Origin of the sequence: Micromonospora globispora (genome assembly GCF_003857015.1) — a bacterium.
GTDB classification, from domain to species: Bacteria; Actinomycetota; Actinomycetes; order Mycobacteriales; family Micromonosporaceae; genus Micromonospora; species Micromonospora globispora.
In genome coordinates this window covers 57,554-111,409 of record NZ_QGGF01000387.1, presented here as the reverse complement: position 1 = coordinate 111,409, position 53,856 = coordinate 57,554, and the positions used below count along the sequence as shown (strand labels likewise).

Sequence of the window (53,856 nt, the reverse complement as noted above, 5' to 3'; positions counted from 1 at the left end):
ACACCGCGACTGATCGCAGCCCAGAACTTGACCCGGTCCTCACGCCACGCCACCGTCGGTCGACCCGGCGAAGGAATCTGACCCCGATACTCCCGAACCCGCTTCTGCCCCGGCCCACTGCCCATCGCTTCACCCTTCCGACAAGGTGTTGCGACGACCGGTTGAATCCGCCCAAGGCGGATCGCAATACACATCGAGGGCCTTCGCCGCAGCCTGCCGGGCCGCCGGCATTCGGCAGTCGATGAGCGCGGTCGGTAGCTCCGCCGACAACGCGGCCGCGGAGTCGTTCAACGCCACCTTCAAACGCGAAACCCTGCAAGGCCGCCGCGCCTTCACCGACGAACGCGAAGCGCGGCTGACCGCGTTCCGCTGGCTGCACCGCTACAACACCGTCCGGCGCCACTCCCGGCTCCGACAGCAATCCCCGATCACCTACGAGAAGAACACCCGGCCGGCACCGGCTACGCTGGGCCCCGCCGCAGAAACCCCGTGTCCAGGATCAGGGGTCAAGCCCCCTGGGGCTACCGCAGAATTCATGGCGAGCTGCGCCGGCTTGGCTACCGGGTCGGTGCCAGCACCGTCTGGGTCATCCTCAACCGGGCCGGGATCGATCCCGCTCCGAAGCGGTCGGAGGTGACCTGGCGGCAGTTCCTACGGGCCCAGGCGCAGGGCGTCCTGGCGGTGGACTTCTTCACCGTCGACACGGTGTTGCTGCGGCGGCTGTACGTGCTGTTCGCGGTCGAGGTGGGCAGCCGGCGGGTCCATGTGCTCGGCGTCACCGCACATCCCGGGGAGGAGTGGGTGGTCCAGCAGGCCTCGAACCTGCTGATGGACCCTGGCGAGCGAGCCGACCGGTTCCGGTTCCTGGTCCGGGATCGCGACACGAAGTTCACCGCCGTGTTCGACGCGGTCTTCGCCGCCGCAGGCATCAACGTCCTCAAGACTCGTGTGCCGCGAGTACGGCCTGCCCGCCGTCACCGGCACCGGCAGCGGCTCGACGACCATCCAGACCGGGCAGCGGATCCGCGTCGACGGCAACACCGGCCGGGTCGAGATCCTCGAGGGCTGATGGCCGTGACCTCCACGAGCGACGCCAACCGCACGTGCTCATCACCGGTGCGACCGGCGGTCTCGGCCGCAGCTTCGCCCTGGGCTTAGTCGCCGACTTGTCGCGGGCGTTTTCCGTCCACATACGACTGCTTTCGGAGGCGGTGGCGCCGCGCAACAGGGCAGAATCCGAATCACTCCTAGGAGGTGCGGTGACCTCAGCGACCACGTATCTGTTGCCGCCGCTGGCCGAACTTGGCGACCGGCAGGCCGTAAGGTTCGGCGAGCATGAACTGACCTACCGCGAGCTGGCCCGTGCCGCAGCAGCCGTCTCGGCCTCGCTGTCGTCACCACGCGGGCCGCGGTCTGGGCCACGCCGACGGTGGAGACGGTGGTGGCGGTCGTGGGCGCGCTCCTTGCTGGCGTACCGGTGGTGCCGCTCAATCCGCGAGCGGGGGAGCGGGAGCTGAATCGCATCCTGGACGATGCCGATCCCGAACTCGTCCCGATCTCTCCCAGGGTCGAAGCGCCGGCGGCGGTACGAGGCCGGCGCCGGCTTGAGGTCGACAACTCGGCCTCCGTATCCACTAATGCGCCCACCCCGATCCCCGAGCCGTCCGCGGAATCCCAGGCGGTCATCGTCTACACGTCAGGCACAACCGGCGCACCCAAAGGCATGGTGCTGCCCCACCGGGCCATCGCCAGTAACCTCGACGCGCTGGCGGCGGCGTGGCAGTGGACCGCAAAGGACGTCGTCGCCCACGGGCGTCAGCCCGACCTTGTGCCCCCGACCCGCTGCGGTCCACCGGGCCACGAACACCTCCTGGACCGGCGTACGCCACGTTCAGGTTGAGGTCCGTGGCCCGGCCGCTCAGCGGCGGCGCCGGTCGGGTTTGCTCTGCGCCATGCGTCAGCTCGTCGGCGAGCTCCTCGACCAACGCCGGAGCGGCGCTGCCGTTACGTCGTTTGCCCAGAGGCGCAAGCGTGGCTGGTGGCGACGATGCCGGCGATGATGTCGAGCTCCCCGGCGTCGCGCGGACCGAACAGCATGACCAGATGGTCGTGTGCCAGGGCTGCCCTTGCCGAAAACGGCATCCGCCCTGGTGGGAGCCTGTGGGGTTCCAAAATTCCCTCACCGATCTTGGTTCTTTGCCACGAGAACGCGCTGCTGCGCCGGCAGAACCACCGGCCGCGCGGCCCGCCCGGCCCTGCCCGGTGTGCGGCAGCGGCGCGGTGAGTGGCCGCGCCGCCGCCGCATACCTCGGGCCGGTTCAGTCCCAGGTGGCGTCGTCCCTGGCCGGGATCTGGTACTGCGTGCTGACCCGCGCCTTCGGGCCGAGCCACATGTCGATGGCCCCCGGCCCCTCCGGGTCGAACCAGCGGGGTGTCCAGGCCGCGTCGTCCTCGATCCGCCGTACGCCGTACGAGTATTCGTAGGTCAGTCCCTCGGGTCCCTTGAAGTACAGGAAGATCGCGGTCGACTGCGGGTGGCGTCCCGGCCCCTGCTCGATCTCGACGCCCTTCTCCTCCAGGAAGTGCCAGCTGCGCATCACGTCGTCGATGCTCTCGACCTGGAAGTTGATGTGGCACAGACCGGGCCGGTCCCCACGGAACACGGCCAGCTTGTGGTGGACTGGGTCGATGCGCATCAGGCACGCCGCGCCGGTGACCCAGTCGGAGACCTTGGCGTTGAAGTGGGTCGTCCAGAACCGGCCGGCCTCGTCGACGTCCGGTGCGTCCAGGCACATGTGGCCGAACTCGGTGATGCCGGCAGTGCGGTTGAACTTGACCGGCGTCGGCGTGGTGGTCTGGCCCACCACCAGGTCGACGCGGTTGCCGAACGGGTCCTCGAAGGCGAGGTACTCGTGGACGTGGCGCGACTTCGCTCCCTCCTTGGAGCCGCGCTTGACCGTCAGCCCGGCCCGCTCCAGTTCGGTCTCCGCGTCGCTCAACGCGTCCAGGTCACGCAGCGTGAAACCCGAGCTGATCACGCCGGACTCTCCCGCCACGAAGGCCAGGCAGTGATGCCGCTGGTCCGCGCGCAGGTACGCGATCCCGTCCGACTCCTCGACCAGTTCCAGGCCGACGATGTCGGTGGCGAAGTCGACCGCCGTGCGAAGGTCGGCCGCACCTGACCGCACGTAGGCGATGTCCTTGAGTTCGATCACGATTCCTCCTCGCGGCTGAGATGCAGCCAGATCCGGTGGAGAAGCTCGGGCGCGACGTCGCGCCACGACTGTTGTTCGTCCTCGCTCAGCGGAACCGGTGTCCCGCAGCCCGACGCGGTGGCGTTCATGACGGCGGAAGCCTCCAGCACCCACATGCGCGCAACCGCCTCGCCGATCGTGGCGCCGGTGGTCACCGCGCCGTTACCTCGCATGATCACCGCGGAAGCGGTGCCGAGGGTGCCGGCCAGGGCCTTGGCGCTGTCTTCGTCGCGCACCAGGCGGGGATTGGGGTGTACGGGGACCTCCGGCCCGAGGAACGAGCCCTGTCCGTGCAGCGGTCGGATCGGTACTCCGGCGCTCGCCAGGGCCGTCGCCGTGGGGGGCTGTGCGCGGCAGATCGCGCCGACGTTCGGGCGGGCGACTGCGACCGCGCGGTGGATCCATGCTTCCCGAGGTATGCCGGGGGCGAGGTCGGCGGCGTCGAGGTCGAGGGGCTGGACGGCGTGCGGGCGCATGGTGGCGAGCGGGACCGGTGCCGTGATCAGCAGGGTGTGCCCCGACGCGCGCGCCGACACGTGGCCGAAGGCGCTGACCAGCCCGTGCCGGGCGAGCGCGCGGCCGGCCGCGGCGAGTTGTTCGGCGAGGTCGTCGTCGGGCTTGGTCACCATTCCTCCGTCTCGCAGCACGGCCAAGGCGGCCGGGTCCCCCTAATCATGAGTATTCCTGTGTAGGAGGGTCAAGAGGTTGGCGGTCTCTCCGTCCTCGCTATGCTGTCCCGCATGTCCCTGCCGCACGCGCTGCTCGGGGTTCTGGACGCGAGGCCGATGAACGGGTACGCGCTGGCGCAGTTCTTCGCCGGGGCGCAGAACTGGATCTGGGCGGCGCCACAGAGCCAGGTTTACGGCGCCCTGAAGAAGCTCGAATCCGACGGGTTGATCGTCGGCACCGAGGCGGAGGGGCAGAACGGCCTCACCACCACCGTCTACTCCCTCACCCCCGAGGGTCGGACTGCGCTCGTCGAGTGGATCTCCACGCCGCACCCGCCGGCGCCTACCCGGGACGCCTTCGGGCTGCAGGCGCTGCACTTCGACTCGATCGACCCGCAGGCCGCGATCGCCGTGGTCGACGCGTACGTCGCGCACCAGCGCAAGCTCGTCGAGGAGTGGTCGCAGCACCGCGACGCCCTGGCCGCGATGGACACGCCGCTGTTACGCGAGCGGCTGAAGGATCGGGACCCGGCCGAACACGAACGGATCGCGCGCCTCAAGACGCACGTCTTCGACGGCCAGATCGCCCAGGCTCAGGCCCGCCTCGACTGGGCGCTGCGGGCCGTCGAACTGCTCGGCGACGACCCGCACGCCAACCGGGCCGGCCGGGCCGAAGCGGCCGACGGGCCGACGCCGGGCGGTGCCGCGACAGGCCATCGCCGCACCGAACTGCCGAACGAGCGGATGTCGCGGGCGCAGGCGGTGGCCCACCTGCTGAGCGACCTGATCGTCAGCAAGCAGGTCAGCCCGGGTGAGCGCCTGGGCACCAAGGAGGAGCTGCGCCAAAGGTACGGGGTGGCGGTCGGGACGCTGAACGAGACGATCCGGCTGCTGGAAACCCGCGGCCTGATCGAGACCCGGCCCGGACCGGGCGGCGGCATCTTCGTAGCGGCCCAGCCCGCCCACATCCGGCTCAGTCACCTCATCCTCGGTCTCGGGGCCGACGCGCTGTCGGTCGTGGACACCCTCGAGATCCGCAACGCACTCGAGACACCGATCGCGCTCAGCGCCATGCGCAACGCCCGAAGCCGCAACATCGCCCGCCTGGAGAAGTTGGTCGCGGCGATGGGCGAGTGCGCGGACAATCCGGCCGAATACCTGCGACGGAACTGGGATCTGCACCAGGCCATCGCCGAGTTGTCGACGAACCGGCTGCTGCGGACCATCTACATCTCCCTGCTGGGTGCCGCGCGGGAGGCGGTTCGCGAGGTCGTGCCGGATGACGAGTTCCGCGAATCCTGGCAGCGCAACCTGCAATCGCACATCGATCTGGTCGCGGCTATCGCCTCCGGCGACCCGCACCGGGTGGTGCAGGCTGTCGAGGCGCATACTCCCGTGTCGATGTCGCTGTCCGAGCCCGCCCTCGCCTGGTAGCGGCCCGGTCACGGCTGCGGGTACGAGGACGACCGCGGACCCAAAACACCCTCGGGCTATTGCTTGTAAACCACCTAATGAATATGGTGATTTCCTCGACGTTGCGAGGAGGTTACGTGTCCGCAACACCCCCTACGCGGCACGGCGGGGCCGGGAGCCCGGCTCGTGCGGCGATCCCGGGTGGCCGGCGAGACGAACCCACCGCCTGGGCCGGACCCGCGACGCTCCCGGTTCCGCCGGGCCCTGCCGCGGCCCCCGCGGCTGTCCGATCCTCTGTCCGGCAGGACCGTTCGCGGAGGTGGATCAGCCGCGGTCACATCCGGGGCGCCCTCGGGGTGCTCGTCACGCTGTGCCTGCTCCAGGTGCTCTCGTGGTCCGGTCTGATACCCACGACGATGCTCCCGTCGGCCGCGCAGGTGCTGGCGGACACGGTGGGTCTCTTCGGCAACACCGAGTTCCTCCTCGACGTGGTCGCCACGATGGAGGCCTGGGCCATCGGGCTGGCCATTGCCACGGCGATCGGTGTGCCGCTCGGCCTCGTGCTGGGGTCCCTCCGGGTGGCCTACGAGGTGTCGAGCGTCGTGGTCGAGTTCCTGCGCCCGATTCCCTCCGTGGCACTGATCCCGCTGGCCATCCTCCTGTTCGGGCAGGGCACCGAAATGAAGGCGTCCCTGGCGATCTACGCGTCCGTCTGGCCGATCTTCTTCAACACCCTCTACGGGGTCCGGGACGTCAACCCCATCTCGAAGGAGACCGCCCGGACCTTCCGGCTCACGCCCTTCGCCATCCTGCGCCGGGTGGCCTTGCCGCACGCGGCGCCCTTCATCCTCACCGGCGTCCGGATCTCGGCCGCCATCGCCCTGATCGTGACCATCAGCGCGGAGCTGCTTGCCGGGTCCAGCGCGGGGATCGGGGCCTACGTGCTGCGGATCAGCTCCGGTGGTGGCAGCACCTCGATGGTGTTCGCGGGCACCGTCGTCGCCGGGGTTCTCGGCGTGCTCGTGAACTCCGTCCTGCAGGCGGCCGAGCGCCGCCTGTTCCCTTGGAAGCACGTGGAGAAGGCGGCATGAGCGAGCGCAGCGAGCGAATCGTCGGGTTCAGTGCGGTGGAGTCTCATGGCGCTGCGGAGCGAAGCGGAGCGGCGGCATGAGCGCTGGGACGCGGGCCGACACCTCCGGGACATCGATCGCCGTACGGTCGACGAAGTACCTGTCCCGTATCGCCCTCCGGTGGGTCGTGCTGGTCGCGCTCATCGGGAGTTGGCAGTTGGCGACCGTCAACCTCAGTTCGCCGTACTGGGTCCCGCCCTTCACCATTATCCGGCGGGTGGCGGAGCTGTGGCTGACGAGCGGGGAGGGGATCCTCAGCACGAGCATGGCGCAGGACGTGCTTCCCAGCCTCGCCCGGATGCTCGGCGGATTCCTGCTCGCGATGGTCCTCGCGATCGTCGTCGGTGTCGCGATCGGGCTCAGTGACGCCTTCGGCGACTACGTCGACCCGATCCTGCAGTTCCTGCGGGCGGCCCCGCCACCGGCGCTGATCCCGGTGTTCCTGGTGGTCTTCGGCACCGGCGACCAGACGCGCGTCTCTCTGATCGCCTTCGGCGCCGCGTGGCCCATCCTGTTGAACACGATCGAAGGGGTCCGCTCGATCGAGTCGATCAAGTACGAGACGAGCGCCGTCTTCCGCATACCGCTGCGGCTGCGGCTGACGCACATCGTCCTCCCGGGCGCGGCCTCGAAGATCCTCGCGGGAATTCGGACCAGCCTTTCAATCGGTCTGATCCTCATGGTGATCTCCGAGATGGTCGCCAGCTCCAGCGGAATCGGGTTCCGGATCGTGCAGGCCCAGCGGTCCTTCGCCCTGGTCGACATGTGGGCGGGCATCCTGCTGCTGGCGATCCTCGGCTATCTGCTCAACCAGGTTCTCACCGTCGTCGAACGGCGCATCTTGCGCTGGCACCGGCTCGCCGGACACGAGACCTCCTGACCCGGAAGGCACCGCCATGCTCGTCGTCGAAAACCTCTCGCACGCCTACGGGACGGGGACGCACCGCCACCTGGCGTTGAAGGACATCAGCTTCAGCGTCAACGAAGGTGAACTCGTCTCCATCGTCGGACCATCCGGCTGCGGTAAGACCACCCTGCTGCGCGCGATGGCGGGTCTGATGCCCCCCACCGGTGGGCAGATTCGGTTCCTCGGTGAACCGATCACCGGCGTCCCGGGCGGCCTGGCGATGGTGTTCCAGGACTACCGCGGTTCGCTTTTCCCCTGGCTGACCGTCGGGGACAACGTGCGCTTCCCCCTACACACCGCCAAACTCGGCAAGGCCGAGGTCGCCGAGCGGGTCGGTGAGTCGTTGGCCGCCGTCGGCCTGACCAACTTCGAGGGAAGGTATCCGACCCAGTTGTCTGGCGGCATGCAGCAACGCGCGGCGATCGCGCGGGCGCTCGCGTACCGTCCGAAGATCCTCCTGATGGACGAGCCGTTCGCCTCGGTGGACGCACAGACCCGCGAGGACCTCGAGGACCTGGTGCTGCAGGTGCGCGACCGGTTCAACATGACCATCCTGTTCGTCACCCACGACATCGATGAGAGCGTCTACCTGGCCGACCGGGTGGTCGTCCTCTCCAAGCCACCGACGTACGTGCTGACCACCCTGGACATCGACCTGCCGCGGCCCCGCGACCAGATCATGACCAAGGAACTGCCCGAATTCATCCACCTGCGCAGCGATGTCGCCCGTCTGATCCGCCGGCCGGACACCAGCGAACTCGCGGTCACGTCCTAGGAAGCGTCGCCGCCCGGCCGAGTGCTGCCGCAGGCCGGCGACTAACCAAAACGGCTATATCCAATATCTTCATTGCCCCTCGTGAGGAGAGAGACGTGCGTAATCAAGCTCTGCAACGCCCCCTGCTGGGCGCCCTGGCCTCCGTCGCCTTGCTGACCACGGTCGCCGCCTGCGGCGGTGCCGACGCCGGCACCGCCGCCAAGGCCGACGGCAAGCTCGAGACGACAAACCTGAAGGTCGGGATCGTCCCCGTCATCGACCACGCCGCCGTGTTCATCGCGAACCAACAGGGCTTCTTCAAGGAGGAGGGGCTCACGGTGGAGACCCAGGCGGTGCAGGGCGGCGCCGCTGCCGTGCCGGCCCTGATGTCCGGAGACCTGCAGGCCGCCTTCGCGACGTACCCCTCGTTCCTGTTGGCCGAGAGTCAGAACCTCGGGGTGACCATCGTGGCCGAGGGGGTCCGGGCCACCGAGACCACCGGCGGTGTGTACGTGGCGGCCACCTCATCCATCAAGGACGCCGCCGGCCTCGCGGGCAAGACCATCGCTGTCAACACCCTGAACAACACCGGCGACATCACCATCAAGGCCGTCCTTAAGGAGCAGGGGGTCGACCCGGGCACGGTGAAGTTCATCGAGCTGCCCTTTCCCGACATGAAGCCCGCGCTGGACAAGGGCAGCGTCGACGCGGCCTGGCTGGTCGAGCCCTTCCGCACCGCCGTCGCGGGCGCCGGCGGCCGCATGGTGCTCAAGTCGTACTCGGGCGTGGCCGAGGGAATCCCGGTTTCCGGACTCGGCATGTCCGATGCGTTCGTCGCCAAGAACCCGGACACCGCGGCGGCGTTCGGGCGCGCGGTCGAAAAGGCCAACGCCTACATCGCGGCCGACCCCGAACGTGCCCGGCAGATCGTCACCACCTACTCCCAGACCAAGCCGGAGCAGGCCGCCGCGATGGAGTTGCCGAAGTGGACCGCGGGCAAGCCCGACGTCGACCAACTCACGCGGTGGAACGACCTGATGGTCCAGACCGGTGCCCTCACGAAGCCGGTGGACGTCGCCGCCATGGTGCTGGGCAAGTAGGGAAGAGCATGGATGCTGCTGAGCGCCGCGCCGCGGCCGAATCGCTGCTGGGCGCCTACCGCGGCCAGCCCATCGGCCCACTGACCCAGACGTACCGTGGCATCACGCCGGAGGACGCCTACGTCATCCAGCAACTGCAGGTCGAGCGGTGGAAGGCGGACGGACGTGTCATCAAGGGGCACAAGGTGGGTCTCACCGCCCGGGTGATGCAACGCCAACTCGGCGTCGACCAGCCGGACTACGGCCATCTGATGGACAACATGATCGTGCTGGAGGGTCAGCCCCTGCGGATGTCCGACTTCGTCTCGCCGAAGGTGGAGCCGGAGATCGCCTTCGTACTGGGGTCGAGCGTGGTCGGGCCGGGCGTCACCGTCCCCGACGCGATCAGCGCGGTCGACTATGTCCTACCCGCTCTGGAGATCATCGACTCCAGGATCGCGGACTGGCGCATCACACTGGCCGACACTATCGCGGACAACGCCTCCTCGGGGGCGGTGGTCCTCGGCAGCCGTCCGGTTCGGCTCGGTGACCTCGACCTGCGGCTCACCGGATGCGTGCTGTCGGTGGACGGTCAGGTGGTGGGCACCGGTGCCGGCGGCGCCGTGCTCGGTTCTCCGATCCACGCCCTGGCCTGGCTGGCCAACACCCTCGGCCGGCTCGGCGTCGGGCTGGAGGCCGGGCAGGTCGTCATACCCGGTTCCCTGACCGCGGCGCACCCGTTGGCGCCCGGCTCGGTCGTCACGGCCACCTTCGCCCACCTCGGCACCCTCACCACCCGGATGGAGCGTGTGGCCCAGTGACCAGAACCGTCCCCGCAACCACCGGCGGTCCCGGCAACATGAGGCAGTGGACGGTCGACCGAGTGGTCGATGAGCTGTCTGCCGCGGAGGCGGAGCGCCGCGACCGCGGGCCGATCACCGACGAGTATCCCGACTTCGACCTCGCCACGGCCTACCTCGCCCAGGACAGGCTGATCGAGCGGAAGGTGGCGTCGGGCGAGACGATCATCGGCGTCAAGCTCGGCCTGACCTCGCGGGCCAAGCAGACGCGGATGGGCATCGACGCGCCGCTGACGGCCTGGCTCACCGACGCGATGGTGCTGCCGGCGGGTGAGCCGGCACCGATGGCGCGCCTCATCCACCCCCGCGTCGAACCGGAGATCGTGTTCGTGCTCGGCGAAGATCTCGCCGGGCCGGGGGTCACGGCCGCGCGGGCGATGCAGGCCGTCGAGTACGTGTACGGCGGCTACGAGGTCATCGACTCGCGCTACCAGGACTTCAAGTTCAAGCTGCCGGACGTGGTCGCCGACAACGCCTCCGCCGGCCGCTTCGGGATCGGCCCGGTCGCGCGGTCCCCGCACGACATCGACCTCGCTGTCGAGGCATGTCTGCTCGACGTCGACGGCGAGATCGTGGACACCGCCACCGGCGCGGCCGTCCAGGGCCATCCGGCCGAAGCCCTCGCCCTCGCCGCGAACGGCCTCGGCCGCCGCGGGCACCGCCTCAAGGCCGGCTGGATCGTGCTCACCGGGGGCATGACCGACGCCGTTTTCCTGAATCCCGGGAGCACCGTCTCGGTGCACTTCACCAACCTCGGCAGCACCAGCGTCTCAGGAGGATGAGCCGTGCCTCTCGTCGAAGTCACCCTCACCGCAGGGCGTGACCCCGCGCGTCTGCGTGAACTCATCCACCGGGTACACGAGGCGGTCGAAACCTCGCTCGGCGCCAATTCGCAGCAGATCCGGGTGATCGTGCGCGAGGTGCCCCGAAGCCTGTGGGCCGCCGGCGACCAGACCCTCGCCGAGCGCGACGCCGCCCAGGCGGACCTCAACAACCGGGCCGACGCATCGCCGCAGTCGGCCGAACAGGGACCAGAGCAGGAAGGACGCTGACGTGGAGACGTTCGGCCACATCATCGACGGCGAGGAGGTCCTGTCCCGATCCGGGGAGACCTTCGACAGCGTCGACCCCTACACAGGGCAGGCGTGGGCACGGTTTCCGCTCGGTGGGGCGGCAGAGGCCGCTCTCGCCGTTGCCGCCGCCCGTCGCGCGTTCAACGACGGACGTTGGTCAGGACTCGGCCGCGGACGGCGACGGTCGATCCTGCACCGCTTCGCGGACCTGATCCTCGAACACGCCGACGAACTCGCGCTGGCCGACACCCGCGACATGGGTAAGCCGATCACGCAGAGCCGGGGCAACGACGTCCCCCGCACCGCCGACAACATCCGGTTCTTCGCGGACCACGCCCTGATCGCGGCGGCCGAGACACTACCGATGGACTCCGGGCACCACGCCTACACCCGGTACGAGCCGGCCGGTGTGGTCGCGGCCATCGCGCCGTGGAACTTCCCGATGATGCTGGAGAGCTGGAAGGTCGCGCCGGCGTTGGCCTGGGGCAACACCGTCGTGCTCAAGCCGGCCGAGGACACCCCGGCGTCCGCCACGATCCTGGCGCGGCTCGCGCTTGAGGCGGGGATTCCGCCGGGCGTCTTCAACGTCGTACACGGATTCGGCCCGGACTCCGCCGGCGCGGCCCTCACCGCGCACCCGGACGTCGACCGCATCACGTTCACGGGCGAGTCCGCCACCGGCCGCATCATCAGTGCCGCCGCGGCGAAGAACCTGACCCCGGTAAGCCTCGAACTCGGCGGCAAGGGCGCCAACGTCGTCTTCGCCGACGCCGACATCGACAACGCGGTGAGCTGGTCGATCAGGGCGATATTCACCAACGCCGGGCAGGTCTGCCTCGCCGGCTCACGGCTGTACGTCCACCGCTCCATCCAGGACGAGTTCGTGGCACGCTTCGTGAAGGCGGCCCAGGCAATGGTCGTGGGTGACCCCCAGGACGAGCGGACCCAGGTGGGGCCGCTGTCCTCGAAAACCCACTACGACAAGGTCCGCACGTACTTCGACTCGATCGAGTCGGTGGGCGGCACTCTCCTCACCGGCGCGGTCGGGGACGGCCTGTTCATCCATCCGACGGTGGTCACGGACATTCCGGCGGACGCCCCGCACCAGTGCGAGGAGATCTTCGGGCCGATCGTGACGGTCACGCCGTTCGACACCGAGGACGAGGTCGTCGGCCTGGTCAACGACTCGCCGTTCGGGCTCAACGCCATGCTGTTCAGCGAGAACCTCTCGCGCGCCCACCGCGTGGCGGCCAGACTGAACGTGGGGACCGTCTGGGTGAACTGTTTCTTCATCCGCGACCTGAGGGCGCCGTTCGGCGGCGTCGGCGCCTCCGGGGTCGGCCGTGAAGGCGGGTCCTTCAGCCGGGAGTTCTTCACCGAGCCCAAGGCCGTCGTGATGCAGATCGACCAGACGGCGGACTAGCCGGAGTACGCGAGCGGCCATGCTGCTCCGGCGTCGCCGTCCCGTCGGCGGCTGGCGCCGGAGCAGCATGGCCGCCCCAACCGGGGCGCGGCGGTGCGATCGCCCGGGCCGTCCGGCTGGAGAGATGGAAAGGAAGCCCTGTGGAATTGCGGATGGCAGGTCGTCGCGCCGTCGTCACGGGATCGGGCGCCGGCATCGGGCGGGCTGTCGTCGAGGCTCTCGCCTCGGAAGGGGTGCAGGTCCTCGCCGCCGAACTCGACGTGGCAGCCTGCGCGGAACTGGACGAGTTGCCCGGAGTTCACGCCACACAGGTCGACCTCGGCCAACCGGGCTGCGGCGACCTCATCGCCGAACGCGCCGCTGCGTTGCTCGGCGGGATCGACATCCTCGTCAACAACGTCGGCATCGCCCCGGCCAGAAGGAGCTTTCTCGATGTCGACGACGACTCCTGGCGCCGTACCTTCGACATCAACCTGATGAGCGTCGTGCGGACCGTCCGGGCGGCCGTCCCGTTGCTGCGCGCCTCCGCCCGGGCGTCGATCGTCAACGTGGCATCCACCTCCGGGCGCTACCCGGAGCCGATGCTGGTGGACTATGCGGCGAGCAAGGCCGCCGTGCTCTCGCTGACAGGGGCACTGGCCACCGAGTACGGGCCGGAGGGGATCCGGGTGAACGCGGTGGCGCCCGGCCCCACCCGAACCCCCCTGTGGGACAAGCCGGGGGGCTTCGTCGACGCCTTGGCCGAGCGCCACCGCCTCCCGCGCGAGGATGCGGTAACGCACCACGTGCGCGACGTACGGCAGATGGCCCTGGGCAAGCCGGGCACGGCGCACGACGTGGCGGACGCGATCGTCTTCCTCGCCTCCGACCGGACCAGCCACATCACGGGTACGGTCCTGGCCGTACACGGTGGCATGGCTACCCATCTGATGTGATGGCTTCGCCCCTGTACAGTGCCAGAAATCGGCGCACGCGCAGCCGACCGCGGCTGGACCTACAGCAGGCCCGCAATCTGGTGATGGACCTCGGCGACCAGATCATGGTGTTCCGACTGGCAACGCCCACATCAGAGTCTTGCCCAGCATCCACCGAACCATGATCCGAGCGTCGTCATCGCGATCGACACCCGAATACGGCGACGACGGATTCTTGGCGGCGGGCACTGAGCCGGTACCCCAACCGGCACCCCCATCACCGCCGGCGAGCTGCTGGCCAGCTACGTCGAGCTGTCGATGCCCGCCACCCGAGACAGATCAGCCAGCTCGCCGATGCCAACCCCTGCCCCCTGGAGCGCGACGTCCTGCGTTCCCTGGCCGACGACTCACCTTCGTCCAGGACCGGCTCTGGGCCGACCGGGCTGACGTCATCGACCTCGTGCAGCGCGTTGCCTTCTTCTACGTCGGTGGAGATGGACGGCGCATGCCCACGGCCGTACATGACAACTGCGTGCGGATCTATGCCGACGCCCGGGGTGTCAGCAGTGACGAGGCCAAGTCCTGGATGAGCGACATCGAGCGGCAGCACGGACCCTACGTCGCCGACGTGCTCGCCTGACGTGGCGGGCACCTGCGTCGCCCCGTGCAGCGGCCGCCCGCGTACCCGCGGGACGCGGAGCGTCGCTGCGGCGGATCAGCGGGGGGAACAGGGCGCTCCCCGTGCCCGCCGGTGCGTGACCTCCTCGGCCGCGACGACGACAGCGCCGCCTACGGGATCCAGCGCGTACTCGCCGACGCGTGGCTCCGACGGCGGCCTTGTCGTCGGGCGCAAGTTCGGACTCACCTCCGCCACCTTGCAGCGAACCTCGGGACAGGTATCGCCAGGAATCCCCCGGGCAGCTGCTTCACCTAGCTGACGTTCTCCTGCAAGCCCTCGTCGTTGCGATCGACGGGCGTTGCGCCGAGGTCGAGCGCGATGTCGACGATCATGTCTTCCTGTCCGCCGACAAGTGCGCGGCGCCCGACTTCGACGAGCAGGGTGCGGACGTCGATGCCGTAGGCCATGGAGGCGGCTTCCGCGTGCCGGAGGAAGCTCGAGTAGACCCCTGCGTATCCGAGCGTGAGGGTCTCGCGGTCGACCCGGACCGGCCGGTCCTGCATGGGACGCACGAGGTCCTCGGCTGCGTCCTGCAGCGCGAAGAGGTCGCACTGGTGTTTCCACCCGTGGATGTTGGCGACGGCGATGAAGGGCTCGATGGGGCAGTTTCCGGCGCCGGCGCCCTGACCGGCGAGCGACGCGTCGACACGGGTGACGCCCTCTTCCACGGCGACGACGGAGTTCGCCACCGACAGGGAGAGGTTCTCGTGCGCGTGGATCCCGACCTGTGTAGCGGGGTCGAGGACGTCGCGGTAGGCGCGCACGCGCTCACGGACGCCGTCCATGGTGAGCCGGCCACCGGAGTCGGTGACGTAGACACAGTGGGCGCCGTAGGACTCCATCAACGAGGCCTGGCGGGCGAGCTCCGCCGCGGGAGCCATGTGGCTCATCATCAGAAAGCCAGAGACGTCCATGCCCAGCTCGCGGGCGGTGGCGATGTGCTGGGCCGAGACGTCGGCCTCGGTGCAGTGGGTGGCCACGCGAACCGAGCGGACTCCCAGGTCGTAGGCCTGCTTGAGCTCCTTGATGGTGCCGATCCCGGGCAGGAGGAGAGTGGTGAGACGGGCTCGCGAGAGGTTCGCCGCAGCGGCCTCGATCCACTCCCAGTCGCTGTTGCTGCCGGGCCCGTAGTTGAGCGAGCTCCCGGCGAGTCCGTCGCCGTGGGCGACCTCGATGCCGTCGACGCCGGCGGCGTCGAGGGCGGCCACGATCTGGCCGACCCGCTCGGGGGTGATGCGGTGCCGGACGGCATGCATGCCGTCCCGCAGAGTGACGTCCTGGATGAACAGCTCGCTCATGCCACGGTCTCGCGTTCTGCCGTACGGGCGGCGATCTTCTCGGCGACACGGAGCGCGGCCGAGGTCATGATGTCGAGGTTGCCGGCGTACGCCGGGAGGTAGTGCGCGGCGCCCTCGACCTCGAGGAACACCGACACCTGATGGGTCACCGGGGTGCCGCCGGCCAGGGTGTGGACGGGCTGGTCCGCGGGCACCGGGTTGATCTGCACGGCCTGCTTGAGTCGGTAGCCCGGGACATAGCTGGAGACATCGGCCACCATCTGCTCGATCGAGGTGCGGATGGCGTCGTGGGTGGCCGGCTCCGGGTCGCCGATGAGGGCGAGCACGGTGTCGCGCATGATCAACGGTGGCTCGGCGGGGTTGAGGATGATGATCGCCTTACCCCTCGCCGCGCCCCCGACGGCCTCGATGGCGTGCGAGGTGGTCTCGGTGAATTCGTCGATGTTGGCGCGAGTGCCCGGACCGGCCGACCTGGAGGCGATCGAGGCGACGATCTCGGCGTACGACACCGAGGTGACCCTCGAGATCGCGGCGACGATCGGGATGGTGGCCTGGCCGCCGCACGTCACCATGTTCACGTTGTCGGCGCCGACGTGCTCGCCGAGGTTGACCGCTGGCACGACGTACGGACCGATCGCGGCGGGCGTGAGGTCGATCAGTTGCTTGCCGTACGGCGCCAGTCTGCGCGCGTTCGCCTGGTGTGCCTTGGCCGAGGTGGCGTCGAAGATGATCTCGATGTCATCGAACCCGTCCATCGCGATCAGTCCGTCCACACCCTCGTGGGTGGTCGCGACCTTGAGTCGAGCCGCGCGCGCCAAGCCGTCGGAGGCGGGATCGATGCCCACCATCGCGCCCATCGTCAGGGTCGTGGAGAGGCGCAGTATCTTGATCATCAGGTCCGTGCCGATGTTGCCCGAGCCGATGATGGCTACCTTGGTCTTCGTCATCACTGGTCCTTGTCGGAGAAGCTCGCCTGCACCGAGCCGAGGGCGGAGATCTCGGCGCGTACGGTGACTCCCGGGCGGACCGGCACCATGGGGCCGAGGGCGCCGGAGAGCACGACCTGCCCAGCCGTCAGCGGCTGGCCGAAGTCACGGGCTGTCTCCGCCAGCCAGAGCAGGGCGTTCAGGGGGTCACCCAGGCAGGCCCTGCCGGCGCCTTCCGAGGCGAGATCGCCGTCGACGTACATCCGCATGGTCACGTCCCTGGACTCGAAGTCGTCCAAGGGCACATGCTGCGTCCCGAGGACGAACAGACCGCTCGAGGCGTTGTCGGCCACGGTGTCGGTGATGGTGATGTCCCAGTCGGTGATCCTGCTGTCCACGATCTCCAGCGCGGCGACGGCGTACTTGATCGCGGCGCGCACCTGCGCGATGGCAAGGTTCGGCGCGTCCAGGTCGGCGCCGAGCACGAACGCGATCTCCGCCTCCACCTTGGGTTGTAGGAGCCGCCGGGTGGGGACGGCACCGAGGCTGGAGACGTCCATGTCATCGAAGAGCACACCGAAGTCAGGCTGGTCGACGCCGAGCTGTTCCTGCACGGCCGGCGAGGTGAGCCCGATCTTGCGGCCGATGATCCGGGCGCCGCCCGCCAGCCGATCCTCGGTCAGCCACTGCTGAACGGCGTAGGCGAGCGCGAGGTCGCTGGTGCCGATCTGGTCGCGTACCGGCGGACACGCCGCCCGATCGCGGCTCGCGGCGGCGAGGCGGGCGGCGGCCGCTGCGGCGATCGCGGTCCGGTCGCCGCTGGGGTGAGCTGGAGCGTTCATCGGGGCCTTCCATCGGTGGCTGCGGCAGGACAACCCTCGCGCAGCTCCCTAGTCCGCTCCTACTCGCGCGTTCCACTGACCGGAACGCGTTCGCTCAGCCTTCTCGCCTGGCCAGGGCGTCGCGGCGGGCGAGGGTGGCCGCCATGCCGGCGGCCGCGGCCTTGACGGACACCCCGTGCGAGTCGGGTCGGAACCGGGTCACCGGGCCGGTGACGCTGAGCGCCGCGACGGGCCGGTCGGCGGCGTCGAGGACGGGGGCCGCGACGCAGACGATGCCGACTGTGGACTCCTCGTACTCGAACGCGACGCCGGTCTCGACGACCCGTTGGAGTTGGCGTCGGAGGATGCCCGGGGCGGTGATGGTCCGTGGCGTCCTTCGCTCCAGGCCGGTCTCGGCAACCCGCATCAGCAGTGCTGGCTCGGAGTGGGCGAGGAGGGCCTTGCCGATGGCCGTGCAGTGCACCGGCATCCGGCCGCCGATGCGCGACGGGGACGGGACCTGCCGGTGTCCGCCGATCTTGGACACGTAGACCACCTCGGTGCCCTCGAGGACGCCGAGGTGCACGGTCTCGTGGGTGCGTTCGTAGAGGTCTTCCATGAAGGGCGTCGCCACCTCGAGCAGGCCCCGTTCGACCGAGGCACGCATGCCCAGCTGGAACACCTGACTGCTCAGGCGGTAGCCCCGGTCGGTCCGGTCCAGCAGGCGCGCGTCGACGAGGTCACCGATGACGCGGTGCAGGGTGCCCTTGGCGAGGCCGGTGCGGCGCGCCAGCTCGGCGAGGCTGACGCCGTGGTCGTCGGCGGTGAACGCGAACAGCACCGAGACCACCTTGCTCAGGACGGACGAGGTGTCGACGGGGGGATGGCGATCGCTCACGACGGACAAATCTAACGCTGACGGGCCGTGGTCGGTAGACCACGGCCCGTCGCGAGGGCGACGTTCAGACGTTCGCCAGCGGCTCGCCCGAGCGCGACTCGGGCGACGCGTCGGTGAGGGCCTGGTCGCGGGTCTCCTTGGTCAGGAGCACCGCGAGCGCGCTGAGCACCGCAGCGCCCATCACCAGGACGGTGACGTAGCGGAGGCTGCCGCCTGCGGCGGCGACCAGTGAGGCGGCGACCAGCGGGCCGAAACCGGCGCCGAGGGTGGTGGAGAGCTGGTAGCCGAGGGAGGCGCCGGTGTAGCGGGCGCGGGTGCCGAACATCTCCGCGATGTAGGCGGCCAGTGGGCCGTACATCGACGCCTGCAGGATCGGGTTACCCAGGATGTACCCGGCCAGGAGCAGCCACCAGTTGTCGCTGCCGAGCAGTCCGAACAGCGGCCAGGCCAGGACGAACGTGGCGCAGGCGCCGACGATGATCACGGGGCGACGCCCGATCCGGTCCGACAGCGCGGCGAAGGCCGGGATGGTGAAGATGTGCAGGAAGCCGGCGATGGCGGTGATCCACAGGACGGACGCGCGCTCATGGCCGTTTCCGATGGCGTAGCCGATGATGAAGGCCGCGAGCAGGCCCTGCACGAGGAACGCCGTGCAGCCGGCGAGCATCGCCAGGAGCACGTTGCGCGGGTGCCGGGTGAGGACCTCGGCGAGCGGGGGACGCTGGGGTGCCAGGGCTTCCTCGGCGTCAGCCTTGGCCTTGGCCTCCTTGAAGATCTCTGACTCGGTGATCGAGAGGCGGATCCACAGACCCACTCCGACGAGGACGGCGCTGAGCAGGAACGGCAGCCGCCAGGACAGGTCGCTGTCCCCGAACGCCATCGAGGAGAGGGCGAGCACCGTGGCGGCGAGCACCGCCCCGGAGGGGCCGCCCATGTTGGCGAAGGAGGCCGCGAAGCCTCGGTGCCTGCCGTCGGCGTGCTCGAGCGACATCAGGGCCGCGCCACCCCATTCGCCGCCCACCGCGAGGCCCTGGACCACGCGGAGAAGGGTCAGGATGATCGGTGCGGCGATCCCGAGGGTCGCGTACGTGGGCAGGACTCCGATGAGGAAGGAGGCCGCGCCCATGAGGGTCATCGTGACGACGAGGGTCGACTTGCGGCCGAACCTGTCGCCGAAGTGGCCGAAGACCGCGCCGCCGACCGGACGTGCGGCATATCCCACGGCCAGGGTCGCGAACGACAGGACCGAGGCGAGCGGGCCGTCGACGTTGGTGAAGAACAGCTTGTCGAAGACAGTTGCCGCGACGAGCGCGTAGAGCAGGAAGTCGTAGAACTCGATGGTGCTACCCAGGTAGCTCGAGATCAGGACGCGGCGGGTCTGCCTACGGTCAGAGTGAACCGGGGTGGTGGTGGTACTCAAGATAACTCCCGGGGGTGTGTGTAAATACCGCACAACGGCGTGTAAACTTCGGATAGGGTGACCGGCATCACGAGGTGGTGTCAAGGGGGGTGACGTGGGAATTTGCAGCCATCGGTCGCACGTCAGCGACCGGTGCCGCCGTTAAGGTGCGGGGCATGACTAGTCAGACCCAACCGCCGGAGCCGAAGATCATCGGTTCGCAGACGCTGGCGCGTGGCCTCCGCGCGCTGGAGTACGTCGCGACGAGCACCCACGGCGTGACCGTGCAGGATGTCTCCGCCGAACTGGGTGTGCACCGAACGATCGCCTACCGGCTCCTGGCGACTCTGGCCGAGTTCCGGCTCATCGCCCGGTCGGCCGACGGACGGTTTCGTGCCGGTAGCGGGCTCACCGCCCTCGCTCAGGGAGTACAGCGGGGTCTCCGTGACCTTGCCGAGCCGCTTCTGCGGCGACTTTCCCGCGAGGCCGAGGCCACGGTCGCGCTGTTAGTCGAGGAGGGCGACGAGGCGGTGGCGGTCCTCGTCGTCGAGCCGCCCACCACGTCGTACCACCTGACGTTCCGGACCGGGAGTCGCCATCCCATCGAACGTGGAGCCGCAGGAGTCGCTCTCCTTGCCGGGCGTCCGGCGACCCTCGGGGAGCCGGAGTCAGTCAGCCTGGCCCGCGGTCGCGGCTATGCGATGACCCATGGCGAGGTGGAGCCGGGGGCCTACGGAGTCGCGGCCCCGCTGAGGCGCGTCGAGGGGACCCCCGGTTCGTGCGTCAACATCATCACCAATCGCCGGGATGTCGCCGAGCGTGCGATTCCCGTCCTGCTTGAGGTCGTCCGCAGCCTCGACGCGGCGCTCGTCTGAACGCTGAGCCGCGCACCCGGCGAGAAAGGCGCGGCCTTCCCTTGACAAGACCGGCGTGTCCAGGGCCACAATGGTTGTGTAAATAACGCATTGACTAGAGCGATAGATGAGACAGGGGGCTGGGATGGCCGAGTTCACCAGCGTGTGGTCCGACCTCAACCAGGTGAAGTTCAGCCAGGGATTCCTCCAGGCCGGTCCCTATCGCACCCGTTACCTGCACACCGGAGACGACTCAAAGCCGCTGCTGCTCCTGCTGCACGGCATCACCGGCCACGCCGAGGCCTACGTCCGCAACCTCCAGGCCCACGGCCAGCACTTCAACACCTACGCCATCGACTTCATCGGCCACGGCTACTCCGCCAAGCCGGAACACCCGCTCGAGATCGAGCACTACATCGATCAGATCCGCCAGGTGATGGAAACCCTGGGTGCGCCGACGGCCTACATCTCCGGAGAGTCGCTGGGTGGTTGGGTCACCGCCAGGTTCGCCCAGCTGTACCCCGAGAAGGTGGAGCGGATCGCGCTCAACACGATGGGCGGCACCATGGCCAACCCGAAGGTGATGGAGCGTCTTCTCACCCTGTCCACCGAGGCCGCGAACGACCCGAGCTGGGAGCGGGTAAAGGCCCGACTCGAATGGCTGATGGCCGATCCGGCGATGGTGACCGACGACCTGATCAAGACGCGGCAGCAGATCTTCCAGCAGCCCGACTGGAAGATGGCCTGCCAGATGAACATGGCGCTGCAAGACCTCGAGACCCGCAAGCGCAACATGCTCAGCGACGACGACCTGCGGGCGATCAAGGCAGAGGCGCTGGTCATCTGGACGACCAAGGACCCCTCCGGCCCGGTCGACGAGGGCCGCCGCATCGCCGACCTGATCCCCAACGGGCGCCTCGCGGTCATCGAGAACGCCGGTCACTGGCCTCAGTACGAGCAGACAGCGGAGTTCAACCGCATCCACCTGGACTTCCTGCTCGGCCGCTGAGCGGTCTCTGCGAAGGAGCACGATCATGACCACCGCGGTAGACACTGACGTCCTCGTCGTCGGAGCCGGACCGGTCGGCCTCACCCTGGCGAACCTGCTAGGTGTGTACGGCCAGCGGGCAACGCTCATCGAGGCGCGCACGGAGCTCATCGACTACCCCCGAGGCGTGGGTCTCGACGACGAGTCGTATCGCACGATCCAGGTCATGGGCCTCGTCGACCAGGTTGCCCAACACACCGTGCCGCAGCACATCGCCCGCCTGGTCAACGGCAAGGGACAGGTGCTCGTCGAGAACAATCCGCGCACCGACGAGTTCGGTTGGCCGCGCAAGCACGGCTTCGTGCAACCACTTGTCGACCGGGAGCTGCACGCGGGCCTCGACCGGTTCGAGCACGTGGACATGCACTTTGGGCACGAGCTGGTCGGCATCACCGACCTCGGCGACCACGTGCTCGTCGAGGTGAAGGTGCAGGGCGAGGAGCGCGTGCGACAGATCCGCGCCAGGTATCTCGTCGGCGCCGAGGGCGGCCGTTCCTTCACCCGCGAGTGGATGGGCATGGAGTTCGAGGGCCTGTCGCCCTCCACCCGCTGGCTGGTGATCGACGTCAACAACGACCCGCTCGGCACCCCGAACGTCTACCTCGGAGCGGATCCGCGCCGACCCTACGTCTCGATCGGGCTACCGCACGCGATCCGCCGCTGGGAGTTCATGCTGTTCGACCACGAGTCGGCCGAGCTCGTCGAAGACCGAGCCTTCCTGTACCGGATTCTCGCCGACCACGTGCCCGACCCGCGCGCGCTCGACGTCATCGGCCAGCGGGTGTACACCCACCACGGCCGCATCGCGAGCAGCTTCCGCAACGGCCGTGTGATGATCGCCGGCGATGCCGCGCACCTGATGCCGGTCTGGCTCGGCCAGGGCTGGAACTCCGGCATCCGTGACGCTACGAACCTCGCCTGGAAGCTCACATCGGTGCTGGCCGGACTGTGCAGCGACGCGCTTCTCGACACGTACGACGTGGAGCGTCGCGAGCACGCCAAGGCGATGATCGACATCAACATGACGGCCGGCACCATCATGAAGTGCGGCCCGGTGCAAGGCCGGATCCGCGACCTCGTCGCGAACGCCCTCAACCTGGTTCCCTCGATCAAGAGCTGGTTCACCGAGCTTCGGTTCAAGCCGATGCCCCGCTACGCCCGGGGCGTCGTCGTCGACCACAGCCTCCGCACCCCCGGCTCCGCGGCACTCGAGATCGCCCAGCGGTACCTGCCGATGGTCGACGCCCCGGCTAAGAAATCACCGGTGGGGGTGCAGTTCATTCAGCCTCGCGTCAACATCGCCGGAGAACGCGACGTCCTCCTCGACGACGTGATCGGCAACTGGTGGACGCTGGCCGCCTACGGCAACAGCCCCGCCCGGCATCTCTCGCAGGCCGACCTTGAGCAGGTGCAGAGGCACCGCATCCACCTGGTGGCGTTCGTCCCGGAGACCCAGCGGGAGTGGGCGGAAAAGGAGTATGCCGCCTCGCCGGTGCCGGTGACCGTCGTGGGTGACGCCCACGGGCGGTTGAAGCAGTGGTTCGACAACCGCCCGATCGGTGCCGTCTTCCTCCGCCCCGACCGGTTCGTCGCGGCAGCATGCCTCGGCCAGGAGATCCCGGCCACCCTCCGGGCCGTCCTGATCGCGATGTCCGCCAAAGAGAAGGGAGCAGAGAATGTCAGTGGCACTGGTCTGCATGTCGCATAGCCCGCTGCTGGAGTTCAGCGACCCGCCAGCCGACGTCCGAGCCGCCGTCGACGACGCCTTCAATAGCGCGCGCGGCTTCGTGAAGGATTACGACCCGACCCTCATCGTCTCCTTCGCGCCGGACCACTACAACGGCTTCTTCTACGAGCTGATGCCGCCGTTCTGCCTGGGCTACGAGGCAGTGGCGGTTGGTGACTACGGCACGCAGTCCGGCCCGCTGGACGTCCCGATCCCGGTTGCGGAAGCTCTGTCCCAGGCAGTACTCGACCGCGACATAGACATGGCGATCTCACGCCGGATGGAGATCGACCACGGTGCCGTGCAACCCCTGGAGATCCTGTTCGGCCACATCGCCGCGAAACCGGTGGTTCCGATCTTCGTCAACGGCGTCGCGAAGCCCTTCACCTCGATGCGCAGAATCCGGCAGATGGGCACAGCGGTCGGCGAGTACCTCGCCACGCTCGACGAGCGTGTCCTGGTGATCGGCTCCGGTGGTCTCTCGCACGACCCGCCCGTCCCGCAGTGGGCAACCGCCACCGACCAGCAGAAGGCGATGTTGCTGAACGGCAGGCACCCCACCGCCGCCGCCCGGGACGCGCGCCAGCAGCGGGTCATCGAAACAGCCAGGCAGTTCGCCACCGGCGAGGCCGACATCCGAGACCTCAATCCTGCATGGGACCGGTCGTTCATGACGAACTGCGCCACCGCGGACCTCGAGCAGATCGACGCCTTCACCCCGGACCAGATGGCGGCAGACGCCGGCAACAGTGCGCATGAGGTACGCACGTGGCTGGCCGCATTCAGCGCCCTGCGTGCCGCCGGTCCGTACCGGGTCGAGACGAGCTTCTACCGTCCAATCCCCGAGTTCATTGCCGGGTTCGGCCTCATGACTGCCCGGTGAGCTCCTGCAGCATCGCCGTCGTAGCTGCGCCACCTCCACTTGCAGAACGTCGTTTCCTCCGTGCCTTGCCGCCCTCATCGAGGCGACCCTATTCGTCACCGGCGCCGTCATTAGCCCCCGACCGGCGGATGGCTCACCCTCGGCGCATACCGGGGGCAGGCTTGACTTGGCGCCGAGCGGGGGGAGCGACGCTGGCGACGGACATGGCCGAACACTGGTAGTACTCCGGGAAGCAGGCTCTCAACGCCCTGGAAACCTTCTTCCCCGGCGGTATCCCGTCGAACATCGGGGCGACCAGCTCAGTCTGGCCGGAAGCCGAGCGCTGATCGCCACGCCCGTCTCGCCGAAAAGACGCCCGATGACGATCGGCCCGCGCTGCGGCCCTCTCATGTCCTGTCGCCCTCGCCGGTAGCCGACCGACACTACACGGGCAGCTGAGAGGGCAACGGTGTGCGTGCGCGGCCGGGGTGGGCGGGGGTCCAGCCGAGTAGTTCGCGGGTGATCGCCGACGACGCCGGATTGTCCATCTGCGCGAATGACCCGAGGAAGCCGAAGCAGTCGCCCGCCTCGTCGGGGCTGATGCTTCGGACCGGGATGCCGAGGTTGCGGCCGACGGCAGTGGCGATTTGCTTGAAGGGGACTCCTTCGTCGTCGACTGCGTGCAGGCGCGAACCGGCCGGTGCTTTCTCGAGGGCGAGCCGGTAGAGGCGGGCCGCGTCGAGCGTGTGCACGGCCACCGGTTGGCACCCTCGCCGACGTATGCGGCGTACCCGTTCTGCCGGGCGGTGGCAACCTGACTGCCGCGCTTCCATCAGGGGCCCGGTTTCGATTAGGGGTAGCCCTATCGCGCCGCCGATCGCCGGATCAGCTCGTCGGCGTCCTCGTCAGCTGCTGCCTCCCACTTCTCGCCGTCACCGAAGGGCTGGTAGGCCGGCCTCGCCGGCCGGCCCCGGTGCCCCAGGGTGACACCGTCGACGACGGAGATCTGCCACTCGCCCCCGAAGCTGCGTTACCGCTGCTCCACGTACCAGTCCGGATCACACGCTCCGCCCGCCGTACCCACCTACGCATCGTCGAACACTGGGCCTGGGCCGCCGTTCTCGCCGCCGCGTCCGGCCGCCTGACCGCGTTACCCCGACCCACCACCTGAACCCACATCCCGCCACCACGAGCACCCGGAGGAACCCGGCCACCGCGCCAGGCCACCGGCATACCCACGACCCGGAACAACCAGCCAAAGGAACAACCAGCCATCTCAACGGCCTTGATCAACAGTTAGCGAAAGACCGAGGTTAGCTGAGGGCGGCCGAGGACCTGGCGGCCCGGGGGTCACGCGCGGCGTCCGGGAGGTGTCAGGAACAGCTCCCGATCGCGCCAGACCACGACGACGGACAGCACCAGCAGCAGGACGGTCTGGATCACCTTGGTGTCCGGGTGCGTGAGGAAGAGTTCGTTGCCGAAGTTGGCGGCGAGGTGGAAGACGATCGCGACGAGGACGCTGCGGCCGGAGCGGTAGTAGAGCCAGTTCATCAGGATGACGAACGGAATCAGCGAGGCTGCGAGGTTGAGGGTGTGGATCAGGCCCTCCTCGACGACCTCCGCCTGGTAGTAGCCCTTGATGAAACCGAGCGGCACATGCCACAGCACCCAGACGACACCGAACACCAGCGACGCCCACAGGACTTTCATCCGGGACACGAGCGCATCCGTCCCGTAGGTGTGCCAGGCAACCTCCTCCAGGACGGGGGCCAGGGTGAGCGTGATCCACGCCGGAATCAGGCCCGACGCGAACGAGAATCCGTTGCGGAGCTCGAACTGCGAGGCGTCGTAGCCGAATGGGATGGAGAGCGCGGTGGCGACGAGCAGGGAAGCGGGGAGCAGGGCGACGGCCGCCAACCAGACCCAGGCGCGGGTGCCGCGCGGCGCGACCAGGCGAGTGAGGACGTCGCGGGTGAGCCCGTCCTTGCGGATGAACCAGATCGCCACGACGACCGGGGCGGCGAGACCGGCCAGGCTGAGGCCGGCCATGACGGCGAGGGTGACCTGGCTGGGATCGGGCTGGTGCGACAGCCAGGCGGCGGTGAACCACAGCGCCCACGGGATGGCGGTGGCGAGGACGTAGAAGGCGAGGGGGTGGCGGTAGCGGCTGACGTTCTTTAGCTCCGGCGCGCGACGCGTCTTATCAGGCCGGGTGGGTTGTGCCGTGTAGGTCATGACCCGCATCCTTTCTCTACTGCGTAGAAATCGTCATGGCTTGCAGGGTTAGCTCCGGGAAACCTCAGGGTCGCCTCCGGGTTGGGGGCCACTCCAACCGAGAACGAGAAGCCATCCGCGAACTTCAGCCGGTCAATCGATTGTTCGAACGGCAGGGAAAGCAGCGTTGCGACCACTACGACGACAGGCATGATGACCACGATGGGGATCAGCGAGGACGGCCGGATCAGGCGAAAATTGAACAGGCGTTTACGGAAGGTCTTCTTGAGGTCCGGTGAGTTGGAGACAGTATCATTCACGTCGCGGTTGCGAATGGCGCGACCAGGCCGGGAAGCAGCAGTGCGAAATACCCGCTCCCTGCTCCCGGTTGATAGCTGAGATGCGCAGCGGCGAATCAGGATCCCCAGGTCACGAGATATATCGCAAGGAACAAGCGGAACGGCTGGTACTTGTGTCCGGTAAGCATTGACGAACTTGCACCTCACATTCGGGGGAAGAGGAAATCGAAGGATCCGGGCCTGGCACCCAGCTGCTTCTCGACGAGGGAAGGGAATGCCTGGGCCCTTCTGAGCAGGGTCTCACCAGTCCAGGGAAATATGCCCTCGTCGGTCAGGAACTGAATCGAGGTAAGAATGAACTCCGCCGTTTCCAGCGGCGGTGCCGCCAACTGGAACAGCCCTTCGTCGTGGCCCTGCTGAAACAGCTTGGCGTACAGCGCCGCCTGCTGCTGTAGGACGACGGCCAGCAGCCGAGCATGCATCCCAGCGTTCGTGGAACGGTGAAGCTGCTGCATCAGGTCCTGGTTGTTATCGGCGACGCGCCCCGCCGAAACCAGTGCACGGATCTTGGTGAGCGCGTCACCGGTGGTCTCATCGACGATGAACTCCATGCGCTTGATCGACTCATCGGCGATGTTGTTGATGACGGCTTCGAGCAACTCTTCTTTGGACTTGAAATAGTGGTAGATGGTGCCCTTGGCGACATTTAGCTCCCGCATAAGGTCGTGCATCGTGGTGCCTTCAAAGCCATTGGCCCCGAACAGGTCGCGGGCGGCTTCGACGATGTCAGCCCTACGTACCTCAGGCTTCTTGACGACTCTCGTCATGCGTCCCCTACCTCCAAGTCGTCCGGTACGGGCGATCGACCGACCGTCGGTCACTTGCAACCATACCTCTCGACCGACCGTCGGTCAATCATTGAGGTTGCCCCGCCAGAGCTGGGTCGATGATCATCTCTGAGCCCTCGCCGGCCCGTCGTGCGGTGGCCGCCAGGCTCGGATTCACCCATGTGGTCGAGCCCGCCGAGCTCCGGAGCGTGCTGGACGAGCTCACGCGAGGGCTGGGTGCCGACGTGGTCTACGAGTGCATCGGGTTCCATCGCTGTTCCAGCCGTCGGCGGAGCTGGTGCGCCGGGGCGCGACGCTCGCGTTGCTCGGCTATCCGCTGGAGAACTCGAGCGTCAGCTACGGCGATTGGCAGAGCCGCGAACTGACGGTGATCGGGTCACTGGCCTACAACCACGAGGACTTCGTCGGCGCCATGCAGGCGATTGCCGCGGGTCGAATCGACGTGGCGTCACTGCACAGCGGCACCTTCGGCCTGTCATCGCTGAAGGACATTCTCGAGGAACTCGATTCGGGCCGGAGCGAGCACGTCAAGGTGTTGATCGACCCGAAGCGGGAGGACCGGACCTGACCCGGTTAGCAGGCTACGCCACGGGTCTGCGGCCGTTATCGTCTCAGAGAGAACCCGGGGCCCGGGTGGTCGTCCGGGGCGCTCGCTGGAGGAGCGGAGTGGATGTCCCTGCACGTGATTGTCGGTGCCGGTCCGGTGGGAACGGCTACCGCGCGGCTGCTTGCCGAGCGGGGTGAGGCGGTGCGCATCGTGAGCCGCCGGGGGAGGGGCCCCGAGCACCCGGCTATTGAGCGGGTCGCCATGGACGCAACCGACGTGGAGCGCCTCAGCGCGTTGGCCGACACCGCTGCCGCCGTGTACAACTGCGCCAACCCGCCGTACCACCGCTGGTTGACCGATTGGCCCCCACTGGTGTCCGCGCTGCTGGCCGCCGCCGAACGCAGCGGCGCTGTGCTCGCCACAGCGAACAACCTCTACGGGTACGGCCCGGTTACCGGACCAATGGATGAGTCGACGCCGTTGTCGCCGACCCATCCGAAGCTGCGGCTGCGGGCGGACATGTGGCGGGACGCGCTGGGGCGGCACGAGGCCGGCCGGATCCGTGCCACCGAGGTGCGGGCCAGTGACTACATCGAGGCGAATTCCCTATTCAGCATTGCGGTGGCCAAGCCGCTGCTGGCTGGCAGGCGAGCGTACGTGCCGGCACCGCTGGACGTGCCGCACAGCTGGACGTCGGTTGCCGACGTGGCGAAGACGCTGGTCGCCGTGGCGAGTGACGAGCGGGCCTGGGGCCGGGCCTGGGCTGTTCCGACGAACCCGCCGGTGACCATCCGTGAGCTGGCTGGGCGGTTCACCCAGGTCGCGGGTGCGCCTGCGCCGGAGCTGACCTCCATTCCGTACCCAGTCATCTGGACGGTCGGGCTGTTCTCCCCGCTGGTCCGGGAGCTGCGAACAACGCGTTACCAGTTCTACAGACCATTCATCCTCGACTCAACACTCACCACCCGGACGTTCGGCATCCAACCGACCCCGCTCGATGAGGTGCTGCGCGCCACCGCCGCATCGCTGCGCAGGTGACGGCCGCCGAGGTGGTTCCCGCCGGGACGGCCGCACAACCCACGGCGCCGCCACCGCACCGCATGCCTGTCGGTGGCAAGTCCGGCCCACGACCTCGGCCGCCAAATGCCGATCAAGATGACCAACGACGCCCAGCAGTACCCAAGAAGCACCAGTTCAGCTGTGATGTGACGGCGGCAAGGCCGTCCCGGTCTCGGGGTCCTCTAGCCTATAGCCGGACGACCCTTCCCGGCGAGGCGCTCTGGTCCGAGCCGTCGGAGCCCCGGCCGACGCCAAAGCTGGCAAACCCGTCGGCGGGCGCGCGAAACGGCCTAGCATCCCCTGTGTAGCGCCTGGTAACTGACAGTAGTTGGCGACTGATGCAGGCCGGAGGTCGGACACGATGGGCGTCAAGCAGGCGGTAACCACCGAGCAGCGAAACATGGAACTTATGCAGACCCTCGACGACTCCTGGAACGCCCAGGACCTCGCGACGTTCAACAGCCGCCACCACGAGAACGTGGTGGTGCGGTGGCCGGGCAAGCCGGAGACGCACGGCCAGCACAACCACGAGACCGAGTCGATCCAGGTCTTCCGGGCGTTCCCCGATCAGCACCTGGACAACCGGCCGTACAAGGTGCTCTTCGCCTCGGGCGAGTGGACCTGCTCGATCGCGCGCTGGACCGGCACTATGACCGGGCCGATGGTGGGCCCGGACGGCAAGGAGATCCCGCCGACCGGCAAGTCCTTCGAGGTTGACTTCTGCACTGTCGCTCGCTGGGTCGACGCCAAGATCGTCGAGGAGAATCTCTTCTATGACCTGACCACGTTCATGAAGCAGATCGGGTTGGCCTGATCGGCTCGCGCAGATCCCGCTCGCGTTCCGCGCCGAGGCCGGCCCGCCGCAGCCAGGTCAGCTACCGATGCCGTTGATTGGACCTTGTCAGCGCCGGGCGACGGCTAACGGCGGGGAGTCATGCTCCTCGAATGCGGCGAAGGTGAGCAGGTCGGCACGAGCGCCTGGTTCGCGGCGCCTGTCGAACTTGCTGGTGGCATCGCCCTGGTGGTCGGGCTCGCGGTACCCGTGTCTGGACTGCTCCTCGCGCTCGACATGCTCGGTGCCTTCCTCATCGTCCACGTCGGCAACGGGATCTTCGTGAATGCCAATGGGTTCGAACTTGTGCTCGCGCTCGGCGCAACGGCTCTCCTGCTCGCCGCGGTCGGCGCAGGACGTTTCAGTCTGGACCGGCTCATCGCGCCTCGGCTGTCCGGAGGCGCGGACGTCGGGCGTCCGAGCCTGCTGCGGTCTGAGCGTGAACGACCTGCTGGGTGGGTGACAGTCGCGCGATTGCTCTGCTCCTACCACGACACTGCCCGTCGGCGTGGGCGGCAGGATCAGGGATACGAGCGGCAGCCGCAGAGCACGTGCTTCACGGCTGCCGCTCGTATCAGTGCCGGTGTGGCGGTAGCGGGGCCGGACCGGACCCGCCGCCCGGGCCGACCGCCGCATCCGCCACGAGCCGCTCATCCCAGGTGAGTCTGTCCACCCGCCCCACGCGGACCGCCACCGGCGGCATCCCCGCCCGAGGCGCACCCCACAGTGAAGCCCTCGCGTGCGTCGCCTCGGTTGCGTTGCCGGCTCCTGCCTTGACTGCCCGCTACGAGACCGTGTCGACGCAGGCGCTGGGCTACTCGGGTGCGGGGGATTCGACAACGAGGGCAGCGCCGCGGCACAGGACTGGACTGTGATCGTCACGCTGTCCGAGGGGAGCAGGGTCGCCAGCGCCAGCGGGGAGAAAGGCGGCAGGACGGGCAGGCGGTCACCTTCACCGGGCTGCCCAGTGCCGTAACGTCAGGAATCAGCCCTCGCCCGCCACAGTGCCAGCGCCAGCCAGGCCGATCCGACCGCGACGAGCAGGCCATGTGCGACCCGGACGGCTGCGGGCGTGGAGAACTGCGGAAGGAAGAGGGCGAAGCCGAGTGCGAAGAGGATGCCGCTGGCGCGCGGCAGCACCCCCGAGCGCCAGACCGCGACGGCGGTCAGGACGGCCGATACTCCGAGCGAGATGAGGCCGATCCCGAACGTCGTGATCGCGACGGGGTTGTATCGGACCGTGTCGACCAGGTCGAGCAGGTCGAGAGGCTGGCCTGCGGCGTACCTGCTGGCGATCGCGTGCAGGCCGAAGTCCTCGGCGCCGTAGTAGGGCAGGACCAGTCCCACGCCGATCCAACCGGTCACGACGGCGACGAAGGCGAGCCGCTCGGCGCGGGTGTGCCTGACCGCGTCGCGTACGGCGAGCAGACCCAGCGCCACCAGGATGAATCCGATCATGGCGAACACGTGCGACGCGACCCACCAGTCCGAACTCATCGCCCGGGTCGCGCCGTCGACTGTTGATTCGTCGTGCCACGGCCGGGTCGCCGGGTAGAGGGCGAACAGGACGCCGGCGACAGCGAGAGCGAGGGCGCCGAGCCGGGTGCGGGCGGGGCAGGTGGGCATCGGGTTCTCCAGCTTCAAGATGAGGTGCGGGGCAGGCTTGCGGTGAACATGTGGATCAGTTGCTCGTGGGTGGTGTCCAGGTCCTCGGGCAGGCCGAAGCCGCCGGCCGCCTCGATCGAGGCGAAGCCGTGAACGATCGCCCGCAGGCAGCGGGTGGCGTGGATGGCGGCCTCGCCTTCGAGTCCGTAGCCACGCAGCACCGCGAGGAAGATCTCCAGCAGCCGGGTGCCGGCGCTCGCCAGGGCCGGGTCGTGCAGTGGATCCGGCGGCATCGCGGCGTGACGGGCCGGATGGTCGACCGCATAGCGACGATAGGTGCGCATCAGAGCGGCGACGGCGTCGTCGCCGCTGCGGCCGACCAACGCGCTGGTAGAGCGTTCGGTCAGTTCTTCCATGATCCGTACGGCCATCAGTGTCCGCAGCTGAGCGAGGCTGCCGACGTGCTTGTACAGCGAGGGCGCGGCGACTCCGGTGCGTTCGGCGACCGCGGCCAAGGTCAGGGCATTCAGGCCCCGATCATCGATGAGGTCGAGAGCCGCGTCGACGACGGCCGCGGTGGACAGCCCGGCCCTAGGCATGATCGTACGCCCGGCCGCCGGAGCGGGTCTGGGAGACGGCTGGGCTAATCCACATAGCCACAAAGATACGCCTAATAGCCGAGGCCGTTAACGCGCTGGTCATGGCGGCTCCGTCACGCCAAAGGTTCCCGCGACCAGGGCTCCGACGCCGACGGTGTCGCGCAGCTTTGGTGCCGCAGCCCGATGCAGATTGCGGTGAGCCCCGCCGCCGCGGCGGGTGCAATTGTCAGGCCAGCGGCCCGAGGACCCGAGACCCGGACGAGCCAACCTCACCCCGACCGCGTTGGTGAAGAGCCTCCTGATCCTGGCCCTGCTCTGGTTCGCGTGGACCACCTTCGCCGCGCTGGGCAACGTCGTCCGCGTCGATCAGGGTGTCATGCCCCTGGTCGGGTTCGGCGGGTCAGCTTCGCCGCCCTCACCGGGCCGGCCGGCAGAAGCTCGAAGAGGCGGCCAAGATTCACGTACGCAACCTCGAGCGCGTCTTCGCCGACTACACCAGCGACGAGACCTTGAACGACCTGCTCGACCGGCTCCCGCGGCGTGACCGCGAGCGGCCGGCCGACGAGGCGGCACATTGCGCCACGCCCGGCGATGCCTCAGCCCCGTCCGGCTGACCTGGTTGCTCGCCAACCGCTCATGGCCGACGGCCGTCGACGCCGGGACGCGTTACCGCGGGGTCGGTCTGGCACAGGAGCCGGGCGAGGGCATCCGACTTCCGTTCGGGCACGGGGGATCTGGTGGGCGCGGAGCGTCGACAGCACTCCGATCGCCATCGCCTCGGCAGTCGAAGGTTAAAGGCCGACGAGTCTGGCTACTCCGATTATGCCATGCGCCAGGCGCGGCATCGATACGGAGACAGGCTCTATGGATCCGACGGGTGAATTCTTTGACCGGCTGGGCCGGCGGAGGCACGAACCTCGTTTGGAGAGGGTCAGCGGCACCATCCGCTTCGACATCGCGCATGCGCGTCGCATCGACCACTGGTTTGTCGAGATCGAGGACGGGGACCTCAGCGTGTCACGGGATAGCCGTGACGCCGACTGCGTCGTCCAGATCGACAAGGCAGTGTTCGACCGAGTTGTCACGGGCGAGACGAGCCCGGTAACGGCGTGGTTGAGGAACCAGGTCACGATCCGGGGGGATCTGACCCTGCTGCGCCTCTTCGAGCGGCTATCTCCCGGGCCCACTGGCGCGCGTGATCCCCGACACGTCCGTACTGCCCCGGCGCCGACGCCGGAGCCGGCCGAAGCCGGCGACGAGGAAGCGACTGCCATAGCGGAGGAACTCGTCAGCATCCTGGACGGAAACACGTTCCTGGTCAGTGACGGCCGCGGCGATATCGAGGCTTCACCCACCTTCCCGACCGGGCTCTTCTCATTCGACACCCGCTACCTGTCAACCTGGCGTCTGAGCATCAACGGCCAACGACTGCACGCGCTTTCCGTCGACGACCTGCAGTACTTCGAAACCCGGTTCTTTCTGGTCCCCGGCGCGCCGACGCACTACATCGACGCCAAGGTATCGGTGATCCGTCAGCGTTCGATCGGGGGCAGCTTCGACGAGCAGCTGACCGTTCTCAACCACGAGAACAAGCCGGTGGACCTACAGGTGCGGGTGGACGTTGGCAGTGACTTCGCCGATCTGTTCGAGATCAAAGACGCACAACGAAAGAGGGGGAGGCATTACACGCTGGTCGAGAACGGGCACTTGCGGCTGGGCTATGAGCGGGAAAGCTTCCGCCGCGAAGCGGTGATCTCATCCACCGAGCTGGCTCAGATCGACGAACAGGGCCTGACCTTCGACGTCCACCTTGAACGGCAAGGCTCCTGGACAACCAGACTGCACCTGGCGGCGCTCGGCCACGATGGCCGCGACATTCGGGCGACGCTGCAGGGTAAGGGCCCTCGCGGCAAACGAGAGATGCGGCAGGTCTTGGACAGTTGGCTGGACCAGGCGCCGAAACTGAGGAGTGATTACCAGCCCCTCACGATGACGTACCACCGCAGTCTCGTTGATCTCGCCGCGCTGCAGTACCGGCCGATGACTGTCGGAGGGCAAACCCTGCCGGCCGCCGGCCTGCCGTGGTTCATGACAACCTTCGGCCGTGACAGCATCCTGACCAGTCTGCAAGCGCTGCCGTTCACGCCGGACCTCGCCGCTACGACGCTACGCGCGCTTGCCATCGGGGTCGGTAGGAAACTGGACGACTTCCGCGACGAAGAACCAGGGAAGGTCTTCCACGAACTGCGGTTCGGCGAATCGTCGGCGTTCGAGGAGCAGCCGCACTCGCCGTACTACGGCACCGCCGACGCTACGCCGCTCTGGCTGGTGCTCCTGGACGAGTATGAGCGTTGGACGGGCGACGACTCACTGATACGCCGGCTCGAGCCGGAGGCACGGGGCTGTCTCACCTGGATCGACACGTACGCCGACGCACTAGGCAACGGCTACATCTGGTACCAGCGGCGGAACACCACGAACGGCCTGGAGAATCAGTGCTGGAAGGATTCCTGGGATTCGATCTCATATCATGACGGCCGCCTGCCCCCACTACCTCGGGCGACGTGCGAGTTACAAGGCTACGCGTACGACGCGAAACGCCGCGCCGCCCGGCTGGCCCGCCAGTTCTGGAACGACCCTGGCTACGCAGAGCAACTTGAACGCGAAGCCGCCGACCTCAAGGAACGGTTCAACCGTGACTTTTGGATCGAGGACGGCGAATACTACGCGCTGGCCCTCGACCCCGATGGCCGGCAGGTCGACGCCCTCGCCTCCAACATCGGGCACCTACTGTGGAGCGGCATCGTCCCACCAGACCGGGCCAAACAGCTAGCGAACCACTTACTCGGGCCGAAACTGTTCTCCGGTTGGGGCGTACGCACCCTGGCCACCGACGCCGGACGCTACAACCCCGTCGGCTACCACGTGGGCACCGTCTGGCCGTTCGACAACTCGTTCATCGCTTGGGGCTTGCGCCGCTACGGCTTTGCCGAGGAGGCCGGACGCATCGCGGAGAGGGTCATTGATGCTGCGCAATACTTCCGCGGACGACTGCCCGAAGCGTTTGCCGGCTACGACCGGGAACTAACGAAATATCCTGTTCAATACCCGACCGCCTGCAGCCCCCAGGCCTGGTCAGCCGGCGCGGTGCTGCTGTTCCTGCGTACCATGCTCGGCCTCGAATCACATGACGACCACCTGGTGATCAAGCCCGCGCTACCCAGGACAATCGGCCGGATCGAATTGCTCGACATCCCCGGTCGCTGGGGCCCCGCGGACGCCTTCGGACGCAGCCGACTCAAGGAGCTCGGCGCGGCTGATCGCGAAGTCCCAGGTGTTCAGGACGCCGGTGAACCGTAGCCGGCACAGCCGCATGGTGTCCCCGTCGGTGGTGGTCGCGTCGACGTAGGCGAACCCGGCGCGGAAACGGAGGTGCGCGTCGGCCAGTTGCGGCCGACGAATGCGGGCGTGCTGGCGTCACACCCGGCGGGATGATGCTGGTTCGAATCTCAACGAATCGCGGCATCTGGCCACGACTCGGCATGCACGGGTTGCACCAGAGCAGACGCCCATGGGAGGCACTTTTGATCGAGCACGCTGTCTCGCCGCTCGAGGAATCAGTTGAGCGCGGCTGTAAGGCGCACGCCGGGCCTTGGCCTATGGGATGGTCGGGTATGCGCTAGGCCTCTCCGTTGGCCGCGGCAAAGGGCTGCGTGTCGGTTGCGGTTCCACGTCGCCTGAATCCCTAGAGAACGCCGTCAAGGACGGCGACGAGGGACCGCCGTTCGCGGGGCGAGCTGATCGCCGCATGACGCGAGTTGAATCTTCAACCACATGCTCAGAGTCCCATCCCCTCTCATTTGGGAAGGGCATGACCGAAATTGATCATACGGAGGACATCGTGGTTAACAGTTCGACCCAGCACCGTGGCTCCATCGGGACCGTGTCCCAGATGGGCATCCCCGACAAGGTGGACGTGGCGATAGTCGGGTCCGGCGGTGCAGGCCTGATGGCGGCACTCACCGCCGCCAAGGAGGGCGCACGAGTCCTTGTCGTCGAGTCCCGGGAGATCGTTGGGGGCGCCACCGGGATCTCTGCGGGTGCCGCGTGGATCCCCAACCACGGCTTCTCGACCGAGGCCCTGAAGGTGAACGACGACCTGGACCAGGCTCGGCGCTACATCTACGGCGAAGGTCGCGATCAGGTACTCGACCACGACCTGGTGGAGAAGTTCCTGGAAACCGGACCCCACGTCGCCAGGTTCATCGAAGAGCACACTTCCTTTGGGTGGATCCCGACGATCTGGCCGGACTATCGCTCCGACATCGACGGGGCGTCCGTCGGTCGGTCACTCTTCCCCGGCCCGTACTCCCCGGAAGGACTGGGGGAGGCCGCGAGGTTCGTGCGACCGGCTCTGACGACTGGCATGGCCAAGAACCCGCTCCCGTTCTGGCTGCTGGCTGGGATCGGCATTAAGGACGTCTGGCTCGCCGGACCGGCATTGGTCGGAGCTCTGATCGAGGCTGGCCTGCGCAATGGTGTCGACGTACGCGTCGAGACACCCGCGACCCGACTCCTCTTCGATGAGTCGAGGGTGCGGGGGGTTGTTGTACGGGCTGATGGCGTTGAGCACACGGTGCGCGCCACCAGGGGGGTCCTGCTAGCCAGCGGCGGCTTCGAGAGCTCGACCGAGATGACCAAGACCCACCTCGGCGCGCCCTTCGGGGTCCAGGTCTCCCCCAAGGGCCATGACGGCATCGCGGTGCAGTTGGCCCGGGAGGTGGGCGCTGATCTGACCGGCATGGAGGATGCCTGGTGGATGCCCGGGGTCCAGTTGCCCGGTGAAGAACTGGAGGGCCGCCCACTCAGCCGTGTGTTCCTCGGCGAGCGAGCGCTGCCGCACAGCATCATGGTGAACAGCAAGGGTGAGCGCTTCGCGAACGAGGCGACGGCGTACGACCAGTTCGGGAAGATCATGCGAGAGGTCGACCCGGCGACGGGCACCATGCCCAATGCCACGGCGTGGCTGATCTTCGACCAGAACTACTGGACGAAGTACGGGATTTTCGGCGTCACGCCGGGCGGAGAGGTGCCCGACTTCCTCCACCGCGCCGACACCCTGTCAGAGCTGGCGGCCAAGATCGGGGTCGACGAGGTGGGGCTGCTCCGCACCGTCGACCGGTTCAATCCCGAGGCCGCACGAGCTCGCGACCCGCAGTTCAACCGCGGTGACACCTTGTTCGACCGCTACTTCGGCGCCTTCTATCCCCGGCTGGGCAAGTACTCGCCCGACGCGCGGTTCCCCGCCGCCACCGCAAAGGCACGGAGGGGCATCGCAGCGGCGATCGGACCGATCGTGAACAAGCTCGCGGCACGTGCGGCGAAGAAGAATGACCCCGAACACCTGCGCTCCCTCGTGGTCGGGCCCTTGGCGAAGATCATCCGACCTGTCTTGAAGAGCCCGAGGTCAAGCGTCCTAGGACCCATCAACACCTCCCCGTACTACGCGCTCAAGGTTGAGGCCAGCGCGCTCGGCACGGTGGGTGGCCTGAAGACTGACGCACACGGGCACGCGCTGGACACCGATGGCAAGGTCATCCCGGGCCTGTACGCCGCCGGCAACGCAGGAGGCGCACCAACGAAGGGGTTCTACGGGGGTGCCGGAGGGACGATCTCGCTGGGGCTGGTGTTTGGCTACCTAGCGGGACTGGAGGCAGCCCAGCGCAGGATGACTCCTGAGCCATCTCGTTCTTGACCTGTTCTTGACCTTTGACCCGCTATCCTCGCAGCCGCAGCCGCCCTCGATTTTGTTGTCTTCAGAGGGTGGTTCGGGAGTCTATGCCCGTTGTGGGTCTCTTCACCCTCGCCTCGCCAGCGCCATCCGCATAGCCCCACGAGCAGGACCTCTAATCCACGGCCAGGTTGAGTAGCGTCTTGCGGGTGGTCGCGAGTTCGGCCAGTTCGGTCTCGGCTGCGGTGAGCTGTGCGGTGAGTGTGGCGATCTGCTCGCGGATCCGCTCGGCCGTCATGCCGGCGGCCGTCTCGCGTTCGGTGATCAGATCGTGGATCGACGGCTTGGTCACGCCTGGCGTCCGGGGTCGCGCCAGGATGGGGTGGTGGTGCCGGTCAGCCGGCGGACCAGGTTCGCCGTGGACGCCCACAAGGTGCGCGACACCGAGGAGGCGGGGCGGCTCTCGTACTCGCGGGTCAGCCGGCGGTGCAGCATCAGCGTGCCGTTGGTCTGTTCCACCACCCACCGGCGCTTGTCCGGCACGAACCCGGCCGCGGTGTCGGCACGCTTGACCTGCTCGACGTCGATACCGCGCACCGCGCCGTGGATCGCCACGTCATCTTTGAACCCAGCATCCACCCACGCCTTGGTCACCGAAGGGGTGTGCGCCACGACCTCGTCCAGCAGTTGCACGCCGATCGCGTTGTCGGTGACCGACGCGGCGGTGACCACCACCGCGATGATCAACCCGAGCGCGACCACGGCCCCTTGATCCGTGAGTGTCGGTAGAAGGCGTTGACCACGACGCCGTCGTTGTCGCGGTCGATGGCGGTGCGGAACACGCCTCTGGTGGTGGAGCGGATCTGCCGGTTAAAGATGATCTCCATGTTGTCGAGGCGGCCGATGTCGAGGTTGTCCGCGGCGAGGGCTTCGAAGAAGGCGCGGGCGTGGCGGGGTGCGGTGAACACGATGGTCTTGGCGACCTCGATCTGGCGCATGGAGATGTCCCACCAGTAGCCGGCCGCCCGATCACGGGTGGTGAACGGTAGTGGTAGGCGGGCCCACCAGCGTTCGGTGAACACGGTGATGGTGCCGGGTCCGAGCCGATCACAGATGCCTTGCAAACCGGTGGGGTCGTCGCAGGCGGCGAAGCCGTTGGACAGTTCACGGAAGCTGATGCCGGCCTTGGTGGCTTGGCGTTTGGCCCACTCGCGCCCGTTGAACCAGATCTTTCCCGGGTAGGGGAAGTAGGCGCAGATCTTGATGAACGCCGGCCCGAAGTCGGTGTCCCACAGGTAGAAGTAGTAGCAGGTGACCCGCCGGTCGACGCGCTGGTACGAGAACCACACGGCTCCGGTGTCGGTGGCGGACTTGGTCCCGATGAACACGCGCTGGTACTCCTGCGCCACGCCGATCGCGACGACCTGGGAACGGCCGGTGGCCGCGGCTTTGCGCATCAACGGCATCACCTGGTCGATCTTGGGTTCCGGCCATGGGCTGTCCGCCAGGACACCCGGCCGGGTCCTCTCCTTTCTGCCGGTGAAGTTGAGGACCGGGATGTCGTTGGCCTCGGCGAAGGCCATCACCGCCCGGCGGAAGCTTGCCCACGGCGTTCCAGCAGCGCGGGAGACGGCACCGGCTTGCCCTCGTGCTGGTTGAGGAAGCTGACCACCTGGCCGCCCACGACCAGGTTCGGCACGGACATGGTGAGGTAGACCCGGTCCAGGCAGTCGATCTCCAGCAGCTTCTGCCCGTCGAGCACGTCGTTGACCGTGACCGCATTCGTTCTCGTTAGACGTGAGGCCATGACCAACCTCCGCATCCACGCCTACGAATGCCAGGATGCGCCCACCACCAGCGGTCCGACCAGCCCAGCCACCCACCTCGGCGGTCCGAGGCGGAGCCTCACTGGTACCAAGGCCGTGAAGTTGAGGATTGCCCTGGTCTGTCCCGATGTACGCGGCGGTCGACTACACCCAGGCGACAGCGCAGGGCCTGCTGCAAGGCGGCGTAGCCCTCATCTGCGGCAGCTTCGACCACCTCTACACGGCGCAGGTCGGCGACACCGCACCGGTCGACGGGTCCATTTCCGAGTTCAACGGCACCTGGGCCGAGGCCGACCCGAACGGCAGCACGGCGAACAGCCCCTACACCTACTCGACGACCCACTACATCGAAGGCCGGATGCTCTCCGGAGTGCAGCGGACGGTCAGCCCGGCCAAACCAGCCAGGCGTGCGACGTCCAGGGCCACCTGGCGTGTCTGCTGCGGTGGCTGGCCCCGCCGGGTTTCCTGGCGCAGCCGTCACCTTGCCTGTTACGAGGTCGAGCTCGAGCATATTCTTCCCTGCGAAATCTCAAAGCAAGCGATTGTGCTAGGCAGAAGACGACCTTAACCTTGGCGGAACCAAGTCGCAAAGATGGTGGAGGTAGCCGCCAATGGACCTGGATCTCGAGGAGCTCGCCGCCGTCGTCGAGTTGCTGGACAAGACGGACTTCATGCAGTTCCGATTTGAAAAGGGCGATCTTCGTATCGCGGTCAGCCGCGGCGGCCCGCTGGACGAGGCCGGTATGGTGGCGCCCCAGAGCCGGGACGTGGCCGCCAGCCAAGGGGCCGTCAGCCGGCCGGCGCCCACGAAAGCGACCCCACCGGTCCGGCAGAGCGCCACGGCGTCACTGGACGAGGACGAAGTCGCCATCCGCGCCCCGATGCTGGGTTCCTTCTACCGGTCGCCCAAGCCCGGCGAGGCACAGTTCGTCGAGGTCGGTGACAAGGTCGATCCCGACACGGTGGTCTGCATCGTCGAGGTCATGAAGCTCATGAACTCCGTGCCGGCCGGCGTCAGCGGCGAGGTGACCAGGGTCTTCGCCCGCGACGGGGATCTGATCGAGTTCGACCAGCCGATCTTCGCCGTGCGGGTGGCAGCGTGACACACCGGGTCTTCGTCGCCAACCGGGGCGAGATCGCCGTCCGGATCATCGAGGCGTGCGATCGGCTCGGTTTCGAGACGGTGCTGGGCGTCTCCGCGGCGGACCGCGACACCCTGGCGGCCCGCCGCGCTGGCCGGGTGGTGGTGCTTGGCGGTCCGCGACCCGTCGACAGCTACCTTGCGCTCGGCACCGTCGCGCAGGCGGCCGTGTCGACCGGATGCACCGCGGTCCACCCGGGATACGGCTTCCTCTCCGAGCGCGCCGAATTCGCGCGACTCTGCGCGGAGAACGGTCTGGTGTTCGTCGGCCCGGCTCCCGCCGCCCTCGAGGCGCTGGGCGACAAGCTCAGCGCCCGGGAACTCGCCACCTCGCTCGGCGTTCCCGTCTCGCCTGGTGGCACCGCCCGGTCCGTGGACGAGGTCCAGGCTCTCGCCGAACGGACTGGATTCCCCGTCCTCATCAAGGCCGCCCACGGCGGCGGCGGACGCGGCATGAAGCTCGTCGCCTCGCCGGGCGGGCTGGCCGAGGCATGGTCGGTCGCGTCCGCGGAGGCCCAGTCCGCGTTCGGCGACGGCAGCGTCTTCCTCGAGCGGTTCGTCCACGACGCCAAGCATGTCGAAGTGCAGATCATCGGGGACCGGCACGGCAACCGCATCCATCTCGGCGAGCGGGAGTGCTCGGTGCAGTACCGCTACCAGAAGCTGGTGGAGGAGGCACCGTGTGCCGTCCTCAGTGCGCAGACGCGGCGGCTGCTGCACGACAGCGCGCTACGCATCGCGGGGGCGCTGGACTACGTGGGTCTGGGCACGGTGGAGTTCCTCTACGACCCGGCCCGGGACGAGGTCGCCTTTTTGGAGGTGAATCCGCGCCTGCAGGTCGAGCATCCGGTGACGGAGGCGGTCACCGGCGTCGACCTGGTCCGCGAGCAACTGCTGGTTGCGCTCGGTGAACCGCTCACGATCACGCAGGACGACGTCCGGCTGACCGGACACGCTGTCGAATGCCGGATCACCGCCCAGGATCCCACCCGAGCGCTGCACCCCACGCCGGGCACAGTCAAGGTCTGGCGCCCGCCGGTGGGCGGGGCGATCCGCCTGGACTCGCACATCTACGAGGGATACCGGTTCCCGCCCTTCTATGACGCACTGATGGGCAAGCTGATCACCTGGGGCCCGGATCGGGCGGCCGCCGTGGGCCGGATGGGCGCTGCCCTCGACCGCTTCGAGATCGGCGGCATCACCACCTCGCTGGGACTGCTGCGACAGATCGTCGGCCACAACGACTACGCGGACAACACCGTGACCACGCACTGGCTCGGCGACGTGCTGCTGAGCGAGGGGAGCCAGGCATGAGCGAGGTCCGGCTGGTCGACGTCTCGCTTCGCGATGGCAACCAGAGCATCTGGGGCGCGGTGGGCGTGACGACGCGGATGGTGGAGGGGGTCGCGGCTGACCTGGACCGGGTCGGCTACCGCGCCGTCGAGCTGGCATCGAGCACCTTGTTGGCCACCGCGGTCCGCTACCACCGGGAGGACCCGTGGGAACGCCTGCGCGCGGCCCGGGACCGGATGCCGAACACCCCGCTCGGGTTCCTCACCACCGGCAAGCGGTTCATCACCTTCTACCGCACGCCCGATGCGCTGTTCGAGCTGGCGTTCGGGCTGCTGGTCCGTAACGGGATCAGCCGGCTGTGGGTGATCGACCCAATGCACGACATGGCGGGCGCGCGCCGCACGGCGGAGCTGGCCAAACGCGCCGGATTCACCGACGTCGTGGGTGGCATCTGCTACACCACCAGCCCGGTGCACACCGACGAGTACTTCGCGGACAAGATCGCCGAGCTGGATGACTGCCCGGCCATCGACAGCATCTACCTCAAGGACCCGGCCGGTCTGCTCACGCCGGAACGGGTCCGCACCCTCGTGCCGATGCTGCAGTCGCGCCTGAAGCGGCTGCGGCTCAACGAGATCCACAGCCACAGCACCACCGGAGTGTCGCCGCTGACCGTCCTCGACGCCGCCGATCTGGGCATCGACACCATCCACTGCGCCCTGCCGCCACTGGCCAACGGCAGCTCGCACCCGTCGGCGCCGCGACTGGTGCAGAACCTGCGGGCGCGCGGGCACCAGGTCGCCGTCGAAGAGGACGCTATGCAGCGCGCCTCGGCGTACCTGCAGCGGCAGGCGAGGATCAAGCGGCTTCCGGTGGGCTCTCCGAACGAGTACGACGAGGGCTACTACCGGCACACCATCCCGGGCGGCGTGCAGTCCACACTGGCCCGTCAGCTCGGCGAGATCGGCCGGCCCGAACTGTTTCCGGCCGTGATCGAGGAATCCGTCCAGGTCCGGGAAGATCTTGGCTGGCCCATCGTGATGACCCCGTTCGCGCAGTACATCGTCACCCAGGCGACCTTGAACGTGATCTCGGGGGAGCGGTACCGGCAGCTCTCCGACGAGGTCATCGATCTGCTTCGCGGCGACTTCGGCCCCCTGCCCGGCCCGGTCGACCAGGACCTGCTCGATCGCGCGATGGCGACCAGGCGCGGGCAGCAGCCGGTGAACGACGGCAGCGAGCAGGTCACGATCGATGATCTGCGGGGCCGCTTCGGGCGCGACCTCAGCGACGAGGACCTGCTGATGCGGGCCGTGATGCCGGCCGAGCAGGTCGACGCGATGGTGGCCGCCCGCGGACGTAGCACCGTCAAGACGCTCAAGAGCCTGCTCACGACGGTGCAGGAACGGCCCAATGTCACGTCCTTCTCCATCAGTGCCGGCGACACGTCCTTCTCCTTGCAACGAGGAAAGGGGACGACATGCTGAGCGGGGTCACGGCCTGGGTGCTGGACGTGGACGGCTGCCTCATGCGGACCGCGTCGCCTGGCGGCGCCGGCGGCGCCGCCATGCCCGGCGCCGCGGAACTGGTCCGCGACCTCAAGGCCGCCGGCCACGAGCTGATCGTCTGCACCAACGCATCCCAGCGACCGCCGGCCCGGTACGCGGCCCACCTGCGCGCCAACGGCATCGACGTCGCCGACGAGGAGTTCGTCACCGCGGGCAGCGCCGCCGCCGACTACGTTGCCGTGCACCACCCCGGCGCCCGGGTCCTCGTCGTCGGCGCCGACGGCGTCGCGGATCCGTTGTGCCGACACGGGGTCAGCCTGGCCGACCCCGCCGATGCGGACCTCGCCGACGTGGTGGTCGTGGGCGTGGCCGACAACTACCCAGCCCCGCTGCTCAACGCCGCCGGGCTCGCCGTCGACGCCGGCGCCCCGCTCTACACCACCGTCGACGTCCCCTGGTTCCATGGGGGACTCGGCAAATCGGTCGCGGTGTCCGCGATGATCGCCAACGCGATCGGCTGGGCGACCGGCGTCGTGCCGCAGGTGCTCGGCAAACCGTCACCCGGCCTGGCCGAGACGCTGTCCCGCCGCTTGGGCGCCCAAGCGGTCGTCGCCGTCGTCGGCGACGCGCTGGTCGAGGTTCAGCTCGCCCGGCACATGGGCGCCCGCGCGGTGCTGGTCCTCAGCGGCGCCACCACCGCCGCCGACCTCTCCGTCCTCCCCGGAGGGCAACACCCCGATCTGGTCCTCGATGACGTGGCCGCCCTCCACGCGTCGCTTCCCCCATCTGTCGCATCGTTGCGAGGAGTCACGCAATGACCCACGAGCAGACCCGTTTCCCGTTCTTCGCCGAGGTCCCCGCGCCTGAGGGCGCCGAGGGCTGGGAGTCGATGTACCCCTACTACCTGGTGCCCAGCGCGGAGACCGCGGAGGTGGAGGACTCCCGATTCTGGTTCGCCGACACGATGCATTGGTCGCGCGGAGCCCACCCCTTCGACAGCATCGGAGCCGAGGCCGTCTACCTGGGCGCCGGGCAGAACAGCACGCGCATCTTCGTGCTGCCAGCCGCGCTCGGCTTGGACGTGCGGATCAAGAACGGCTACGTCTACATCTGCCCCATCGCCGTCACCGATCCCGAGGAGATCGGCCGCCGGGCGGCGCTGTTCCAGGAGCGGGCGGGGCACTACTACGCCAACTGGGACGAGCTCTACGGCCGGTGGAAGGAGAAGATGACCGGCGCCGTCGAGTCGATGCGGACGATCAGCTTCCCACCGCTGGGCGAGCTGGACCCGATCGAGGTCGTCACCGAGGCCCGCGGCAAGTCGACGTCCTGGAACGTCATCGAGAACTACCACCGGCTCATCGACGAGTTCTTCCTCGTCTGGCAGTACCACTTCGAGTTCCTCAACCTCGGGTACGGCGGCTACATCGTCTTCTTCCAGTTCTGCAAGCAGGCGTTCCCGCAGATCAGCGAGCAGGACATCGCCCGCATGGTCGCCGGCGTGGACGTCCTCGCCTTCCGGCCCGACGACGAGCTGCGCAAGCTCGCCCAGTTGGCGAACGACCTCGGCCTCGCCGAGCGCCTGACGGCGGACCGGGACCTGCAGGAGATCATCCGCGAGTTCGGCGACCTGGAGAACGGGAAGACCTGGCTGAAGGCGCTGGACAACGCGAAGGACCCTTGGTTCAACTACTTCGCCGAGTACGGCTTCACCCACGACCAGGACACCTGGTTGAGCAACCCCGCCATCCCGTTCCAGGGCATCGCCCGCTACGCCGCCAAGATTCAGGCCGGCGAGGACATCAGCCGCCCGGTTGAGCGGCTGCGGCAGGAGCGCGACGACATCGTCGCCGAGTATCGCGCGCTGCTCACCGAGCAGGAGGCGCAGCAGTTCGACGAGCTGCTCGGACTGGCCCGTAAGGTCTTCCCGTACATCGAGGAACACAACATCTACGTCGAGCACTGGACCCACTCCGTCTTCTGGCAGAAGGCGTGGGAACTGGGCGACTTCCTCGTGTCGGCAGGGTTCACCGTCGAGCGCGACGACGTCTTCTACCTCAACCGGTTCGAGCTGGACGAGGTCCTCGCCGACGTCGTGCAGTCCTGGGCGATCGGGGTCCGGGCACGCGGCATCGACCGCTCGCGGGAGAAGATCACCGCCCGCCGGCGGATCGTCGCCGCACTGCAGGCGCAGCCCGCGCCGCCGGCCTACGGCGTGCCGCCGGCGGAAGTGACCGACCCGTTCGCCGTGATGAACTACGGCGTCACCACCGAGCGGGTCCAGGACTGGCTCGGCGCCGCGAGCGGCGCAGCCGAACAGCTGTCCGGCATTCCGGGCGGCCCGGGCGTCATCGAGGGTCCCGCCCGGGTGCTCCGCACCGAGAAGGACCTGGCCCTGCTGCAGCCGGGCGAGATCCTCGTCGCGCCGATCACGGCGCCGTCCTGGGCCGCGGCGTTCTCCGTGGCGACCGGTGTGGTCACCGACATCGGCGGGATGATGAGCCACGCTGCGATCGTCTGCCGCGAGTACGGCATTCCCGCGGTCGTCGGCACCGGATTCGCGACCGCGAAGCTGCGTAGCGGGCAGCGGGTGCGTGTCGACGGCAACACCGGGGTCGTCACCGTCCTGGCCGACGCATGATCGGGGCCGCCACGATGTACACCGCGACCTTCGATTCGGAGCGCTGCCGGGACGCCCGGGAGGTGGGCGGCAAGGCCCACGGGCTGGCGGTGATGACCTCCGCCGGGCTCCCCGTCGCGCCGGGCTTCACCCTCACCGCCCAGGCGTTCCGCGACTTCATCGAGCAGGGCACGCTGCGGCGGGACATCACCGCCCTGCTCGACGAGGCCGATCCGGCCGACCCCACCGAGCGGGCCCGGGTCGAACAGCAGATCGCCGCGCTGATGACGGCCACACCGATCCCAGCCGCTGTGGCAGACGAGGTGACCGCCGCGTACCACGAGCTGTGCCGCGGCGCGGCCGTCACTGACGTGCCGGTCGCGGTCCGGTCCAGCGCCACGGCGGAGGACTCCGCCGGCGACAGCTTCGCCGGCGAGTTCGAGACTTGGGTCGACGTGGTCGGCGCCGCCGAGGTCGTCGCCCACGTGCACCGCTGCTACGCCAGCGTCTACGGCGGTCGGGTGCTGGCCTATGCGCTGGAGCGGGGCGTCGACCTGCACACCGTGGAGATGGCTGTGGTCGTGCAAAAGACCGTCCGTGCCCGATCGGCGGGGGTGATGTTCACACTCGACCCGATCACCGGCGACCGGTCGAGGATCGTGCTGGAGTCGTGCTGGGGCCTCGGCCTGGCCGTGGTCGGCGGCGAGGTCACGCCGGACCGATTCATCGTGAACAAGGTCGGGTTGACCGTGGTCGACCGGGTGCCCGGCGACAAGCGGATCGAATACCGGCGCGGTGACGCGCCGACCGAGGTGCCGGCCGACCGCCGCTACTCGCTCTCTCTGGACGACGCGGAGGTAACCGCGCTCGCACAGCTCGGCAAGCGGCTTGAACGGCTCAACGGCGGGCCGCAGGACATCGAGTTCGCCATCGACGGTGACCTGCCCGCGGGCGGCAACCTGATCCTGCTGCAGTGCCGCCCGGAAACGGTGTGGGCGAACGCCGACCGTGCCCCCGCCTTCGAGGCGGGCGCGGGCTTCCTGACCTGGATCACGGGCAGCATCAGTGGTGCCGCCAGCGCTTCGGGACCGGTGCACAATCATGACTGAAAACGACCTCCGAGACGACGGGGAGCATCTCGAGCAGCTGACCCGACCGGCGCCCGACGTGCGGTCCACGTCCGTGCTCGGCCGCTACCTCGACTGGCTCAAGGCCGAGCGTGGATTGGACTTCGACGCCTGGCCCGCCCTCTGGCGGTGGTCGGTCGACGATCTCGAGGGATTCTGGTCGTCGATCTGGGACTTCTCCGGCGTCAAGGCGCACTCTCCGTACCAGAAGGTGCTCGACTCACGGGACATGCCGGGCGCGCAATGGTTTCCCGGCGCCACGCTGAACTACGCCGAACACGCGCTCGGACTGGCCGAGGACGCCGACCACACGGCCGTCATCGCCCACTCCCAGACCCGACCACCGGTCGAGCTCACCTTCGGTCAACTGACCGACCAGGTCCGCCGGGCCCGGGCCGGGCTGCGCCGGCTCGGCGTCGGGCGCGGTGACCGGGTGGTCGCCTACCTGCCCAACATCCCAGAGACGCTGGTGGCGTACCTGGCAACGGTGAGCCTCGGCGCGGTCTGGGCCAGCTGTGCCCCCGAGTTCGGCGCACCCAGCGTCATCGACCGGTTCGGGCAGATCGAGCCCAAGGTGCTGCTCGCGGTCGGCGGCTACCGGTACGGCGACAAGGACGTCGACCGCCGCGAGCAGGCGAGCGCCATCGCGGCCGGGCTGCCAACCCTCGAGCACGTAATCGGGGTCGCCTACGGACACTTCGCCGCGCCCGCCGGAACCGACTGGGACCGGCTCCTCGATCCGGGCGTGCCCTCGACCGAGATCGAGAAATTGGCGTTCGAAGCGGTTCCGTTCGACCACCCGCTGTCGGTCCTGTTCACCTCCGGCACCACCGGCCAGCCGAAGCCGATCGTCCACGGCCACGGCGGCGTCCTGCTGGAGCACCTGAAGAACCACGCCCTGCACTGGGACCTGGCCGCCGGTGACCGGCTGCTCTGGTTCACCACGACGACATGGATGATGTGGAACGCGCTGGTATCGGCGTTGCTGGTCCGCGCCTCGATCGTCATGATCGACGGGAACCCGCAGTTCCCGGACCTGACCGCCCAGTGGCGGCTCGCGGAGGAGACCCGCCCCACATTGATGGGCATGAGTTCCGGGTTCGTGATGGCCTGCCGCCGGGAAGGGCTCTCTCCGGGCAAGGACTTCGACCTGTCCAGCATCCGGCAGGTGGGCGCGGTGGGCAGCCCGTTGCCAGCCGAGGGATACCGCTGGATCAACGAGCAACTCGGCGACGACGTCCTGCTCAACGTCGGCAGCGGCGGCACCGACGTCTGCACCGGACTGGTGCAGGGCAATCCGCTGCTGCCGGTCTGGGTGGGGGAGATCTCCGGCGCCAGCCTCGGCGCGGACGTGCGGGCCTTCGACGAGGTGGGCCACGCCGTCGTCGGCGAGCTCGGCGAATTGGTGATCACCACGCCGATGCCCTCCATGCCCGTCGGCTTCTGGGGTGACCCGGACGGCAGCCGATACCGTGCCGCCTACTTCGACACCTATCCCGGCGTCTGGCGGCACGGCGACTGGATCCGGTTCACCGACGTCGGCAGCTGCGTCATCACCGGGCGCTCGGACGCCACCCTGAATCGGGGTGGCGTCCGGCTCGGCACGGCCGAGTTCTACCGGGTCGTCGAGGAGATCGACGGCGTCGCCGACAGCCTGGTGATCCACCTGGAGGACCCGGCGGGCGGCATGGGTGAACTGCTGCTCTTTGTGGTGACCAGCGATGGCGGCCCGCTGACGGATGCCCTTCGGCGCGAGCTGAACAACGCGTTACGCACGAAGCTCTCGCCCCGGCACGTCCCGGACAGCATCGTCCGGGTGGCGCGCGTCCCCCATACCCGTACTGGAAAGAAGTTGGAGTTGCCGGTGAAGCGCATCCTGCGGGGCGAGAACCCGGACACCGTCGCCGATCGCGATGCGCTCGCCGATGCGGGCGCGATCGATGCCTTCATCGCCCTGAGCCGCGCCCGGGCAGCCGAAGGGAACCTCCAGTGAGTCGCTATCAGCCCCGCATCGACCTGGAACAGATCTCCGCGATCGACGTCCACGCCCACATCGAGGCGGACCACCACCACAACTTCGCCCTGGACGATCAACTGCTCGAGGCATCCGCGAAGTACTTCCGCTCCAGTGACAACCGCACGCCGACCATCGAGGAGCTGGCCGACCACTACCGGAGCCGGCGCATCGCCGCAGTCGTGTTCACCGTGGACGCGTCGACGGGCCTGGGACATCCGCCGCTGTCCAGCGAGGAGATCGCCGAGCAGGCCGCCAGCCACGCCGACGTGCTCATCCCGTTCGGCTCCGTCGACCCGTGGCGCGGCGGGGACGCCGTGACGCAGGCCCGACGCCTGGTGAGCGAGTACGGCGTCCGCGGGTTCAAGTTCCACCCGAGCCTGCAGGCGTTCGAGCCGAACGATCGGCAGTTCTATCCGCTGTACGCCGCGCTGGAGGAGCTTGGCGTTATCGCCCTCTTCCACACCGGACAGACCGGCATCGGCAGTGGGTTACCTGGCGGCCGAGGGATCAAGCTGCGTTACTCTGACCCGATGCTGCTGGACGACGTCGCCGCCGACTTCCCGCAGCTCAACATGATCATGGCCCATCCGTCCGTGCCATGGGTGGACTCGGCCATCTCTATCGCCACGCACAAGGCCAACATGTACATCGACCTGTCCGGCTGGTCACCGAAGTACTTCCCACCGCAACTCGTGCGGCAGGCCGGTTCGCTACTCAAGCACAAGGTGCTGTTCGGTTCCGACTATCCAGTCCTGTCCCCGGACCGGTGGCTCGCCGCCTTCGCAGACCTGGAGATCAAGGACGATGTCCGACAGCTGATCTTGAAGGACAACGCGGCCCGGCTACTGCGGCTAGCCTGATCTCCTCAGGAAAGACCCAACCTCACCATGAACAACGACACCTCACCACCTCTGGAATCGGTTGACCGCGCGCTGCAGCTGGCGATCCTTCTGCGGGACGCCGGGCCGCTGACCGTGAAGGCGGCGGCCGAGCGGCTGAACGTTGTCCCGTCCACCGCCCACCGACTCCTCGCCGCCCTGGTGCACCGCGGGTTCGCCGTCCAGGATCGCGACCGCCGCTACCACGCCGGACCGGCCTGGGGTGTCGGGGGACAACTGGGTCTATCCGAGGCCGCCCTCCGGGACCTCGCCCGCCCGTCTTTGCAGCTGCTACAACAGCGGGTACAGGAAACGGCCCAGGTCATGGAGCTGCAGGGCGTCAACATCCGGTTTATCGACGGAATCGAATGCCAGGCACCGCTGCGTGTCGGCGTACGAATCGGTGTGGGCATGCCGGCCCACTGCTCGGCGGGCGGTAAGGCACTTCTCGCCGCCCTCTGCCCCGACGACCTGAAGCGCCTCTACCGCGACGGCCTGCCGCCGTGGCCGACCGCCCGCTACACGACGGTCGAGGCGCTCACCCGCCACCTGTCGACGGTGCGACGGCTGGGCTACGGCACCAACCTTGAGGAGACCGAACCGGGCGTCAGCGGCGTCGGCGTCACCGTGCCCAGCCCGGACGGATGCACCAGGCTGGCGTTCACGGTCGCGGTGCCGACCGCCCGGTTCGATCGGGCCGACGTGCAGCGGTACGTGAACGCGCTCAATGCGGTCGCTACAGACTTGGCCGCACGACTCAGTGGGCGCGCTGCGGCTCCGTGGTCCGGGTGAGTGCTCCCGACAGAGCAGCCCCCGGCCGTCTCGCTCAGGAGCCAGCAGGCTACTCGGGGTTATCGCCCCGGCGGGCACGGTGACGCCTGACCGGGGCTCCGGCGAGGGCGCCTCGGTGGACAACCTCGGCCGGCTGATGCACGCGGAGCTGGACCGGCTGCCGCGTGGCCTGCGGTGGCAGGTGGCGGTCGGCCGCCCGCACCCCGGCCTGTACGGCATCGCCCGCTCCTACGAGGAGGCCCGCGAGGCGCTGACTATGGCGTAGCGGCTGCACGCCGACACCGCCGTCATCGACGCCCACGACCTGCTCATCTACCGTGTCCTGCTGCGTGACCAGCCGGCCATGGTCGACCTCGTGCAGGCGGTGCCCAGCCCGCTGCGCCATACCCGCGTCAGGCCTATAGGCGGAGCCCCCCTGCGCCGCCTCGCGCGCCATCCGGTTGGCCGTCTTCGGCTCGTACCCGGTCGCTCGAAGGAGGTCACTCGCGGCCGTGCGGAGCTGGGTCACCATGCCGTTGGCGTACGAGTTCACGCCTCTTGCGCGGGCCCGGCCGGCCAAGCGCGCGGCGTCCAGGGCCGCCTGGCGTGTCTGCTCCTGTGGCTGGCCCTGCCGGGTTTCCTGGTGCAGTAGCTGGACCGCCTGGCCGAGCCGCTCCACGGCGGCAACGACTTCCTCCGGCACCGGCTCGTCGTACTGCAGGCTGGTGCTGGCCCAGCGGGCCAGCTCCCGGCACTCGAGCGTCACGCGGTCAAAGTGCTGCATGCCACGCTGGTAACGCTCCACATCGCGTCGGCCACGCCAGCGCGACGGCGAGATCGTCACCACCTCCTTGGCGCCACCCAGTGCCTCATGCAGCCGGGCCAGGTCGGGCTGCATGCCACGGAGTTGCTCCAGTGCCCGTATCGCGCGGTCCGGGTTCCGTTCTGTGAGTGCGCCTGCGATCTCCCGAAGCTGCCCGCAGAGCCTTTCGACTACCGGTGCGCCGCGCGGTCGAGAACGCGCATCGGGTTGATCGGCAGCAGCACCGCGACCACTACCAACCCCACGACGCCGCCCACTACGGCGTCGAGGATCCGGGGCAACTCGAGGTCTCGTGTGGTCGGTGACAGCGTGGCGATCAGCACAGCGGTACTGCCGGCCTGGGCGACCAGCGCGCCACTGCGTCCGGTCAGCAGCAGTGCGACGGCGATGGCCAGCGCCACCATCAAGCCGATCTGCCAGGGCCCGAACCCGATGAAGAGCACCAGAAGATCGCTGACTAACAGGCCTAGCCCGACGCCGAGCATCAGCTCGAACGTACGTTTGGCACGCTGACCGAGGGCGGCGACGATCGTGCCGACCGCCACGCTCGGCGCGAAGACCGGCGCTGGCCTATCCAGCACCTCGTGCGCGATCACCCAGGACAGCGCAGCGGCAAGCCCGCACTGGACGGCGACGACCAGGATGACCTCGAGGTGAAGCAGCCGCAGCTTGCCCGCCTCACCACCACGGCGCCGGGCCCGCGCCGTGATGCCCTTGGCCTGCTCGGTGACGGTGTCGGGGCCGGGCCGGCCGTCTCGATCAGCGCCCATGACCGGAGTTACCCCGCTCTTTCCTGCCGAACCTCAGGGCCCAGCGCGTTTGTCACCAGCGGGCAGCTCGGCATCAGAGCGACTCGCACGCGCGATGGCAGCATCCAGACCCCCATCACGATCGGCATCGCAATGAGGACGTGTCAGGTGAAGGGGGTCCGGCCGGGACGCGGTCGCCGCCGACCCCGCCGCGATCATGGGCGAGGCGTACGCGGCGAGCCACCCGCACGGCCTCGGGCGCCTGGCGAAGCTGCTCGATTATGGTGCCCGCATCCCGTACCACCTCCACCCGCCGCAGCGCTTCGCCGAGCTGGTAGGCAGGCGGTCGAAGGACGAGGCTTACTTCTTCCCCACCGGCGTCGACACCGGTCCGCACCCGGAGACGTTCTTCGGTGTGCATCCGTGGATCGTCCGCGAGCGCGCGTACGACGTGCTCCTGCCGTACCTCGTCAAATGGGACAGCGACCTGATCCTGCGGCACTCGCGCGCTGAGCTGCAGGTGCCGGGCGAGGGCTTCCAGGTGCCGTCCGGGGTGCTGCACGGGCCGGGCACGGCGCTGACCGTCGAACTCCAGGAGGACTCTGACGTCTTCGCCATGTTCCAGGCCCTCAATGCCGGCCGGATCATCTCAAAGGAGCTGCTCTTCAAGGACGTATGCCCGGAGGACCGGCGCACCCACGGCGAGCGCCTCCCGTTCGGCTTCGTCGAGTGGGACCTGAACGGTGACCCGTATTTCTACGAGAACAACCACCTGCCTCCGCAACCCATCGACACCGGATCGGGCGGCGGACGCGAGTGGTGGATCTTCTACAACAACCGGAAGCTCAGCGGAAAGAAAATCGTCGTCCCGCCCGGAGCCCGACACACGATGACCCAGAACGGCGTCTACTCGCTCCTTGTCTGGTCGGGTAGCGGGCGGTACTGCGGCCACGACGTCCGGGGCGGCGACGCCGACCGGGACGAGCTTCTCGTGAGCCACGACGTGGCAACGCTGCCGCACATCGTCGAGAACATCGGCACGACCGACCTGGTGGTGTTCATGTTCTTCGGTCCCGACATCAACCACACGCCGGTCATCCCGCGATACCCGGCCTGACCGCCAACTGGCACCTCAGGCTGAATGGCCTCCGCGTTGAGCCGACCATTGCCTCGCCAGTCGGGCGGAACCCCACTGAGCTGATCCCGGCAACGCGAAAGTGTTGATTGGCGCGACACGGGCGAAAGCGATGAGATCGGGCAGTGCTGGAAGTGGGCGTGGGGCCCTTGGTAGGTAGTTCTCACCACAAGATCACCCACACGGTGAGGATCCCACGTTCACTCCAGAAGCCCTGCGGTGGAGGTCACCGGCCATGACACGGGTCG

At 68.3% G+C, this 53,856-nt stretch carries 53 protein-coding genes and 3 pseudogenes (1 of these 56 running past the window's edge); 37 read left to right on the top strand and 19 right to left on the bottom strand.

The features are described from left to right. Positions 1-145 precede the first annotated feature (145 nt). The 3 genes and pseudogenes from DKL51_RS37530 to DKL51_RS20485 form a co-directional block, all read left to right on the top strand. A pseudogene (locus DKL51_RS37530) lies at positions 146-415 on the top strand (integrase core domain-containing protein); the annotation flags it as partial. 74 nt (positions 416-489) lie between these two features. Further along, positions 490-1,158 (top strand): hypothetical protein, encoded by a 669-nt coding sequence (locus DKL51_RS37525; protein WP_260428594.1) that lies wholly within the window; start codon positions 490-492, stop codon positions 1,156-1,158. Between the two features lie 280 nt (positions 1,159-1,438). After that, the gene (locus DKL51_RS20485) at positions 1,439-1,900 is read left to right on the top strand and encodes an AMP-binding protein (RefSeq protein WP_185734859.1); all 462 of its coding nucleotides are present in this window, start codon (positions 1,439-1,441) and stop codon (positions 1,898-1,900) included. Between the two features lie 418 nt (positions 1,901-2,318). Here the strand turns inward: DKL51_RS20485 and DKL51_RS20480 are convergent, their stop codons facing one another. Together DKL51_RS20480 and DKL51_RS20475 are read right to left on the bottom strand one after the other, a co-directional pair. Beyond that, the gene (locus tag DKL51_RS20480; RefSeq protein ID WP_109966289.1) at positions 2,319-3,215 is read right to left on the bottom strand and encodes a VOC family protein; all 897 of its coding nucleotides are present in this window, start codon (positions 3,213-3,215) and stop codon (positions 2,319-2,321) included. Continuing rightward, on the bottom strand, positions 3,212-3,880 hold the full coding sequence (locus tag DKL51_RS20475; protein ID WP_207786376.1) for a class II aldolase/adducin family protein: 669 nt from the start codon (positions 3,878-3,880) through the stop codon (positions 3,212-3,214). Before DKL51_RS20475 ends, DKL51_RS20480 begins: the two co-directional genes overlap by 4 nt. A gap of 114 nt (positions 3,881-3,994) precedes the next feature. Between DKL51_RS20475 and DKL51_RS20470 the strand changes: the two genes are divergently transcribed. The 11 genes from DKL51_RS20470 to DKL51_RS36505 all read left to right on the top strand — a co-directional run bounded on the left by DKL51_RS20470 (position 3,995) and on the right by DKL51_RS36505 (position 14,115). Beyond that, positions 3,995-5,356, top strand: a complete 1,362-nt coding sequence (locus DKL51_RS20470; protein ID WP_207786375.1) for an FCD domain-containing protein — start codon at positions 3,995-3,997, stop codon at positions 5,354-5,356. 335 nt (positions 5,357-5,691) lie between these two features. Beyond that, the gene (locus DKL51_RS20465; protein ID WP_207786374.1) at positions 5,692-6,426 is read left to right on the top strand and encodes an ABC transporter permease; all 735 of its coding nucleotides are present in this window, start codon (positions 5,692-5,694) and stop codon (positions 6,424-6,426) included. 76 nt (positions 6,427-6,502) lie between these two features. Continuing rightward, positions 6,503-7,345 carry an ABC transporter permease gene (locus DKL51_RS20460; RefSeq protein ID WP_124812374.1) on the top strand — a complete coding sequence of 281 codons (843 nt, stop codon included), beginning with the start codon at positions 6,503-6,505 and terminating at the stop codon, positions 7,343-7,345. Between the two features lie 16 nt (positions 7,346-7,361). Further along, a complete protein-coding gene (locus DKL51_RS20455) occupies positions 7,362-8,147 on the top strand; it encodes an ABC transporter ATP-binding protein (protein WP_109966285.1) in 786 nt (261 codons plus the stop codon). 95 nt (positions 8,148-8,242) lie between these two features. Beyond that, positions 8,243-9,226: an ABC transporter substrate-binding protein gene (locus DKL51_RS20450; protein WP_165824587.1), complete on the top strand. Its 984-nt coding sequence runs from the start codon at positions 8,243-8,245 to the stop codon at positions 9,224-9,226. Between the two features lie 8 nt (positions 9,227-9,234). Next, positions 9,235-10,026: a 2-keto-4-pentenoate hydratase gene (locus DKL51_RS20445; RefSeq protein ID WP_109966283.1), complete on the top strand. Its 792-nt coding sequence runs from the start codon at positions 9,235-9,237 to the stop codon at positions 10,024-10,026. A 62-nt stretch (positions 10,027-10,088) separates the two neighbouring features. Continuing rightward, on the top strand, positions 10,089-10,847 hold the full coding sequence (locus DKL51_RS20440; protein WP_207786373.1) for a 2-keto-4-pentenoate hydratase: 759 nt from the start codon (positions 10,089-10,091) through the stop codon (positions 10,845-10,847). Positions 10,848-10,850: 3 nt separating this feature from the next. Beyond that, positions 10,851-11,117, top strand: a complete 267-nt coding sequence (locus DKL51_RS20435; protein WP_109966282.1) for a tautomerase family protein — start codon at positions 10,851-10,853, stop codon at positions 11,115-11,117. A 1-nt stretch (position 11,118) separates the two neighbouring features. Further along, a complete protein-coding gene (locus DKL51_RS20430) occupies positions 11,119-12,561 on the top strand; it encodes an aldehyde dehydrogenase (RefSeq protein ID WP_109966281.1) in 1,443 nt (480 codons plus the stop codon). Positions 12,562-12,713: 152 nt separating this feature from the next. Next, positions 12,714-13,496: an SDR family NAD(P)-dependent oxidoreductase gene (locus tag DKL51_RS20425; protein ID WP_109966280.1), complete on the top strand. Its 783-nt coding sequence runs from the start codon at positions 12,714-12,716 to the stop codon at positions 13,494-13,496. 484 nt (positions 13,497-13,980) lie between these two features. Beyond that, entirely contained in the window at positions 13,981-14,115 is a 135-nt protein-coding gene (locus DKL51_RS36505; protein ID WP_260428593.1) for a hypothetical protein, read from the top strand. Between the two features lie 290 nt (positions 14,116-14,405). Here DKL51_RS36505 and dmpG read toward each other — a convergent pair whose 3' ends face one another. The 5 genes from dmpG to DKL51_RS20400 form a co-directional block, all read right to left on the bottom strand. Then, on the bottom strand, positions 14,406-15,452 hold the full coding sequence (dmpG, locus tag DKL51_RS20420) for a 4-hydroxy-2-oxovalerate aldolase (RefSeq protein WP_109966279.1): 1,047 nt from the start codon (positions 15,450-15,452) through the stop codon (positions 14,406-14,408). Further along, a complete protein-coding gene (locus DKL51_RS20415; protein ID WP_109966278.1) occupies positions 15,449-16,399 on the bottom strand; it encodes an acetaldehyde dehydrogenase (acetylating) in 951 nt (316 codons plus the stop codon). The genes dmpG and DKL51_RS20415 overlap by 4 nt, the downstream gene beginning before the upstream one ends. Then, complete coding sequence (locus DKL51_RS20410) at positions 16,399-17,220, bottom strand: 2-keto-4-pentenoate hydratase (RefSeq protein ID WP_109966277.1); 822 nt, start codon at positions 17,218-17,220, stop codon at positions 16,399-16,401. Before DKL51_RS20410 ends, DKL51_RS20415 begins: the two co-directional genes overlap by 1 nt. Positions 17,221-17,314: 94 nt before the next feature. After that, positions 17,315-18,097, bottom strand: a complete 783-nt coding sequence (locus tag DKL51_RS20405; protein ID WP_109966276.1) for an IclR family transcriptional regulator — start codon at positions 18,095-18,097, stop codon at positions 17,315-17,317. A 64-nt stretch (positions 18,098-18,161) separates the two neighbouring features. Then, the gene (locus DKL51_RS20400; RefSeq protein WP_221623212.1) at positions 18,162-19,517 is read right to left on the bottom strand and encodes an MFS transporter; all 1,356 of its coding nucleotides are present in this window, start codon (positions 19,515-19,517) and stop codon (positions 18,162-18,164) included. An 89-nt stretch (positions 19,518-19,606) separates the two neighbouring features. On the opposite strand from DKL51_RS20400, the gene DKL51_RS20395 reads away from it, so the two are divergent. The 4 genes from DKL51_RS20395 to DKL51_RS20380 all read left to right on the top strand — a co-directional run bounded on the left by DKL51_RS20395 (position 19,607) and on the right by DKL51_RS20380 (position 24,007). Next, on the top strand, positions 19,607-20,371 hold the full coding sequence (locus tag DKL51_RS20395; RefSeq protein WP_221623211.1) for an IclR family transcriptional regulator: 765 nt from the start codon (positions 19,607-19,609) through the stop codon (positions 20,369-20,371). Between the two features lie 124 nt (positions 20,372-20,495). Next, complete coding sequence (locus DKL51_RS20390; protein WP_109966274.1) at positions 20,496-21,359, top strand: alpha/beta fold hydrolase; 864 nt, start codon at positions 20,496-20,498, stop codon at positions 21,357-21,359. A 25-nt stretch (positions 21,360-21,384) separates the two neighbouring features. Continuing rightward, positions 21,385-23,106 carry a bifunctional 3-(3-hydroxy-phenyl)propionate/3-hydroxycinnamic acid hydroxylase MhpA gene (gene mhpA / locus DKL51_RS20385; RefSeq protein WP_185734858.1) on the top strand — a complete coding sequence of 574 codons (1,722 nt, stop codon included), beginning with the start codon at positions 21,385-21,387 and terminating at the stop codon, positions 23,104-23,106. Continuing rightward, positions 23,081-24,007: a 3-carboxyethylcatechol 2,3-dioxygenase gene (locus DKL51_RS20380; RefSeq protein WP_207786371.1), complete on the top strand. Its 927-nt coding sequence runs from the start codon at positions 23,081-23,083 to the stop codon at positions 24,005-24,007. Before mhpA ends, DKL51_RS20380 begins: the two co-directional genes overlap by 26 nt. 422 nt (positions 24,008-24,429) lie before the next feature. On the opposite strand, the gene DKL51_RS20375 is transcribed toward DKL51_RS20380, so the two are convergent. From DKL51_RS20375 to DKL51_RS20360, 4 genes are all read right to left on the bottom strand, one after another. Continuing rightward, on the bottom strand, positions 24,430-24,744 hold the full coding sequence (locus tag DKL51_RS20375; RefSeq protein WP_185734857.1) for a Rossmann-fold NAD(P)-binding domain-containing protein: 315 nt from the start codon (positions 24,742-24,744) through the stop codon (positions 24,430-24,432). Positions 24,745-25,336: 592 nt separating this feature from the next. Further along, positions 25,337-26,221 (bottom strand): CPBP family intramembrane glutamic endopeptidase, encoded by an 885-nt coding sequence (locus tag DKL51_RS20370; protein ID WP_109966271.1) that lies wholly within the window; start codon positions 26,219-26,221, stop codon positions 25,337-25,339. Next, positions 26,218-26,520 carry a hypothetical protein gene (locus DKL51_RS20365; protein ID WP_123809795.1) on the bottom strand — a complete coding sequence of 101 codons (303 nt, stop codon included), beginning with the start codon at positions 26,518-26,520 and terminating at the stop codon, positions 26,218-26,220. The genes DKL51_RS20370 and DKL51_RS20365 overlap by 4 nt, the downstream gene beginning before the upstream one ends. A 182-nt stretch (positions 26,521-26,702) precedes the next feature. Beyond that, positions 26,703-27,326, bottom strand: a complete 624-nt coding sequence (locus DKL51_RS20360; RefSeq protein WP_109966270.1) for a TetR/AcrR family transcriptional regulator — start codon at positions 27,324-27,326, stop codon at positions 26,703-26,705. Between the two features lie 119 nt (positions 27,327-27,445). Between DKL51_RS20360 and DKL51_RS37215 the strand changes: the two are divergent. The 5 genes and pseudogenes from DKL51_RS37215 to DKL51_RS37210 form a co-directional block, all read left to right on the top strand. Further along, positions 27,446-27,541, top strand: a pseudogene (locus tag DKL51_RS37215) (hypothetical protein); the annotation flags it as partial. A 41-nt stretch (positions 27,542-27,582) separates the two neighbouring features. Continuing rightward, positions 27,583-27,915 (top strand): hypothetical protein, encoded by a 333-nt coding sequence (locus DKL51_RS35820; protein WP_260428592.1) that lies wholly within the window; start codon positions 27,583-27,585, stop codon positions 27,913-27,915. Between the two features lie 102 nt (positions 27,916-28,017). Continuing rightward, on the top strand, positions 28,018-28,932 hold the full coding sequence (locus DKL51_RS20350; protein ID WP_109966269.1) for an NAD-dependent epimerase/dehydratase family protein: 915 nt from the start codon (positions 28,018-28,020) through the stop codon (positions 28,930-28,932). 382 nt (positions 28,933-29,314) lie between these two features. Beyond that, on the top strand, positions 29,315-29,767 hold the full coding sequence (locus tag DKL51_RS20345; RefSeq protein ID WP_109966268.1) for an ester cyclase: 453 nt from the start codon (positions 29,315-29,317) through the stop codon (positions 29,765-29,767). Between the two features lie 120 nt (positions 29,768-29,887). Continuing rightward, positions 29,888-30,448 (top strand): DoxX family protein, encoded by a 561-nt coding sequence (locus DKL51_RS37210; protein WP_109966267.1) that lies wholly within the window; start codon positions 29,888-29,890, stop codon positions 30,446-30,448. Positions 30,449-30,763: 315 nt separating this feature from the next. On the opposite strand, the gene DKL51_RS20335 is transcribed toward DKL51_RS37210, so the two are convergent. Both DKL51_RS20335 and DKL51_RS20330 read right to left on the bottom strand, forming a co-directional pair. Beyond that, positions 30,764-31,411, bottom strand: a complete 648-nt coding sequence (locus tag DKL51_RS20335) for a hypothetical protein (protein ID WP_109966326.1) — start codon at positions 31,409-31,411, stop codon at positions 30,764-30,766. A gap of 14 nt (positions 31,412-31,425) precedes the next feature. Next, the gene (locus DKL51_RS20330; RefSeq protein ID WP_109966266.1) at positions 31,426-31,989 is read right to left on the bottom strand and encodes a TetR/AcrR family transcriptional regulator; all 564 of its coding nucleotides are present in this window, start codon (positions 31,987-31,989) and stop codon (positions 31,426-31,428) included. Between the two features lie 864 nt (positions 31,990-32,853). On the opposite strand from DKL51_RS20330, the gene DKL51_RS20325 reads away from it, so the two are divergent. Further along, a complete protein-coding gene (locus DKL51_RS20325) occupies positions 32,854-35,349 on the top strand; it encodes a glycogen debranching N-terminal domain-containing protein (protein ID WP_165824585.1) in 2,496 nt (831 codons plus the stop codon). Between the two features lie 592 nt (positions 35,350-35,941). Continuing rightward, on the top strand, positions 35,942-37,744 hold the full coding sequence (locus DKL51_RS20320; protein ID WP_207786367.1) for an FAD-dependent oxidoreductase: 1,803 nt from the start codon (positions 35,942-35,944) through the stop codon (positions 37,742-37,744). Between the two features lie 151 nt (positions 37,745-37,895). On the opposite strand, the gene DKL51_RS35050 is transcribed toward DKL51_RS20320, so the two are convergent. The 4 genes and pseudogenes from DKL51_RS35050 to DKL51_RS20305 all read right to left on the bottom strand — a co-directional run bounded on the left by DKL51_RS35050 (position 37,896) and on the right by DKL51_RS20305 (position 39,527). Beyond that, positions 37,896-38,072: a hypothetical protein gene (locus DKL51_RS35050; protein ID WP_165824563.1), complete on the bottom strand. Its 177-nt coding sequence runs from the start codon at positions 38,070-38,072 to the stop codon at positions 37,896-37,898. After that, positions 38,069-38,485, bottom strand: a pseudogene (locus DKL51_RS20315) (transposase); the annotation flags it as partial. The pseudogene DKL51_RS20315 and the gene DKL51_RS35050, both read right to left, overlap by 4 nt. After that, positions 38,464-39,303 carry a hypothetical protein gene (locus tag DKL51_RS20310; protein WP_109966263.1) on the bottom strand — a complete coding sequence of 280 codons (840 nt, stop codon included), beginning with the start codon at positions 39,301-39,303 and terminating at the stop codon, positions 38,464-38,466. The pseudogene DKL51_RS20315 and the gene DKL51_RS20310, both read right to left, overlap by 22 nt. Further along, positions 39,303-39,527, bottom strand: coding sequence for a hypothetical protein (locus DKL51_RS20305; protein ID WP_123809794.1), 225 nt, complete (start codon positions 39,525-39,527; stop codon positions 39,303-39,305). The genes DKL51_RS20310 and DKL51_RS20305 overlap by 1 nt, the downstream gene beginning before the upstream one ends. A gap of 146 nt (positions 39,528-39,673) precedes the next feature. On the opposite strand from DKL51_RS20305, the gene DKL51_RS20300 reads away from it, so the two are divergent. The 11 genes from DKL51_RS20300 to DKL51_RS36955 are packed head-to-tail and all read left to right on the top strand — an operon-like array spanning position 39,674 to position 51,187. Beyond that, a complete protein-coding gene (locus DKL51_RS20300) occupies positions 39,674-40,114 on the top strand; it encodes a hypothetical protein (protein WP_109966261.1) in 441 nt (146 codons plus the stop codon). A gap of 43 nt (positions 40,115-40,157) precedes the next feature. Continuing rightward, a complete protein-coding gene (gene accB, locus DKL51_RS20295; RefSeq protein WP_109966260.1) occupies positions 40,158-40,649 on the top strand; it encodes an acetyl-CoA carboxylase biotin carboxyl carrier protein in 492 nt (163 codons plus the stop codon). Continuing rightward, entirely contained in the window at positions 40,646-42,001 is a 1,356-nt protein-coding gene (locus tag DKL51_RS20290; protein ID WP_109966259.1) for an acetyl-CoA carboxylase biotin carboxylase subunit, read from the top strand. Before accB ends, DKL51_RS20290 begins: the two co-directional genes overlap by 4 nt. Further along, positions 41,998-43,467, top strand: coding sequence for a pyruvate/oxaloacetate carboxyltransferase (locus tag DKL51_RS20285; protein ID WP_109966258.1), 1,470 nt, complete (start codon positions 41,998-42,000; stop codon positions 43,465-43,467). Before DKL51_RS20290 ends, DKL51_RS20285 begins: the two co-directional genes overlap by 4 nt. Then, positions 43,461-44,306, top strand: coding sequence for an HAD-IIA family hydrolase (locus tag DKL51_RS20280; protein WP_109966257.1), 846 nt, complete (start codon positions 43,461-43,463; stop codon positions 44,304-44,306). Before DKL51_RS20285 ends, DKL51_RS20280 begins: the two co-directional genes overlap by 7 nt. Then, positions 44,303-46,129: a PEP-utilizing enzyme gene (locus DKL51_RS20275; RefSeq protein ID WP_109966256.1), complete on the top strand. Its 1,827-nt coding sequence runs from the start codon at positions 44,303-44,305 to the stop codon at positions 46,127-46,129. Before DKL51_RS20280 ends, DKL51_RS20275 begins: the two co-directional genes overlap by 4 nt. Then, complete coding sequence (locus tag DKL51_RS20270; RefSeq protein ID WP_109966255.1) at positions 46,126-47,217, top strand: PEP/pyruvate-binding domain-containing protein; 1,092 nt, start codon at positions 46,126-46,128, stop codon at positions 47,215-47,217. The genes DKL51_RS20275 and DKL51_RS20270 overlap by 4 nt, the downstream gene beginning before the upstream one ends. Next, the gene (locus tag DKL51_RS20265; RefSeq protein ID WP_109966254.1) at positions 47,210-49,228 is read left to right on the top strand and encodes an acetoacetate--CoA ligase; all 2,019 of its coding nucleotides are present in this window, start codon (positions 47,210-47,212) and stop codon (positions 49,226-49,228) included. Before DKL51_RS20270 ends, DKL51_RS20265 begins: the two co-directional genes overlap by 8 nt. A 17-nt stretch (positions 49,229-49,245) precedes the next feature. Beyond that, positions 49,246-50,112: an amidohydrolase family protein gene (locus DKL51_RS20260; RefSeq protein ID WP_185734862.1), complete on the top strand. Its 867-nt coding sequence runs from the start codon at positions 49,246-49,248 to the stop codon at positions 50,110-50,112. Positions 50,113-50,139: 27 nt separating this feature from the next. Further along, positions 50,140-50,922, top strand: a complete 783-nt coding sequence (locus DKL51_RS20255; protein ID WP_109966252.1) for an IclR family transcriptional regulator — start codon at positions 50,140-50,142, stop codon at positions 50,920-50,922. Then, positions 50,858-51,187 (top strand): hypothetical protein, encoded by a 330-nt coding sequence (locus DKL51_RS36955; protein WP_311768071.1) that lies wholly within the window; start codon positions 50,858-50,860, stop codon positions 51,185-51,187. Before DKL51_RS20255 ends, DKL51_RS36955 begins: the two co-directional genes overlap by 65 nt. Before the next feature lie 707 nt (positions 51,188-51,894). Here DKL51_RS36955 and DKL51_RS20245 read toward each other — a convergent pair. Next, complete coding sequence (locus DKL51_RS20245) at positions 51,895-52,494, bottom strand: FUSC family protein (RefSeq protein ID WP_109966251.1); 600 nt, start codon at positions 52,492-52,494, stop codon at positions 51,895-51,897. Between the two features lie 196 nt (positions 52,495-52,690). Here DKL51_RS20245 and DKL51_RS20240 point away from each other — a divergent pair, with 196 nt between their 5' ends. After that, a complete protein-coding gene (locus DKL51_RS20240) occupies positions 52,691-53,590 on the top strand; it encodes a cupin domain-containing protein (RefSeq protein WP_109966250.1) in 900 nt (299 codons plus the stop codon). Positions 53,591-53,834: 244 nt separating this feature from the next. On the opposite strand, the gene DKL51_RS20235 is transcribed toward DKL51_RS20240, so the two are convergent. Then, positions 53,835-53,856 carry the final stretch of an alpha/beta fold hydrolase gene (locus DKL51_RS20235; protein WP_109966249.1) on the bottom strand. It continues 1,226 nt past the right edge of the window, so only the last 22 of its 1,248 coding nucleotides appear in the window; the start codon falls outside the window, past its right edge — the gene reads right to left on this strand; it ends in the stop codon at positions 53,835-53,837.

Coding starts and splice junctions, on each gene's coding strand:
- DKL51_RS20280 (WP_109966257.1), top strand. CDS start 43,461: ATGCTGAGCGGGGTCACGGCCTGGGTGCTGGACGTGGACGGCTGCCTC.
- DKL51_RS36955 (WP_311768071.1), top strand. CDS start 50,858: ATGCGGTCGCTACAGACTTGGCCGCACGACTCAGTGGGCGCGCTGCGG.
- DKL51_RS20305 (WP_123809794.1), bottom strand. CDS start 39,527: ATGGCCTCACGTCTAACGAGAACGAATGCGGTCACGGTCAACGACGTG.
- DKL51_RS20265 (WP_109966254.1), top strand. CDS start 47,210: ATGACTGAAAACGACCTCCGAGACGACGGGGAGCATCTCGAGCAGCTG.
- DKL51_RS20330 (WP_109966266.1), bottom strand. CDS start 31,989: ATGCCTAGGGCCGGGCTGTCCACCGCGGCCGTCGTCGACGCGGCTCTC.
- DKL51_RS20390 (WP_109966274.1), top strand. CDS start 20,496: ATGGCCGAGTTCACCAGCGTGTGGTCCGACCTCAACCAGGTGAAGTTC.
- DKL51_RS20415 (WP_109966278.1), bottom strand. CDS start 16,399: ATGACGAAGACCAAGGTAGCCATCATCGGCTCGGGCAACATCGGCACG.
- DKL51_RS20470 (WP_207786375.1), top strand. CDS start 3,995: ATGTCCCTGCCGCACGCGCTGCTCGGGGTTCTGGACGCGAGGCCGATG.
- DKL51_RS20460 (WP_124812374.1), top strand. CDS start 6,503: ATGAGCGCTGGGACGCGGGCCGACACCTCCGGGACATCGATCGCCGTA.
- accB (WP_109966260.1), top strand. CDS start 40,158: ATGGACCTGGATCTCGAGGAGCTCGCCGCCGTCGTCGAGTTGCTGGAC.
- DKL51_RS20245 (WP_109966251.1), bottom strand. CDS start 52,494: ATGGGCGCTGATCGAGACGGCCGGCCCGGCCCCGACACCGTCACCGAG.
- DKL51_RS20310 (WP_109966263.1), bottom strand. CDS start 39,303: ATGGCCTTCGCCGAGGCCAACGACATCCCGGTCCTCAACTTCACCGGC.
- DKL51_RS20285 (WP_109966258.1), top strand. CDS start 41,998: ATGAGCGAGGTCCGGCTGGTCGACGTCTCGCTTCGCGATGGCAACCAG.
- DKL51_RS20275 (WP_109966256.1), top strand. CDS start 44,303: ATGACCCACGAGCAGACCCGTTTCCCGTTCTTCGCCGAGGTCCCCGCG.
- DKL51_RS20300 (WP_109966261.1), top strand. CDS start 39,674: ATGTACGCGGCGGTCGACTACACCCAGGCGACAGCGCAGGGCCTGCTG.
- DKL51_RS20320 (WP_207786367.1), top strand. CDS start 35,942: ATGGGCATCCCCGACAAGGTGGACGTGGCGATAGTCGGGTCCGGCGGT.
- mhpA (WP_185734858.1), top strand. CDS start 21,385: ATGACCACCGCGGTAGACACTGACGTCCTCGTCGTCGGAGCCGGACCG.
- DKL51_RS20350 (WP_109966269.1), top strand. CDS start 28,018: ATGTCCCTGCACGTGATTGTCGGTGCCGGTCCGGTGGGAACGGCTACC.
- DKL51_RS20360 (WP_109966270.1), bottom strand. CDS start 27,326: ATGACGAGAGTCGTCAAGAAGCCTGAGGTACGTAGGGCTGACATCGTC.
- DKL51_RS20240 (WP_109966250.1), top strand. CDS start 52,691: ATGGGCGAGGCGTACGCGGCGAGCCACCCGCACGGCCTCGGGCGCCTG.
- DKL51_RS20255 (WP_109966252.1), top strand. CDS start 50,140: ATGAACAACGACACCTCACCACCTCTGGAATCGGTTGACCGCGCGCTG.
- DKL51_RS20370 (WP_109966271.1), bottom strand. CDS start 26,221: ATGACCTACACGGCACAACCCACCCGGCCTGATAAGACGCGTCGCGCG.
- DKL51_RS20325 (WP_165824585.1), top strand. CDS start 32,854: ATGGATCCGACGGGTGAATTCTTTGACCGGCTGGGCCGGCGGAGGCAC.
- DKL51_RS20410 (WP_109966277.1), bottom strand. CDS start 17,220: ATGAACGCTCCAGCTCACCCCAGCGGCGACCGGACCGCGATCGCCGCA.
- DKL51_RS36505 (WP_260428593.1), top strand. CDS start 13,981: ATGCCCACGGCCGTACATGACAACTGCGTGCGGATCTATGCCGACGCC.
- DKL51_RS37210 (WP_109966267.1), top strand. CDS start 29,888: ATGCTCCTCGAATGCGGCGAAGGTGAGCAGGTCGGCACGAGCGCCTGG.
- DKL51_RS20270 (WP_109966255.1), top strand. CDS start 46,126: ATGATCGGGGCCGCCACGATGTACACCGCGACCTTCGATTCGGAGCGC.
- DKL51_RS20455 (WP_109966285.1), top strand. CDS start 7,362: ATGCTCGTCGTCGAAAACCTCTCGCACGCCTACGGGACGGGGACGCAC.
- DKL51_RS20445 (WP_109966283.1), top strand. CDS start 9,235: ATGGATGCTGCTGAGCGCCGCGCCGCGGCCGAATCGCTGCTGGGCGCC.
- DKL51_RS20335 (WP_109966326.1), bottom strand. CDS start 31,411: ATGCCCACCTGCCCCGCCCGCACCCGGCTCGGCGCCCTCGCTCTCGCT.
- DKL51_RS20345 (WP_109966268.1), top strand. CDS start 29,315: ATGGGCGTCAAGCAGGCGGTAACCACCGAGCAGCGAAACATGGAACTT.
- DKL51_RS20425 (WP_109966280.1), top strand. CDS start 12,714: ATGGCAGGTCGTCGCGCCGTCGTCACGGGATCGGGCGCCGGCATCGGG.
- dmpG (WP_109966279.1), bottom strand. CDS start 15,452: ATGAGCGAGCTGTTCATCCAGGACGTCACTCTGCGGGACGGCATGCAT.